The organism is [Bacteroides] pectinophilus, assembly GCA_025146925.1.
GTDB lineage: Bacteria > Bacillota > Clostridia > Lachnospirales > Lachnospiraceae > Bacteroides_F > Bacteroides_F pectinophilus.
The window spans coordinates 2,697,621-2,755,291 of the sequence record CP102260.1; the positions used below are offsets into that span (position 1 = coordinate 2,697,621).

Annotated in this window: 59 protein-coding genes and 1 riboswitch (2 of these 60 cut by a window edge); of the genes, 8 read left to right on the top strand and 51 right to left on the bottom strand. The window is 43.0% G+C overall.

What is annotated here, in order from left to right:
- The 7 genes from NQ488_12805 to metK form a co-directional block, all read right to left on the bottom strand.
- A protein-coding gene (locus NQ488_12805) for a ComF family protein (GenBank protein ID UWN95417.1) crosses the window boundary here: on the bottom strand, window positions 1-39 show its start. The gene continues 678 nt to the left of window position 1, outside the view; only the first 39 of its 717 coding nucleotides appear in the window; the start codon lies at window positions 37-39; its stop codon lies beyond the left edge, outside the window.
- On the bottom strand, window positions 40-2,313 hold the full coding sequence (locus NQ488_12810; GenBank protein ID UWN95418.1) for an ATP-dependent RecD-like DNA helicase: 2,274 nt from the start codon (window positions 2,311-2,313) through the stop codon (window positions 40-42).
- A 5-nt stretch (window positions 2,314-2,318) separates the two neighbouring features.
- Window positions 2,319-2,711, bottom strand: a complete 393-nt coding sequence (locus NQ488_12815) for a rod-binding protein (protein ID UWN95419.1) — start codon at window positions 2,709-2,711, stop codon at window positions 2,319-2,321.
- An 86-nt stretch (window positions 2,712-2,797) separates the two neighbouring features.
- Entirely contained in the window at window positions 2,798-3,616 is an 819-nt protein-coding gene (locus NQ488_12820; protein ID UWN95420.1) for a flagellar hook-basal body protein, read from the bottom strand.
- 103 nt (window positions 3,617-3,719) lie between these two features.
- Window positions 3,720-4,490, bottom strand: a complete 771-nt coding sequence (gene flgF, locus NQ488_12825; GenBank protein UWN95421.1) for a flagellar basal-body rod protein FlgF — start codon at window positions 4,488-4,490, stop codon at window positions 3,720-3,722.
- 42 nt (window positions 4,491-4,532) lie between these two features.
- The gene (locus NQ488_12830; GenBank protein ID UWN95422.1) at window positions 4,533-5,528 is read right to left on the bottom strand and encodes a rod shape-determining protein; all 996 of its coding nucleotides are present in this window, start codon (window positions 5,526-5,528) and stop codon (window positions 4,533-4,535) included.
- A gap of 237 nt (window positions 5,529-5,765) precedes the next feature.
- Window positions 5,766-6,953 carry a methionine adenosyltransferase gene (gene metK, locus NQ488_12835; protein ID UWN95423.1) on the bottom strand — a complete coding sequence of 396 codons (1,188 nt, stop codon included), beginning with the start codon at window positions 6,951-6,953 and terminating at the stop codon, window positions 5,766-5,768.
- Between the two features lie 247 nt (window positions 6,954-7,200).
- Window positions 7,201-7,331: riboswitch (SAM riboswitch) on the bottom strand.
- Window positions 7,332-7,525: 194 nt separating this feature from the next.
- Between metK and NQ488_12840 the strand changes: the two genes are divergently transcribed.
- Together NQ488_12840 and spoIIID are read left to right on the top strand one after the other, a co-directional pair.
- Complete coding sequence (locus NQ488_12840) at window positions 7,526-8,602, top strand: HD-GYP domain-containing protein (GenBank protein UWN95424.1); 1,077 nt, start codon at window positions 7,526-7,528, stop codon at window positions 8,600-8,602.
- A 57-nt stretch (window positions 8,603-8,659) separates the two neighbouring features.
- Complete coding sequence (spoIIID, locus tag NQ488_12845) at window positions 8,660-8,920, top strand: sporulation transcriptional regulator SpoIIID (protein UWN95425.1); 261 nt, start codon at window positions 8,660-8,662, stop codon at window positions 8,918-8,920.
- Between the two features lie 116 nt (window positions 8,921-9,036).
- Here spoIIID and NQ488_12850 read toward each other — a convergent pair whose 3' ends face one another.
- The 5 genes from NQ488_12850 to NQ488_12870 form a co-directional block, all read right to left on the bottom strand.
- Window positions 9,037-9,243 (bottom strand): DUF1858 domain-containing protein, encoded by a 207-nt coding sequence (locus NQ488_12850; GenBank protein UWN95426.1) that lies wholly within the window; start codon window positions 9,241-9,243, stop codon window positions 9,037-9,039.
- A 53-nt stretch (window positions 9,244-9,296) separates the two neighbouring features.
- Window positions 9,297-10,043, bottom strand: a complete 747-nt coding sequence (gene pflA / locus NQ488_12855; GenBank protein ID UWN95427.1) for a pyruvate formate-lyase-activating protein — start codon at window positions 10,041-10,043, stop codon at window positions 9,297-9,299.
- 107 nt (window positions 10,044-10,150) lie between these two features.
- Complete coding sequence (locus tag NQ488_12860; protein UWN95428.1) at window positions 10,151-11,902, bottom strand: dihydroxy-acid dehydratase; 1,752 nt, start codon at window positions 11,900-11,902, stop codon at window positions 10,151-10,153.
- A gap of 21 nt (window positions 11,903-11,923) precedes the next feature.
- Entirely contained in the window at window positions 11,924-12,157 is a 234-nt protein-coding gene (locus NQ488_12865; protein UWN95429.1) for an HPr family phosphocarrier protein, read from the bottom strand.
- A 59-nt stretch (window positions 12,158-12,216) separates the two neighbouring features.
- A complete protein-coding gene (locus NQ488_12870) occupies window positions 12,217-13,572 on the bottom strand; it encodes a GntP family permease (GenBank protein UWN95430.1) in 1,356 nt (451 codons plus the stop codon).
- A 299-nt stretch (window positions 13,573-13,871) separates the two neighbouring features.
- Here NQ488_12870 and NQ488_12875 point away from each other — a divergent pair, with 299 nt between their 5' ends.
- Window positions 13,872-14,561, top strand: a complete 690-nt coding sequence (locus NQ488_12875; protein UWN95431.1) for a FadR family transcriptional regulator — start codon at window positions 13,872-13,874, stop codon at window positions 14,559-14,561.
- Window positions 14,562-14,576: 15 nt separating this feature from the next.
- The gene (locus tag NQ488_12880; protein ID UWN95432.1) at window positions 14,577-15,443 is read left to right on the top strand and encodes an SDR family oxidoreductase; all 867 of its coding nucleotides are present in this window, start codon (window positions 14,577-14,579) and stop codon (window positions 15,441-15,443) included.
- A gap of 100 nt (window positions 15,444-15,543) precedes the next feature.
- Here NQ488_12880 and pflB read toward each other — a convergent pair whose 3' ends face one another.
- The 16 genes from pflB to NQ488_12960 all read right to left on the bottom strand — a co-directional run bounded on the left by pflB (window position 15,544) and on the right by NQ488_12960 (window position 32,933).
- The gene (pflB, locus tag NQ488_12885) at window positions 15,544-17,796 is read right to left on the bottom strand and encodes a formate C-acetyltransferase (GenBank protein ID UWN97164.1); all 2,253 of its coding nucleotides are present in this window, start codon (window positions 17,794-17,796) and stop codon (window positions 15,544-15,546) included.
- Window positions 17,797-18,150: 354 nt separating this feature from the next.
- Window positions 18,151-18,321 carry a 4Fe-4S binding protein gene (locus NQ488_12890; GenBank protein UWN95433.1) on the bottom strand — a complete coding sequence of 57 codons (171 nt, stop codon included), beginning with the start codon at window positions 18,319-18,321 and terminating at the stop codon, window positions 18,151-18,153.
- Between the two features lie 141 nt (window positions 18,322-18,462).
- Window positions 18,463-19,818, bottom strand: coding sequence for a replicative DNA helicase (gene dnaB / locus NQ488_12895; GenBank protein ID UWN95434.1), 1,356 nt, complete (start codon window positions 19,816-19,818; stop codon window positions 18,463-18,465).
- A gap of 14 nt (window positions 19,819-19,832) precedes the next feature.
- Window positions 19,833-20,279, bottom strand: a complete 447-nt coding sequence (rplI, locus tag NQ488_12900; GenBank protein ID UWN95435.1) for a 50S ribosomal protein L9 — start codon at window positions 20,277-20,279, stop codon at window positions 19,833-19,835.
- 51 nt (window positions 20,280-20,330) lie between these two features.
- A complete protein-coding gene (locus NQ488_12905; GenBank protein UWN95436.1) occupies window positions 20,331-22,385 on the bottom strand; it encodes a DHH family phosphoesterase in 2,055 nt (684 codons plus the stop codon).
- A 415-nt stretch (window positions 22,386-22,800) separates the two neighbouring features.
- Window positions 22,801-23,064: a 30S ribosomal protein S18 gene (gene rpsR / locus NQ488_12910; GenBank protein UWN97165.1), complete on the bottom strand. Its 264-nt coding sequence runs from the start codon at window positions 23,062-23,064 to the stop codon at window positions 22,801-22,803.
- Between the two features lie 27 nt (window positions 23,065-23,091).
- A complete protein-coding gene (locus NQ488_12915; protein UWN95437.1) occupies window positions 23,092-23,550 on the bottom strand; it encodes a single-stranded DNA-binding protein in 459 nt (152 codons plus the stop codon).
- Between the two features lie 77 nt (window positions 23,551-23,627).
- A complete protein-coding gene (rpsF, locus tag NQ488_12920; GenBank protein ID UWN95438.1) occupies window positions 23,628-23,915 on the bottom strand; it encodes a 30S ribosomal protein S6 in 288 nt (95 codons plus the stop codon).
- Between the two features lie 166 nt (window positions 23,916-24,081).
- A complete protein-coding gene (locus NQ488_12925) occupies window positions 24,082-24,270 on the bottom strand; it encodes a DUF951 domain-containing protein (protein UWN95439.1) in 189 nt (62 codons plus the stop codon).
- Between the two features lie 36 nt (window positions 24,271-24,306).
- Window positions 24,307-25,047 carry an NAD-dependent protein deacylase gene (locus NQ488_12930; GenBank protein ID UWN95440.1) on the bottom strand — a complete coding sequence of 247 codons (741 nt, stop codon included), beginning with the start codon at window positions 25,045-25,047 and terminating at the stop codon, window positions 24,307-24,309.
- Window positions 25,040-25,627, bottom strand: coding sequence for a hypothetical protein (locus NQ488_12935; protein UWN95441.1), 588 nt, complete (start codon window positions 25,625-25,627; stop codon window positions 25,040-25,042). The genes NQ488_12930 and NQ488_12935 overlap by 8 nt, the downstream gene beginning before the upstream one ends.
- Before the next feature lie 52 nt (window positions 25,628-25,679).
- Window positions 25,680-27,740 carry a hypothetical protein gene (locus NQ488_12940; GenBank protein ID UWN95442.1) on the bottom strand — a complete coding sequence of 687 codons (2,061 nt, stop codon included), beginning with the start codon at window positions 27,738-27,740 and terminating at the stop codon, window positions 25,680-25,682.
- 34 nt (window positions 27,741-27,774) lie between these two features.
- On the bottom strand, window positions 27,775-28,689 hold the full coding sequence (locus tag NQ488_12945) for a sugar phosphate nucleotidyltransferase (protein UWN95443.1): 915 nt from the start codon (window positions 28,687-28,689) through the stop codon (window positions 27,775-27,777).
- 134 nt (window positions 28,690-28,823) lie between these two features.
- Window positions 28,824-29,609 carry a hypothetical protein gene (locus NQ488_12950; protein ID UWN95444.1) on the bottom strand — a complete coding sequence of 262 codons (786 nt, stop codon included), beginning with the start codon at window positions 29,607-29,609 and terminating at the stop codon, window positions 28,824-28,826.
- Window positions 29,610-29,842: 233 nt separating this feature from the next.
- Window positions 29,843-31,636 carry a sensor domain-containing diguanylate cyclase gene (locus NQ488_12955; protein ID UWN95445.1) on the bottom strand — a complete coding sequence of 598 codons (1,794 nt, stop codon included), beginning with the start codon at window positions 31,634-31,636 and terminating at the stop codon, window positions 29,843-29,845.
- 121 nt (window positions 31,637-31,757) lie between these two features.
- Entirely contained in the window at window positions 31,758-32,933 is a 1,176-nt protein-coding gene (locus NQ488_12960) for an FKBP-type peptidyl-prolyl cis-trans isomerase (protein ID UWN95446.1), read from the bottom strand.
- 178 nt (window positions 32,934-33,111) lie between these two features.
- Here NQ488_12960 and NQ488_12965 point away from each other — a divergent pair, with 178 nt between their 5' ends.
- Window positions 33,112-34,164, top strand: coding sequence for an FAD:protein FMN transferase (locus NQ488_12965; GenBank protein UWN95447.1), 1,053 nt, complete (start codon window positions 33,112-33,114; stop codon window positions 34,162-34,164).
- A 5-nt stretch (window positions 34,165-34,169) separates the two neighbouring features.
- The gene (locus NQ488_12970; protein UWN95448.1) at window positions 34,170-35,015 is read left to right on the top strand and encodes a glycosyltransferase; all 846 of its coding nucleotides are present in this window, start codon (window positions 34,170-34,172) and stop codon (window positions 35,013-35,015) included.
- A 124-nt stretch (window positions 35,016-35,139) separates the two neighbouring features.
- On the opposite strand, the gene NQ488_12975 is transcribed toward NQ488_12970, so the two are convergent.
- A complete protein-coding gene (locus NQ488_12975; protein ID UWN95449.1) occupies window positions 35,140-35,742 on the bottom strand; it encodes a hypothetical protein in 603 nt (200 codons plus the stop codon).
- A gap of 219 nt (window positions 35,743-35,961) precedes the next feature.
- Between NQ488_12975 and NQ488_12980 the strand changes: the two genes are divergently transcribed.
- Window positions 35,962-36,687, top strand: a complete 726-nt coding sequence (locus NQ488_12980; protein UWN95450.1) for a hypothetical protein — start codon at window positions 35,962-35,964, stop codon at window positions 36,685-36,687.
- 138 nt (window positions 36,688-36,825) lie between these two features.
- Here NQ488_12980 and NQ488_12985 read toward each other — a convergent pair whose 3' ends face one another.
- The 18 genes from NQ488_12985 to NQ488_13070 all read right to left on the bottom strand — a co-directional run bounded on the left by NQ488_12985 (window position 36,826) and on the right by NQ488_13070 (window position 55,178).
- Window positions 36,826-38,397, bottom strand: a complete 1,572-nt coding sequence (locus NQ488_12985) for a DUF3794 domain-containing protein (GenBank protein ID UWN95451.1) — start codon at window positions 38,395-38,397, stop codon at window positions 36,826-36,828.
- Between the two features lie 26 nt (window positions 38,398-38,423).
- Window positions 38,424-38,858, bottom strand: a complete 435-nt coding sequence (locus tag NQ488_12990; protein ID UWN95452.1) for a protease complex subunit PrcB family protein — start codon at window positions 38,856-38,858, stop codon at window positions 38,424-38,426.
- 71 nt (window positions 38,859-38,929) lie between these two features.
- A complete protein-coding gene (gene galE, locus NQ488_12995; protein ID UWN95453.1) occupies window positions 38,930-39,949 on the bottom strand; it encodes a UDP-glucose 4-epimerase GalE in 1,020 nt (339 codons plus the stop codon).
- A gap of 23 nt (window positions 39,950-39,972) precedes the next feature.
- Entirely contained in the window at window positions 39,973-42,039 is a 2,067-nt protein-coding gene (locus NQ488_13000) for a hypothetical protein (GenBank protein UWN95454.1), read from the bottom strand.
- Window positions 42,040-42,058: 19 nt separating this feature from the next.
- A complete protein-coding gene (locus NQ488_13005) occupies window positions 42,059-44,284 on the bottom strand; it encodes a transglycosylase domain-containing protein (GenBank protein UWN95455.1) in 2,226 nt (741 codons plus the stop codon).
- Window positions 44,285-44,300: 16 nt separating this feature from the next.
- On the bottom strand, window positions 44,301-46,838 hold the full coding sequence (locus NQ488_13010) for a hypothetical protein (GenBank protein ID UWN95456.1): 2,538 nt from the start codon (window positions 46,836-46,838) through the stop codon (window positions 44,301-44,303).
- A gap of 109 nt (window positions 46,839-46,947) precedes the next feature.
- A complete protein-coding gene (locus tag NQ488_13015; protein ID UWN95457.1) occupies window positions 46,948-47,463 on the bottom strand; it encodes a hypothetical protein in 516 nt (171 codons plus the stop codon).
- A 76-nt stretch (window positions 47,464-47,539) separates the two neighbouring features.
- Window positions 47,540-47,944: an ATP synthase F1 subunit epsilon gene (gene atpC, locus NQ488_13020; protein UWN95458.1), complete on the bottom strand. Its 405-nt coding sequence runs from the start codon at window positions 47,942-47,944 to the stop codon at window positions 47,540-47,542.
- Window positions 47,945-47,948: 4 nt separating this feature from the next.
- Entirely contained in the window at window positions 47,949-49,343 is a 1,395-nt protein-coding gene (gene atpD / locus NQ488_13025) for a F0F1 ATP synthase subunit beta (GenBank protein ID UWN95459.1), read from the bottom strand.
- 28 nt (window positions 49,344-49,371) lie between these two features.
- Complete coding sequence (gene atpG / locus NQ488_13030) at window positions 49,372-50,238, bottom strand: ATP synthase F1 subunit gamma (GenBank protein ID UWN95460.1); 867 nt, start codon at window positions 50,236-50,238, stop codon at window positions 49,372-49,374.
- A gap of 6 nt (window positions 50,239-50,244) precedes the next feature.
- On the bottom strand, window positions 50,245-51,750 hold the full coding sequence (gene atpA / locus NQ488_13035) for a F0F1 ATP synthase subunit alpha (protein UWN95461.1): 1,506 nt from the start codon (window positions 51,748-51,750) through the stop codon (window positions 50,245-50,247).
- 36 nt (window positions 51,751-51,786) lie between these two features.
- The gene (atpH, locus tag NQ488_13040) at window positions 51,787-52,338 is read right to left on the bottom strand and encodes an ATP synthase F1 subunit delta (GenBank protein ID UWN95462.1); all 552 of its coding nucleotides are present in this window, start codon (window positions 52,336-52,338) and stop codon (window positions 51,787-51,789) included.
- Window positions 52,326-52,835: a F0F1 ATP synthase subunit B gene (gene atpF / locus NQ488_13045; GenBank protein UWN95463.1), complete on the bottom strand. Its 510-nt coding sequence runs from the start codon at window positions 52,833-52,835 to the stop codon at window positions 52,326-52,328. Before atpF ends, atpH begins: the two co-directional genes overlap by 13 nt.
- Window positions 52,832-53,404 carry an ATP synthase F0 subunit B gene (locus NQ488_13050; GenBank protein UWN97166.1) on the bottom strand — a complete coding sequence of 191 codons (573 nt, stop codon included), beginning with the start codon at window positions 53,402-53,404 and terminating at the stop codon, window positions 52,832-52,834. The genes atpF and NQ488_13050 overlap by 4 nt, the downstream gene beginning before the upstream one ends.
- 51 nt (window positions 53,405-53,455) lie before the next feature.
- Complete coding sequence (gene atpE / locus NQ488_13055; GenBank protein ID UWN95464.1) at window positions 53,456-53,713, bottom strand: ATP synthase F0 subunit C; 258 nt, start codon at window positions 53,711-53,713, stop codon at window positions 53,456-53,458.
- A 53-nt stretch (window positions 53,714-53,766) separates the two neighbouring features.
- Complete coding sequence (atpB, locus tag NQ488_13060; protein UWN97167.1) at window positions 53,767-54,480, bottom strand: F0F1 ATP synthase subunit A; 714 nt, start codon at window positions 54,478-54,480, stop codon at window positions 53,767-53,769.
- On the bottom strand, window positions 54,458-54,907 hold the full coding sequence (locus tag NQ488_13065) for a hypothetical protein (protein ID UWN95465.1): 450 nt from the start codon (window positions 54,905-54,907) through the stop codon (window positions 54,458-54,460). Before NQ488_13065 ends, atpB begins: the two co-directional genes overlap by 23 nt.
- A complete protein-coding gene (locus NQ488_13070; GenBank protein ID UWN95466.1) occupies window positions 54,891-55,178 on the bottom strand; it encodes an AtpZ/AtpI family protein in 288 nt (95 codons plus the stop codon). Before NQ488_13070 ends, NQ488_13065 begins: the two co-directional genes overlap by 17 nt.
- 234 nt (window positions 55,179-55,412) lie before the next feature.
- Here NQ488_13070 and NQ488_13075 point away from each other — a divergent pair, with 234 nt between their 5' ends.
- A complete protein-coding gene (locus tag NQ488_13075; GenBank protein ID UWN95467.1) occupies window positions 55,413-55,883 on the top strand; it encodes a DUF402 domain-containing protein in 471 nt (156 codons plus the stop codon).
- Window positions 55,884-55,914: 31 nt separating this feature from the next.
- Here NQ488_13075 and NQ488_13080 read toward each other — a convergent pair whose 3' ends face one another.
- The 4 genes from NQ488_13080 to NQ488_13095 all read right to left on the bottom strand — a co-directional run.
- On the bottom strand, window positions 55,915-56,400 hold the full coding sequence (locus NQ488_13080; GenBank protein ID UWN95468.1) for a dCMP deaminase family protein: 486 nt from the start codon (window positions 56,398-56,400) through the stop codon (window positions 55,915-55,917).
- Between the two features lie 42 nt (window positions 56,401-56,442).
- Window positions 56,443-56,871 carry a ribose 5-phosphate isomerase B gene (gene rpiB / locus NQ488_13085; protein UWN95469.1) on the bottom strand — a complete coding sequence of 143 codons (429 nt, stop codon included), beginning with the start codon at window positions 56,869-56,871 and terminating at the stop codon, window positions 56,443-56,445.
- A 24-nt stretch (window positions 56,872-56,895) separates the two neighbouring features.
- Entirely contained in the window at window positions 56,896-57,288 is a 393-nt protein-coding gene (locus NQ488_13090) for a protein tyrosine phosphatase (GenBank protein ID UWN95470.1), read from the bottom strand.
- A 79-nt stretch (window positions 57,289-57,367) separates the two neighbouring features.
- A protein-coding gene (locus tag NQ488_13095) for an L-threonylcarbamoyladenylate synthase (protein UWN95471.1) crosses the window boundary here: on the bottom strand, window positions 57,368-57,671 show its final stretch. The gene runs 758 nt beyond the window's last position; the window shows 304 of its 1,062 coding nt (coding positions 759-1,062); its start codon lies off the right edge, out of view; it ends in the stop codon at window positions 57,368-57,370.

Consider the following 57,671-nt stretch of genomic DNA (forward strand, 5'->3'; position numbering starts at 1 on the left):
CAGAAACTTTACAGCCCCCTTAAGTATTCCCCTATGCAATCAATCCCCCCTGACCTCTTTTATCCGCACATCAAGTGACGAATATCTCTTCTGCTCATTGCCATTGGCAATCATCTCCCTGAAACAGTCCTCACGTCCTATAAGGCAGACACATTTTCTCGCCCTCGTAACCGCTGTATACAAAAGATTACGTGTCATAAGCATTCTCGGTCCCGGAAACATCGGTATTATAACTGCCGGGTACTCGCTGCCCTGTGATTTGTGTACGGTTATCGCATACGCAAGCTCCAGTTCCTCAAGCTGCTTATAGCCGTATTTTACATACCTGTCATCATCAAATCTTACGACAACTTCCTCCGTATACGGTCTTATTTCTTCGATAATTCCGGTATCGCCATTGAATACTCCCATGCCGGTTTCATTTACAATGCCGTATCTGCTGCGTCTTTCCCACTCAATCTGGTAATTGTTGCGTATCTGCATTACCTTATCACCGACGCGGAACGTAACCTGTCCGAATTCCTTTTCGAGTTTGGAAGCTTCGGGAGGGTTAAGATATGTCTGAAGTGTCTGATTAAGCTTTTCAACTCCCACAACGCCCTTGCGCATAGGCGTCATAACCTGAATCTCTGACACATCAGCGTCAACATAACGCGGAAGCTTGTCACGCACAACCGTACAGAGTGCTGCTATTATTGCCTCCGGCGTATCTCTGTGTATAAAAAGAAAATCCCTGCTGTATTTGTTGAGCGCAACATCCTCACCGCGGTTAATGGCGTGCGCATTAGTTATAATCTCACTCTCATCAGACTGTCTGAAAATTCTTGTAAGCTTAACAACATTAAAGCATTCTGAATTAATCATATCCCTGAGTACATTGCCGGGACCGACAGACGGAAGCTGGTCAACATCACCGACAAGTATAAGTCTTGTGCCATCGACAACAGCCGCAAGGAGGGCATTAATGAGATTAATATCAACCATGGACATCTCATCCACAATTATAACGTCCGTCTCAAGCGGGTTCATCTCATTTCTCTCAAAATGCGAGCCCGCACCTGAATGCTCATCATCCATGCCGCCGTTAACTTCCAGAAGCCTGTGTACAGTCTGCGCTTCATACCCGGTTGTCTCAGACATTCTCTTAGCCGCTCTTCCCGTTGGTGCAGCAAGGCGTATATCCATGCCTTCCATCTCAAAATACCTTATAATGGTATTGATGATTGTAGTCTTGCCTGTACCGGGTCCGCCCGTTATAATCATCAGTCCGTTGCGTATCGCCCCTATAACAGCCTCTCTTTGCATATCGTCAAGAGTAATTCCTTCACTTTTTTCGATAGACTCAAGCGCCTGTTTTACGGCAGCATCATCAATTCCATATTCAATATCAAGCTGTACAAGCTTTGCTGCCGCTTTCAGCTCCATATAGTAATATGAAGACGCATATATATTATTATTTTTGATTACGACCTTCTTCTCAAGTGCGAGGTCAGTAACATAATGGGAAATATCATCGATATCAACAAGAAGAAGCGCCTTGGCTGCTTCCACAAGGTCTTCCATTGGTAGAAATGTATGCCCTGCCGCAGTTGCATTAAGAAGCACATAAAGTATTCCGCTTCTTATTCTGTAGTCCGAATCCGATCTGATTCCCACGCGCTGTGCAATATCGTCAGCCATCTTAAATCCTATTCCGCCGATATCATCTGCCAGTCTGTATGGGTTCTCCTGAATAATCGCATATATTCCTTCGCCATACTTTTCGTATATCTTAGAAGACATATTCATCGATATTCCGTACTTCTGCAGGAACATCATCGCATTCCGCATATCCTTGCGTCCTATAAGCTGGTCAGCTATATCCATAGCCTTTTTCATGCTTATTCCCTTAATCTCCGCAAGTCTCTCCGGTTCTTCCTCAATAATTCTGAATGTATCTGCGCCAAAATAATTAACGATATTCTGTGCCGTCTTCTCGCCTATTCCTCTGATTGCGCCAGAGCCAAGATACTTCAGGACCGCCTTTTCGTCTTCAGGGGTCTTGAGAGCATATGAAGTTATTTTGAATTGTTTCCAGTACACCGGGTGCTTGACATAACTCCCCTGTGCCACTATATATTCGCCTTCATTCAGATAACTGAAGGTGCCTATGCAGGTCACCTCCCGGTCCTTAAACATTGTGTTAAACACCGTATATCCGTTATCCTCATTGCGGTATATTATATGTTCCACAAATCCTTCTATCTCATGTACAGAATCCCCGAACACTTCAGAAGCCTGTGAATCATCAATTATATTGCCATATTCATCCATAAAAATTATATCTGCTCCGGAAGTTCTGACGAACCATATGTGCGCTTCATCTGCTCATAGAGCGTCTGTGCTATTCCAAGCCCTTTTCCGCCATCAGACTCCGAAGCATACTCTGCATATTTGCTCATCATCTCTTCCTTGTAATAATCTGTCATAGAACTCATAGATGAGCTTTCATCCTCATCTTCATCCTTCGGTATCATCTTCTCCATAGACTTGAACATCTGCTCGATGAAATAGCTTTCAAAGTCCTTACACACCTGCATGAGCTCGTCATCGGACGCATTAGACAAATCACCGCTGCCAAGTGTCTTCTCAAGTTCGGATGTTGAAGATGATGTGTCAGATACAGAATCCATATAATACGAACCGATTCCGCTAGTAATCAGATCACTCATTCCACTCTCCATTCCCGACGTTCTCCAGAACATCCCTCAGGACATTCCCGGCTGCCCGTCAATCCCCCGGATTACATCCGGCTTAATTATGATCTGTATAACTGGTTAGCCTGCTGAAGCATCTCATCCGAGGCATTAATAGCCTTGGAATTGAGCTCGTAAGCTCTCTGTGCAGTTATAAGATTAACCATCTCAGTTGCAACATTAACATTAGAGCCTTCCAGATATCCCTGCTTAAGCTGGCTCTTCTTTGTAACCTGGTCAACCGACTCGTTAAGTGCATCACCTGATGCATCAGTTGCTGCAAGAAGTCCTCCTGAGGTCTTATCAAGTCCTGACGGATTAGTGAACTGATAGAGGCCGAACTGTATTCCTATCGCTGCAGGATTGCCCGTATCGTCCGGATACATAAACTGTCCGTCAGCATCAACAGTAATCTTATTAGCTTCCATATTGTTAAATGTAATAGGTGCTCCTTCTGAATTCAGTACCGCATTGCCATCTGATGTACAAAGCATCATGCTTCCGTCCTGAAGCGGTGATATGAAGAAATTACCGTTACGTGTATAGTATGTATTACCGTCATCACCCATAACGCCGAAGAAACCATCACCATTAATTGCAAATGAAAATGTATTATCACTGTCAAGGAACTGTCCCTGAGTATAATGTGATGTTATAGAAGAGTTCCTCGTGCCAAGTCCCACCTGTGCATTAACCGGCTTATTCTCGCCGTTGGCAGTTGTTGTCTTAGTCTGAAGATTCTGATAAAGCAGAGTCTTGAACTCGGCTGATTCTGTCTTATATCCCGTTGTATTAACATTAGCAAGGTTATTCGCTATAGTATCTACATTAGTCTGCTGTGCTGTCATTCCTGAAGCAGCAGTCCATAATGAACGCATCATAATAAGCCTCATTTCTGCGCTGGTAATTATTATAGATTAACAGGAGTCTGTCAGCGCCCGCTCCCTTATACATTATCTTTATACATTATCACTTATCAGCTGATTAGAGCTGTCCTAACGTAACCGCCTTTTTAAGTGTATCGTCTGCCGCATTCATCGCCTTCTGGTTAGCTTCAAATGCTCTTGATATTGTAATCATCTCGACCATCTCTGATACGACATTGACATTAGACTGTTCAAGATATCCCTGATATACCTGTCCTGCTGCATCCTTCGTTGTTGCGGTATCAAGCGCTCTGTAGAGATTCTCGCCATACTGCTCGAGATAGTTATAATCCTCAAAATCAGTGATTGCGAGCTTGTCTATCTGCACACCGTCAGCAGTGATGGTACCGTCCCTGTCTATTGCAATCTTGGCAGCATCCGTAGGAAGCTGTATGGGACCACCCTCTCCAAGAACAAAATCACCATCCTTAGTAACAAGATATCCGTCCTTAGTCATTGAAAAGTTACCGTCACGCGTGTACATCGTTGATGTCTCGCCTGCTTTGTTCGTAAATGAGATTGAGAAAAAACCATCCCCTGAGAGTGCAAGGTCAAAATTCTCCCCTGTCTCGCGGAATGACCCCTGCGAATAATCACGGTATGACTCACCAATCTTAACCCCGAGATTAAGGTCACCGATATACTGATTCACAGTGCCTACGCTTGCATCCTTAACCTTATAAGCCATTACTTCATCAAACGACTGTGATGTAAGACCTTCCTTCTTATATGCAGTTGTTGCAGCATTGGCAAGGTTGTTAGATACAACATCAAGTCTGTTCTGCTGGTTTACCAGGCCCGTATAGGCTGTGTATAAACCTTTAACCATTAAAATACCTCCATCGGCCCAAAGCCGTATGCATCCATGCTGTTAATTCTCGTCCCTGTATCCGCTTAAGAATTCTATAAACTTACCTGTTCCGATTGCAACAGCTGTCATAGGATCCTCCGCTGTCATAGTATTAATACCTGTCTTAGCCTCGATAAGCTCTGCAAGTCCCTGGAGAAGACTTCCGCCTCCCGTAAGTACAATGCCTCTGTCAGCTATATCAGATGCAAGTTCAGGCGGTGTCTTCTCAAGTACACTGTGAACTGCTTCAACAATCTGTGAAGTAGCCTCTCTGAGTGCTTCCTCTGTCTCTTCTGATGTAACCTCTACAGTCTTAGGAAGACCTGTTACAAGATTACGTCCTCTTACGTTCATCTTGGCTACTTCCGCTCTCGGATAAGCCGAGCCGATCTTTATCTTAATATCCTCAGCTGTTCTCTCACCTATAAGGAGATTATGCTTCTTACGCATATAACGTACAAGTGCCTCATCAAAATCATCACCTGCAATCTTGATTGATGTACTTACTACTGTTCCTCCAAGTGATATGACAGCGATATCTGTTGTACCGCCGCCGATATCAACAATCATATTACCGCATGGTCTTGATATATCAATACCTGCACCGATTGCTGCTGCTATAGGTTCCTCAATAATAGCAACTTCTCTTGCTCCTGCCTGAAGTGTTGCATCCTCAACAGCCTTCTTCTCAACCTCTGTTACACCACTAGGCACACATACACTGATTCTAGGCTTCTTAAGCATCCTCTTGCCGATTGCCTTCTGAATGAAATACTTAAGCATCTTCTCTGTTACCGTATAATCAGAGATAACACCCTGACGGAGCGGTCTTACCGCAACAATATTGCCCGGTGTACGTCCAAGCATAAGTCTTGCCTCTTCACCGATTGCCTTTATCTTATTAGTATCCCTGTCAAATGCAACTACTGAAGGCTCCTTGAGCACAACGCCCTTACCTCTTATATAAACCAAAATACTCGCTGTTCCAAGGTCGATTCCGATATCTGTTGTTAACATTGAAAATTACCTTTTTAACCTTTCTTGAATAAGTCTGTTTGTGTCCATCTATGTTCGATGCGAATGCCATAATACACATACGCATACTATTTGACATTATTATCTTACATTATATACAAAATGCCGCGAATTTAAAAGGGGAAATTTAAAAAAGCTCAAAAAAATTTCAGGCTGCTGCATTCTCTCAATCTGAGTATGCAATAGCCTGAATCGTCAGTCATTATAAAGTTAAATCATTTACAGATACTTCTTAAGTGCATCAACCTTATCAAGTGCCTCCCAAGGAAGATTAAGGTCATTACGTCCGAAGTGTCCGTAAGCAGCTGTCTGCTTATAAATCGGTCTTCTTAAGTCAAGCATCTTAATGATTCCTGCAGGTCTTAAATCAAAGTTCTCACGGATAATCTCAACAATCTTATCCTCATGAAGCCTTCCTGTACCAAATGTATCAACCATGATTGATGTAGGATGGGCTACACCGATTGCATATGAAAGCTGGATCTCACACTTGTCAGCAATTCCTGCTGCAACAAGATTCTTTGCAACATAACGTGCTGCATAAGCTGCTGAACGGTCAACCTTTGTGCAGTCCTTACCTGAGAAAGCTCCGCCACCGTGACGTGCATATCCGCCGTAAGTATCTACGATAATCTTACGTCCCGTAAGACCTGAGTCACCCTGAGGACCGCCAATCACGAAACGTCCTGTAGGATTGATAAAAATCTTTGTATTATCATCTACCATTGCAGGATCAACGATTGCATCGATTACTTCTCTCCTGATATCCTCGTGGATCTGCTCCTGTGTTACTTCAGGTGCATGCTGTGATGATACTACAATTGCATCAAGGCGTACCGGCTTACCGTTCTCGTCATACTCCACTGTTACCTGTGTCTTACCATCCGGACGAAGGTATGGAAGTGTTCCGTTCTTACGCACGTCTGTAAGTCTCTTCGCAAGCTTCTGTGCAAGTGCGATAGGATATGGCATATACTCTTCTGTCTCATTAGTTGCATATCCGAACATCATACCCTGATCTCCGGCACCGATTGCATCTATCTGCTCATCAGTCTCTTCACCATTCTTTGCCTCAAGTGCCTTATCAACACCCATTGCGATATCAGGTGACTGCTTATCAAGCGCAACCATAACTGCACATGTATTGCCATCAAATCCCTTATCTGAGCTGTCGTATCCAATCTCAACCACTGTATCACGCACAATCTGGCTGATATCCACATTAGCCTTGGTTGTAATCTCACCCATAACTACTACAAATCCCGTGTTAGTGAGTGTCTCACATGCAACACGGCTGTATGGATCCTGTGCCATAAGTGCATCAAGAACTGCATCTGATATCTGGTCACAGATTTTATCAGGATGTCCTTCAGTAACTGACTCTGATGTAAATAATCTTCTTTCCATCTCATTCTCCTCTATATTGATGTGTAAATGTTTGTTGATTCACCCTTTCTGCAGATTGCGGTGTGCAGACACCAGCCCCGTATAAATACCGGTTCCGCTCATTGTCTGCAAAAATAAAAAGTCCTTATTACTAAGGACTTCTGCGCACATCGATTATTCAGAAATCCTCTTATTGTTCGTCTTCTCCGGCTGCAGTATCATAACTTCCTGCGCTGCCATACACAGCCAAACTCAGGTCATCACAAACCGCTCTTCCGAAAATCCGCTCAGGTTGGCACCTTCCTCTGCCTGTCCCATCACCGTAATTCACCGGTATTGGTCTGCAAGGGGTTGCCGGGCTTCATAGATCCTATGTATCTCCGCCACTCTTAATAAGGGATAAATCAAACTCTATTAAGTTTCGTGCTTATATTACATCATGGCTCCCTTTTCGTCAAGCATTTAACAGATGTTTATAAAAATTTTAAACATTATGGAAATATTTGACTTTGCCATGCTTATTAAATATAATTATAGATAATGGTTTCAGGTCTATTTTTTAATGGTTATTTAATATGGGAGGACAGATATCTATGCAGTCTGGAAAAGAAAAAACAGTTTTTATATTTGAAGCAGAAGAAGGCATGATCCTTGCCAGAGATGTATATTCACCGGGCGGACACATGATTGTTCCACAGGGGGTTGCACTCACGCATGATCTTATCAACACAATCGCTGACAATCACATTCTCGAGATACTTATATATGATGGAATTCAGGGAACAGATACAGAGCCTACTTACTTTGACAAGCTCCGTGCAACTCCTGAGTTTACCAAATTCACAGAAGAATATAACGGCACCGTTTCCACTGTAAAGAACAACCTTAATGATATTGTATTCCGTGACAAAGAGATTGACGTCAGCACCCTTATTGCAGATACAGACAGTATCCTGTCCGGCAGCCGTTCCAACCTCCAGGTATTCGATATGCTTCACAGCCTCCGTAAGAACGATGACCTCACATACGTACACTGTGTCAACGTATCACTTATTGCAACGATTATAGGCCGCTGGCTCAATATGTCAGAAGATGATCTTAATGTTCTCTCAACCGCAGCCCTTCTTCATGACATAGGTAAGCTTATGATACCCGAAGAGATTCTTCTCAAGCCGGGCAAGCTTACAGCTGCAGAATTTGATGTTATCAAGACCCATGTTAACTTAGGCTTTAATCTTCTTAAGGATAAGAATATTGATAACCGCATTAAGGAGGTATGTCTTTTTCACCATGAGAAGTGTGACGGCTCAGGATATCCTTTCGGTCTCAAGAGTGACAAGATACCTCTCATGGCCAAGATTGTTACAGTTGCAGATGTATATGATGCAATGACTGCCGCGCGTGTATACCGCGGTTCAATGTGTCCTTTCGATGTTATTAAGATTATGGAGGATGAATCATTCAGCAAGTATGACCCTAACGTACTGCTTCCGTTTATTAATCATGTTGTTTCATCTTACCTGCACACTAATGTCCGCCTGTCTGACGGACGGATCGGTGAGGTTGTGCTTATTAACAGCAACCGCCTGTCACGTCCATCAATAATGTGCGACGGTGAATTTATTGATTTATCCAAGCGTCCCGATTTGTCAATCAACGCAATTCTGTAGTTATTTTTTCTATGTTACTTTCATACATTGTACAAACCACTTTGATGGGGGAATCTATTGAAAGGATACATAGAAGAACGTGCCATTACAATTGCACAGTACATAATCGACAGCAAAGCTACAGTCCGTCAGGCTGCATCCCGTTTTGGCGTAAGCAAAAGCACGATACACAAAGACATGACTGAGCGGTTACCTGCGATAAACCACACACTCGCCGAAAATGTCCGCAAAGTACTCGACATCAACAAATCTGAACGCCACTTAAGAGGCGGAATGGCTACACGTGCCAAGTATAAGCACATCTCAGAAGAACAGTAGCTGATTAATCATGGCTTTTGTTCTCTGATGGCATAATAAAAAGCATTGGGACATATATTAACAGTTCCAATGCTTTTTATTATGACTATCCGACATGATGCCGAATCAATTCCGGATTAGTTTGTAGATGCAATATAATCTTCAATTGCTTCCATAAGCTGGTCAATGTCCATACCATGAACCATTGCTGCTTCCTCAAGTGTCTCTCCCTGTGATGCAGGGCATCCTACGCAATGCATTCCTGCACTCATAAGGATAGGAATAATTCCCTCATCAATTGTAATTGCCTCACCGATTGTTGTATCCTTGGTGATCTTCTTCATGTCTACCTCTTTCCTGCGTCATACGCATATAAAAATGTAAATATAAATGTAAGCTATCTCGTCATATAGCCTGTGTAATCAGCCGTATGGAGAAGCCTGTTGGCGTTATCAATCCTCTCCTTAGACGGTGGATTAACTCCCTTAAGCGGATAATCAATTCCAAGTTCCTCATACTTGAAGGTTCCAAGCGTGTGATACGGAAGCACTTCGACGCGGTCAACATTCTTAAGAGTCTTAATAAATGCATCAAGTCTCTTAAGGAGCTCATCATCATCGCTTCCTCCCGGAACAAGCACATGCCTTATCCACATCGGCTTGCCTGTCTCTGACAGATATTCTGCCATATCAAGTATATTAGCATTGCTCCAGCCTGTCAACGTCTTATGCTTCTCGTCATCAATCTGCTTGATATCAAGCATAACAAGGTCAGTTACTTCCATAAGCTCCTTGAACCTGCTAAAGAAAGGTTCCTTGCGTGTAAACGGATTACCTGAAGTGTCAAGTGTTGTATTGACACCCTTCGCCTTAGCCTTGGTAAACAGTTCAATAAGGAAATCCATCTGCAGAAGCGGCTCTCCGCCGCTCACTGTTATACCGCCCTTGTTCTTCCAGTATGATTTATATCTGAGAGCCTGCTTAAGAAGGTCATCAGCTGACATCTCTTCTCCGTCTTCCATATTCCATGTGTCCGGATTATGGCAGAACTGACATCTCATATGGCATCCCTGCGTAAAAATTACAAATCTTACTCCCGGGCCATCAACTGAACCAAAACTTTCTATAGAATGAATCTTACCCATACTGCCTCCAAAAATTATATTTACTGAAACTTCTGATTATTTTAATCTAATTTGACATGAATGTAAATAACAATTTTTTCAGCTATCCGGCATCGCCCGCTTATCAGTTACTTATCATATTCCAGATAAGCTCCCTTCATAGGGCTTGCTGCAAGTTCACTAAACAGTCTCAATACCCCTTTCTTATATTTGCGCTCTTTTGGTCTCCACTGTTTTCTTCTTTCCATAAGTACCTTATCAATTTCTTCCATAGGCATTCTTTTCCCTGCGATACCTACAATATTCAGCTTTCTTTCCTCAACATCAATCTCAATAAGATCTCCTTCTTCAACTAATGCTATAGGGCCGCCTTCCGCTGCCTCCGGACTGCAATGCCCGATTACAGGTCCTGTAGATGCACCTGAGAACCTGCCATCCGTAATAAGGGCTATGCTCTTTCCAAGCTCCTTATCACTGCTTATTGCCTCTGATGTATAGAACATTTCCGGCATTCCGCTTCCCTTAGGTCCTTCATATCTTATAAATACAGCATCGCCTTTCTGCACTTTGTGATGTATTACCGCATCCAGACATTCTTCCTCACTGTCAAACGGTCTTGCATTAAGTACAGCCTTAAACATCTCCTTAGGGCATGCGGTGTGCTTGATAACCGCTCCTTCCGGTGCAAGGTTGCCTTTTAATACCGCTATGCTTCCCTCCCTGCCAATCGGATTGTCATATGGTCTTATTATATCCTCTTTTGTGATTTTTATATTGTATCTGCTGTTAAAATCATCAAGCCACTTATTACATTTCTCGTAGAAACCATTAGCTTTAAGTTCTTCAAGGTTCTCACCAAGTGTCCTGCCTGTTACCGTCATAACATCCAGATGCAGATGATCCTTAATCTCCTCCATTATTGCCGGAACTCCTCCTGCATAATAGAATACCTCTGCCGGCCATCTTCCTGCAGGACGCACATCAAGCAGATAATGTGCTCCCCTGTGAAGCCTGTCAAATGTATCACCTGTAATCTCTATACCGAATTCGTGTGCAACCGCAGGTATATGGAGAAGGCAATTGGTGCTTCCTGATATTGCAGCATGTACAAGGATAGCATTTTCAAAACTTTCAAGTGTTACTATATCTGATGGTCTCATATTCTTCATCTTTGCAAGTCTTACCGACTGTCGTCCTGCCTCTCTTGCATAATCCAGCAGATCAGGGCTTGTTGCCGGCATAAGTGCGCTGCCCGGAAGTGCCAGACCAAGTGCTTCAGCCATAATCTGCAATGTTGAAGCAGTGCCTATGAAAGAGCATGCTCCGCAGCTTGGACATGCATTACATTTTGCCCAGTCAAGCTTTTCTTCAGTAATCTCGCCTCTCTCGTACTGGGCACTATACATGCCAAGCTGCTCTAATGTAAGCATGTCCGGGCCGGCATTCATGGTTCCTCCCGGGACAAATACAGATGGCATGTTAACTCTTGCAAGTCCCATAAGATTACCCGGTACGCCTTTATCGCAGCTTGAAAGATATACACCTGCATCAAACGGTGTCGCATTGGCATGTATTTCAATCATGTTTGCAATCATCTCTCTGCTGGCAAGGCTGTAATTAATTCCATCCGTTCCCTGGCTCTCACCGTCACATATATCCGTACAATAATACCTTGCTCCGAATCCGCCCTCTTCTGCTATGCCCTTGCGCACCTCTTCCACAAGAATGTTAAGATGTCCGCTTCCTGGATGACTGTCGCCATATGTACTCTCAATCATCACCTGTACCTTTCCGAGGTCTTCCTTCTTCCATCCTGTACCAATTCTCAGCGGATCCATTTCCGGAGCTGACTTTCTCATTTCCTGACTGATTAAACACATAATATTATCCTGCCTTTCTTTTTATTTTAATAACTTCATCTGCTCTAACTTCTTATATACTTCATCCTTATCCTTTTCATCCACACACATCTCTACGTTGTCAAACTGTGGAAGACTGAATACACCAAGCATTGACTTTGCGTCAACAACATATCTTCCGCACGCAAGATCAACACTGTCTGTACACTTTTCTGCTATCTGGACCAGATGCTTTGCATCTGTCATGCTGTTCAGATATACCGGTATACGTATCATTCTACAACCTCCTCCATTCTGTAACCTGGCGCTCATGTGCCGCCGTCAGATTAAAAGCATCAGGCAAATATCGAAATCACCAGACTAACTGCCAGTGACGTCACGCCTATAAGCGTCTCCATAACCGTCCATGATTTCAAAGTTGTTTTCTCATCTATCTCGAGGAATGTTCCAACAAGCCAGAATCCTGCATCATTGACATGACTTAAAGCTGTTGCGCCTCCGCATATTGCACAGCACATAGCCGCCCTGTACAACACACTTGTTGCCATAACCGCAGGCATTGTTGCCATTATTCCCGATGCCATCGTCATTGCTACCATGGAACTGCCAACCGATGCCCTTACCAGCAATGCTATAAAGAATGCTACAAGAATAAGCGGCATTCCGCTTTTTTCAAGCGCAGGGCCTATTATATAACCAAGTCCCGAATCCTGGAGCATCCATCTTATTACACCTCCGCTCGCTATTACGAGCAGTATCATCCCAACCGGCCTCAGCGAATGATCCAGTATCTTCTTAAGCTGGGCTCCGGTATATCCGCGCCTGATCCCCAGAAAATACATGGCAGCAAGTGTTGCCACCGTCAGTGCAAGAAACGGTTTTCCTATAAACGACAGTACATTCTGTACTCCCTCCGGTATCGGCATATATTTAGACACTGTGCTTATCAGTATCAATATAAGCGGGATAAGTATTACCCCAAGTACAAGTCCAAACGGAGGCAGCTCTCTTGAATCATCCTTTATCTCCTCTACATTAACAGGGAGTCCGGTAAATATCCTGTTTCCTATGAACCTTCCCCACACCACTCCGGCAACTATCATACATATTAACGCTGTCGGTATTCCGACCATAATCATTACTCCAAGGCTAACTCCAAGCGAGTCCGCAACAAGTACTGAACCTGCTGACGGCGGAACGAATGCATATCCGCTTGCAAGACCTGCAAGAAGCGGAATTGCATAATACAATGTTGACTTTTTAGTCTGCTTTGCGACACTGAATGCAAGCGGTATAAGTACCACAACGCCCGCTTCAAAAAAAACGGTAGTACCTATAACAAGTCCTGTAATTCCAAGCGCCACCCCTGCCTTTCTCTGTCCGAGTCTGTCTATAAGTGTCTTGGCTATTCTCTGAGCTCCTCCGCTGACTTCAAGTATTCCTCCGAACATTGAACCAAGTCCGACAAGCAGTGCTATTCCCTGAAGTGTTTTCCCAACGCCCTTCTCAACAGTTTCCGATATCATTGTAAGCGGCATCCCGGCGCCAACACCTATCACTATAGCTGCAATCATCATAGATATAACCGGATGAAGTTTAAATCTGATTATCAATACCAATAGCACAATAATTCCTACTGCTGCCGCTATCAACAACCTTGTTGGATCTGCAACAAACACCGTCTGCTCCATAGCGTATTCCCTCCTATACATGTGATGTATTTTAAAATATACATCATACCTATCTGCTGTTTTTCGTTACTTTTGTCAATTGACATCGTTTTTTACATCAAATTCATCTGATGTATTTATAATATAATCATTTATACAAAAAAGCAATATCGTAAAAATGCTTAATTATTTATGCGTTTTTTGTGCATTTTGTTCATTTTGAAATTCTCAAAAAAATATTATAATACTATACAATGCTTGTAATTGCGGCGCTTTACATATAGCATCCGCAATTCCGGGTTCAAGAAAGGAGAAGTCATATGATGAATTCAGAGTCTGATGACAGAAATCTTCCTCAGAAGATTTCCGAAGACATAATTTCTTTTATACTGGATAACCATCTCAAGCCGGGTGACAGACTTCCTAATGAAGCCATTCTCGCCGGACAGCTTGATATAGGGCGGAGTTCACTCCGCGAAGCCATGAAGCTGCTTGCCTCACGCAACATTGTAACCATCCGGCAGGGATCCGGAACATACGTTGCATCTTCCCCGGGATTAATTGATGATCCCTTTGGTTTCACATTCATATCAGACAAAAAAAAGCTTGTGCAGGATCTGCTCGAGATAAGATTTCTGCTGGAGCCTGCCATAGCTGCCATGTCAGCTACCTATTCAGACAGTGGGGATATTAACAGAATCTGTTCATTATGTGATGAGGTTGAAGAACTTCTCAAAACCAAGAAAGACCACACACAGAAAGATATAGAATTTCATACCGCTATTGCCATGGGAAGTAAGAATCTGGTTATTCCAAGACTTATTCCGATAATCAACAGTTCAATTCCTCTTTTTGTCAAAACAACCGGAAACGTGCTTAAGACAGAAACCATTGAAACCCATCGTGAGATAGCCTGTGCAATTGCAGAACATAACGCTGTCAAAGCTCAGGATGCCATGTATACACATCTTATGTATAACCGGAGATGCATTAACAAAACATATGAATAGATGGAGGTAATTTATATGAAGATACCATTTGATGTCAATCTGTCAGGCAAAACCGCCATAGTAACCGGAGGAAGCGGCACACTATGCTCTGCCATGGCATACGGACTCGCTGTAAGCGGTGCTTCAGTCGCACTTATCGGGCGTAATCGTGACAAAATGTCACAGGTTATCAGCAGCTTAACACAGCAGGCAGCGGATGAACAGAACAAATCTACAGTAATCAGAGGCTACACCTGCAACGTCACAGACAAATCCAGCCTTATCAGTACATATGAGACCATCAGGGCTGAACTTGGAAGCTGCGATATACTCATTAACGGTGCCGGCGGCAACCAGCCGGGCGCCATAACAGCAGCGGAGATGCTTGCAAAAGAACCGGGCACGGATGACTATTCATTCTGGGATCTTGACGAAGACAAAATCCGTGAAGTCATGGATCTCAATTTCATGGGAACACTCCTGCCGATACAGGTATTCACACGCGATATGGTTGCAAAGCGCAGCGGCAGCATAATAAATATTGCCTCTGTCTCATCAATTCTTCCGCTGACCAAAGTTGTCACATACAGCAATGCCAAGTGTGCAATACTTAACCTGACACAGTGGCTTGCAACACATTTCGGACAGAGCGGAATCCGCTGCAATGCAATTGCTCCCGGTTTCTACGCCGCCGAACAGAATCACGATCTTTTATTCAACAGTGACGGTACACCCACACCAAGAGCCAGAAAGATTATTGCAGGCACGCCAATGGGCAGATTCGGCAATCCGGAAGAACTTATCGGTGCCGCGCTGTTTCTTGCAAGTGATGATGCCTCGGGCTTTGTAAACGGAATCGTGCTTCCCGTAGACGGAGGCTACTGCGCATACAGCGGCGTATAAAAAAGGATTCTTAACCTGATTCAGCATAAAGCAAAAAATGCAGTACAACCAACCGGGTTGTACTGCATTTTTATTTCAAGCAATTATACTATTCGTATGATTACATTCTGTCGTGGAATGTTCTGCTGATAACATCCATCTGCTGCTCCTTAGTAAGGTCGATGAACTTAACAGCGTAACCTGATACACGGATTGTAAAGTTAGCGTACTCAGGCTTTTCCGGATGCTCCATAGCATCAATAAGCTTGTCTCTGCCGAATACATTTACATTAAGGTGATGAGCACCCTGATCAAAGTATCCATCCATTACGTTAACAAGGTTAGCAACTCTCTCATCCTCGTTGTGTCCAAGAGCGTCAGGGTTCATTGTCTGAGTATTTGAAATACCATCAAGTGCCCACTCGTATGGAAGCTTTGTAAGAGAGTTAAGTGATGCAAGAAGTCCGTTCTGCTCTGCACCGTAGCTTGGGTTAGCTCCAGGTGAAAGTGGAGTGCCGGCCTTACGTCCATCAGGCATTGTACCTGTGTACTTTCCGTAAACTACATTAGATGTAATTGTAAGGATAGATGTTGTAGGCTCTGAATCTCTGTAAGTATGTCTCTTCTTAATCTTCTCAAGGAATGTCTTAAGAAGCCATACAGCAATGTTATCAGCTCTGTCATCATCATTACCGTACTTAGGGAAGTCACCATCAATCTGGTAATCTACTACAAGACCTGACTCATCACGAACTGTCTTAACCTTAGCATACTTAATAGCTGAAAGTGAGTCAACAACGTGTGAGAATCCGGCAATACCTGTAGCGAATGTTCTCTTAACATCTGTATCGATAAGAGCCATCTCTGCAGCTTCATAGTAATACTTATCATGCATATACTGGATAAGGTTCAGTGTATTAACATAAAGGTCTGCTAACCAATCCATCATTGTATCGAACTTAGCAATAACCTCATCATAATCAAGGTACTCTGCTGTAATAGGCTTGTAAGCCGGTCCAACCTGCTCTTTGTTCTTCTCATCAACACCACCATTGATAGCGTAAAGAAGACACTTAGCAAGGTTAGCTCTTGCGCCGAAGAACTGCATCTCCTTACCTGTCTGAGTAGCTGATACACAGCAGCAGATTGAGTAATCATCGCCCCATGAAACCTTCATAACGTCATCATTCTCGTACTGGATTGATGATGTATCAACAGAAATCTTAGCAGCATACTTCTTGAATGTCTCTGGGAGACGTGATGAGTAAAGTACTGTAAGGTTAGGCTCCGGTGAAGGTCCCATGTTCTCAAGTGTATGAAGGAATCTGAAGTCGTTCTTTGTAACCATTGAACGTCCGTCGATACCTGTACCACCAACCTCAAGAGTAGCCCATGTAGGGTCACCTGAGAATAACTCGTTGTATGATGTGATTCTTGCGAACTTAACCATTCTGAACTTCATTACCATATGGTCGATGAGTTCCTGAGCTTCCTTCTCTGTGATAACACCGTTATCCAGGTCTCTCTGAATGTAGATATCAAGGAATGTAGATACACGGCCTACTGACATAGCTGCACCATTCTGAGTCTTGATAGCTGCAAGGTAACCAAAGTATAACCACTGGCAAGCTTCCTTAGCATTCTTAGCCGGCTGTGAAATATCATATCCGTAGCTCTCAGCCATCTTCTTCATGCCTGCAAGTGCCTTGTACTGATCTGAGATCTCTTCTCTGAGACGGATAACATCATCTGTCATTGTTCCGCATCCGCAGTTAGCGTGATCTCTCTTCTTCTCTTCCATAAGGTAGTCAATACCGTAAAGAGCAACCCTTCTGTAATCGCCTACGATACGTCCACGGCCATATGTGTCAGGAAGACCTGTGATGATGTGGCTGTGACGAGCCTTTCTCATCTCTGGTGTGTAAGCATCGAATACACCCTGATTATGTGTCTTGTGGTACTCTGTGAAGATCTTGTGTAATTCAGGATTTGGCTCATAACCATAATTCTTGCAAGACTCCTCAGCCATCTTGATACCGCCATATGGCATAAATGCTCTCTTAAGAGGCTTGTCTGTCTGAAGACCTACAACCTGCTCAAGATCTTTCATAGACTCATCTATATATCCAGGGCCGTAAGCTGTAAGACCTGCAACAACCTCTGTCTCCATATCAAGAACGCCGCCCTTGGCTCTTTCTTCCTTCTGTAACTCCTGAAGTCTTCCCCAGAGCTTGTTAGTAGCTTCTGTTGGTCCCTCAAGGAAACTCTCATCTCCATCATAAGGCTTGTAGTTATTCTGGATGAAATCTCTTACGTTGATTTCCTCTTTCCAGAGTCTGCCTTCAAAACCATTCCACTGTTCTTTTTCCAGCATCTTGTTCATTCCTCCTGTATATTGTATACAATGTTGATTATAAAGATAAAACGAAAATACACATTTGTATTAAAAAATGTATTATCGTTTTCTTGCTACGCTTATAATATATGACATGATTGTTAAAAAATCAACAACAATTTTTGCCTTTTTTGCTTTGTATTTGATTATGTACAATTTCACAACTGTTAATGAATATTTTGTATCAGTTTAGGTACATTTATACAAATATAACGAGCATTTGTCCGTGTGGGACGTACACGGCAAAAAAGCAGCCGGAATTAATCCGGCTGCTTCTTATTATCTTGAATAATCTGATATATAGATATCTATGTAAATAACTAATCCTACGGATTATTCAGCCTGTGGAGCTCCTACAGGACATACGCCCTCACATGCGCCACAATCGATGCATGTATCTGCATCAATAACCATCTTGCCATCGCCTTCGCTGATTGCGTTAACAGGACATTCTGCAACACAAGCACCACAGCTTACGCAGTCATCAGAAATAATATGTGCCATGATAATACCTCCTTAAGAAATTGAATAATTGTTTATTCATTATACGATACTTTTTCGCATTAATCAACACAATCATAAAATTTTTATCATTTTCAACATGTTATAACATATTGATTCTCATTATCTATAAATCAGCCAAATCTAGCCAAAATTACGTCCGTCCTGCGGTCTTGCCATATCTGCAAACTTAGTCTGCTCTGCAATCCATGCCATCTGTACAGTTCCTATAGGGCCGTTACGCTGCTTGGCTATGATTACTTCAGCAACGCCCGGAATATCTGTATCCTTATTGTAATAATCATCCCTGTAGAGGAACATTACAACGTCAGCATCCTGCTCAATCGCTCCCGATTCACGAAGATCGGAAAGCATAGGCCTGTGGTCATCTCTCTTCTCAACGGCACGGCTGAGCTGTGACAGTGCAACAACAGGAACCTCAAGCTCTCTTGCAAGCTGCTTCAGCGCTCTCGATATATCCGATATCTCCTGCTGTCTTGAATCCGAAGAACGCCCGCTTCCGCTCATGAGCTGAAGGTAATCGATAATAATAAGTCCAAGATTACTCTCAAGCTTCATCTTACGGCACTTAGAGCGCATCTCACCTATTGATATACCCGGCGTATCTTCTATTATAAGGTGTGACTTGGCTATATTATCAGCACCCTCAAGAAGCTTCGCCCAATCAGAGCCGTCAAGACGGCCCTTTCTTAACTTGTCTGCATCAACCCCCGATTCAAGCGAAAGCATACGGTTAACAAGCTGTACATTGGACATCTCAAGCGAGAATACAGCAGTTGTTATACCTTCCTTGAGTGCTACATGGTCTGCCACATTAAGCACAAACGCTGTCTTACCCATAGACGGACGCGCCGCTATAAGTATAAAATCAGACGGCTGAAGTCCTGAGAGCTTATAGTCGAGATCCTTGAACCCTGTCGGAATTCCCGTAACGGCACCTCTGTTACGTGCTGCCGCCGATATCCTGTCTATTGCTTCAACAACAACATCCCCGATAGGCATGGAATCCTTGCTTGCCTTTGACTTAACCAGCTCAAATACCTTTTTCTCCGTATCGGCAAGAATATCTTCAGTCTCCCCGGTTCCTGCGTAACACTGATTGGCAATCTCTTCTGTTGTTCTTATTATATTGCGGAGCATTGCCTTATCTTTGACAATCTCAGCATACTGTCTTATATTGGCAGAAGTAGGTACAGCTTCAAGCAGTTCCCTTATAAAATCAATTCCATATACTTCTGCAGGAACATTGCGCGCCCTTAATTCCTCCTGAAAGGTTACAAGATCTACCGCCCTTCCCGCATTATTCATATCAACCATAGTCTGGAACATCGTTCCGTACTGGTTATGATAAAAATCGTCCTTATTAAGAATCTCAGCAGCGGCAATAATAGCATCCTTATCCATAAGCATTGAACCGACTACCGACTGCTCTGCTTCGATACTGTTAGGCATGACTCTTCTGATAACAGCTTCTTCCATTCTGTCCTCCTGCTTTACTTCTGTTCAACCTCAACAGTCAGTTCAGCAACAACCTCCTTATGAAGCTTAACAGGAAGATGGAATGTTCCTGCCATTCTTATAGGTTCATCTATCTTAATCTTTTTCTTATCAAGCTCAAGCCCTGCCTGCTCCTTCGCAGCTTCGGCAATCTCCTTGCCTGACACGCTTCCGAATGTTCTTCCGTCCTTACCACCCTTTATAGAAAGAACTATCTTCTTAGATTCGATAACTTCCTTAAGAGCTATCGCCGCATCAAGCTCCTCCTTGGCAAGCTTGGCCTCATGTGCCTTAGTCAGCTTAAGATCGTTAAGATTCTTGGCGTTAGCTTCAACTCCAAGCTTCTTAGGAAGCAGGAAATTCCTTGCATATCCTTCACTGACCTTTACCTTATCACCCTTCTTACCAAGTGCCTTAACATCCTGCATAAGTATAACTTCCATTGCAATATCCTCCATTCCTGCGTCTGATTACGCATTCAGTCTGTAAATATTCTATAATTCATCATTTACAATCATCTCATCAATAGTTTCCTTGAGTTCCAGGATTACATTATTGATTGTCTTATCCTTAAACTGTGCTCCGGCAACTGTCATATGACCGCCTCCGCCCAGTTTCTCCATTATAAGCTGTACATTCACTTCATCTATAGAACGCGCACTTATATATATCTTATCCTCGTACTTGGTTATGACAAATGATGCCTTAATGCCTCTGATATCGAGAAGCTCATTAGCTGCCTGTGCTCCTCCGATTGTAGGGCTCTTAAGCCCGTCTCCTTCAAATACCGAGATTGCATAACTGTCACGATATACCTCAGCCCTGCTCACCGCAGCCGCCACTGCTTTGTACTCATTCATATCATTACGCAGAAGCTTCCTTACCCTGCTGACATCCGCACCGTTGCGGCGCAGATAAGCTGCAACTTCAAATGTTCTCGGACCTGATTTTGAATTAAATCCGTCCGTATCAATTACGATTCCTGCATAGAGTGCATCAGCTTCAATGCCTCTTAGCTTCGTACCCTCATTAACATATGTAAGCATCTCAGCCACCATCTCACTTGCTGATGATGCAGATGAGTCAACATATGACATAAATGTATCTGCAATCGGGTCACTCGTCTGTCTGTGATGGTCGAACACAATCTTAGTCCGGCATATATTAAGCAACTCCGGGCAATCAGTAATCTGAGGTCTGTTAACATCAACAACAATAAGCACCGTAGAAGGACTTACCCTCTCAAGCGCATCCTGACCTGTATAGAACATGTCCTCAGGATAATCGTCATTAGACGTAAACCTTGTCATAAACGGCTCTACTGTTGCAGTAACCTCACTTATAACTATATGCGCATTCTTCTTCATCTTACGCGCCATGAGATATATACCTATGGCAGAACCAAATGAGTCAATATCCGGCAGCTTATGTCCCATTATAAAGAACTCATCATTGTTCTCCATAACGCGCATAAGCGCCTGAGCCTTAACACGGATCTTAACACGATCATTCTTCTCCGCGAGCTGGCTCTTACCTCCAAAGTATGTTACCTTATCACCTTCCTTAAGTACTGTCTGGTCTCCGCCTCTTCCGAGTGCCAGATCCATCGCAGCCCTGGCTATCTCAAAATTCTTTGAGTAATCAGCTGCGCCCGTACCTATGCCGATGCTTAAAGTTATTGTTTTTTCATTGCCTATATTAATACTCTTGATATCATTAAGGATACTGAACTTATCGGCTATAAGCTTCTCAAGATAGCTGTAAGTAAATACAGCCAGATACTTGTCCTTCTCAAGCTTTCTGACTATCGCCGCACCCGGAGAGAAATACTTATTAACTCTCTTATCTATAAGTCCAAGGAAAAGTGAACATCTTGCATCCTCAATACCTTCAAACGCTTCATCATAATTATCAATATAGATAAGTCCGGCTACAAATCCTTCATCGTGTATCTGCTTTCTGTAACGGTTAATCTGTGTCTCATCAAACATATACATAGACAATAATGCGGCATCTTCGCCATCAAGTATCTCCGACTTATCTATTGAAAAATCTATCGATACCTTATTAATCTCTATCTGGTAATCATGTTCATTATACGTTATGTGTCTTACACATGTCTGTTCCGACTTAGGGAACATCTCACGGCTTATGTCCTTAAATACAGTTGTTATGCTCTTATGGAAATCCTTCTCCCTGCCTGTCACCTGGCGCATAGCCTTATTCATCCACATTATGCGCCCGGAATCATCAAGAAGTGCATAAGGTGTTGCAAGTTCTTCCATAAGCCTGTGCTGGACCTGTGCATAATCTTCAGCAAAATTAACCATCTGCCTTACTATTGACGGTTTGTAATAAAACCACATAAGAGCGAGGATTATCGCATACACCGCAACAAATGCGGACATTACCGTACCCGCCGGCACACTTATAAAATATATTGTAACATTAAGCACTACCATCATAAGCCCGGCAAGAAGAGGCCATATAAAAAAAGACTGCAGTGCACCTGTTGTTCTTATTCCTGCTCCATTTTTCTTCTTAAACATTGCATTACTCCATATTCATACAATAGCCACATACTGTGAATTATACCACATACCGGGTTGCATATCAACGCAAAAAGAAACAGCCTTTGTCACTCACACGTCACAAAAGCTGCTTCTTTCTATAAAAAACACTCGCCTCACCTTTTGCTTATATAAACAGTCTCCCCAGACCGCCATAAGCGTTTAGTTGTTTAGTAAATAAACAATTTCTTCACGAGTGTTATATTACCACTTTTATTTTTATTATTCTCCCCCCTTTTGTGGGGGAATTTGCAAAAAATCAGTTGAAATAACTTATTTAAGTATTTTTTCCATGGTTTTTCATTTATATCCAATTCAATCCAGCATAATTATGCATACATAAAAATCCCGCCACGAGTTAATACTCGTAACGGGATTCTGTAATCATATGCAATTAGTCAACTGAATATGGCATAAGTGCAATGTGACGAGCTCTCTTAACAGCTACTGTAAGTGCTCTCTGATGCTTTGCACAGTTACCTGTGATTCTTCTAGGAAGAATCTTACCACGCTCAGATACATATCTCTTAAGCAGGTTTACATCCTTATAATCAATTGCCTTACTCTGATCTGCACAGAAAATGCAGACTTTCTTTCTTCTGCGCATAGGTCTTCTTCTCATCTGAGTCTCAGCCTTATCGCCAGTCTTCTTATCCATGTTTGGCATAATTAGTTACCTCCTGTCCTAGTTAAAAGGCAAACCTTCGTCCTCCACTCCGTCAGGAATATTCATAAATCCATCGCCTGCTGCCGCACTTGGCTCAGGTCTTGAGTGGCCGGCATAAGATGCCTCTCCACTGGCAGCTGCAGCCTTGCTCTCTGCAAATTCAAGGTCATCTGCAATAACCTCAGTAGTATATACCCTCTGACCATCCTTGTTGGTATAGCTTCCTGTACGGATGCTTCCCTGAAGAACAATCTTGGTACCCTGATGAAGATACTTCTCAGCAAATTCAGCCTGTCTCCTGAAAGCCACACAGCTTATGAAGTCTGCTGACTGCTGGTCACCATTCTGATTATTACGTGAACCACGTCTGTCTACCGCCAATGTAAATCTTGCGATTGCCATTGAATCCTCTGCGCTCTGTGAATAGCGGATATCAGGATCCCTTGTCAATCTTCCCATCAAAATTACTCTATTCATACTTACTCCTTTTCCGGATGAACATTCATCCTGCCTGTTGTTTTAAAAAGAGCTGTATGTCAGTATACTCATCAAGCTTAAGCTTCTTCCTTAACGATGAGGAAACGAATAACATTGTCCATGATGCGGATTCTGCTTTCGATTTCTGCAGGCGCTGCTGCATCTGCATCAAACTTGATGAAGTAATAAAAACCGTCTTTCATGTGCTGAATCTCGTATGCAAGTCTCTTCTTGCCACAATCCTCAACATTAGAAATCACACCGCCAAAACGAGCAACTAATTCCTTAACCTGCTCAACAGTATTGACTCTGACTTCATCTTCAACGTTCGCACTAACAACAACTGTTAATTCATACTTGTTCATGTACGTTGCACCTCCTTCTGGTCTCTGGCCCCTTAATCACAGTAAGGAGCAAGGATTTGAAATATATTATGAGACATAATACATCACAATGAGATATGATACTACACATCAACACAAAATGCAAGCAAAAGTTTAATCCGTCTCAAAAAAAATAAGCAGGTTCAAATTAATGATCCTGCTTTTTAATCAGCTTCTTTGTATTCTTCTCAACCATTCTGCGTGGAACCATTATCATATGGGAGCATCCACAGCATCTCAGCCTGAAATCAGCACCGACTCTAAGAATCTCCCATTCATTACTTCCGCATGGATGACCTTTTTTTAACTGCACGATATCGCCCACATCATAAACCATATACGTTCTCCATTCATCACATGTTTGTATATCTGTCTAAAGGACTCCGAACACCTTTCCGAGCGAATCATGTATAAGCAGATCAGCTTTGCCGTCAAACGGTGTCGGTGTCTTATTTATCAGAACCAGCTTATGCCCGCGGTAATATCTTATGAGGCCTGCCGCAGGATATACGCCGAGAGAAGTCCCTCCGACGATAAGCACATCCGCCTCTTCTATAAGCCTGACAGCCTCACTTATATCCGCTTCGTTAAGTCCTTCTTCGTATAAGACAACATCAGGCTTTATGCGACCTCCACACTCACAGACAGGAACACCGTCCGCATTAAGTATTGCATCGATACCATAGAATCTGCCGCACTTTTCACAGTAATTCCGTAATACAGATCCATGCAGTTCCACCACATGTCTGCTTCCCGCTTTTTGATGAAGCCCGTCAATATTCTGTGTTATAACGCCTTTCAGTATTCCTTTTTGTTCAAGTTCTGCCAGCTTTATGTGCGTTGTTGAAGGTTCTGCTTCCGGATAAAGCATTCTGTCTTTGTAGAATCTGAAGAATTCTTCCGGATTTCTCATATAAAACGAATGACTTATTATCTCTTCCGGAGGATACTTGTACTTCTGATTGTAAAGGCCGTCAACTCCTCTGAAATCCGGTATTCCGCTCTCCGTCGACACACCCGCACCGCCAAAGAATACTACATTATCACTATCGCAGACCATCTGCCTGAACTTTTGAATCTTATTGTCATTTTCCGTATTATCTGTATTATGCATTCGTTATAACCACACCAAGCACAAGGCATCCCTCGTTGTCATAGAATTCTATCTTCTCTCTGGCATCCCTTGGACTATACTCAGAATCATCTATAAGAACCAATGACGCTCTGCAGTTTCTTGCTACTTCTGCACTCTTTCCGGCCTCAAGGATAATATAATCATAATCATCCATATTGTCATCAAGGAATTTCCTTAATCTGTCCTCGTCATTCTGTGAAAGAGTCTGTCTGCTGCTCTCGCCCGAGAATATTATATTAAGGTCACTTCTGTTAGTAAGACATCTTATCTTATCATCGTCCTGTGTTCCGTCGAGATACTCACACAGCCCTTCCAGATTCTTACCAAGTCTGTATTTGCCCATAAATACCGGTGTTGTAACATCAGCATCAACAAAAAGTACTTTATTACCGGCATCGACAATCGCCGCTGCAAGGCGGAGCGCATATCCGCTCTCACCTATAACAGCAAGTGTCTTATACTTTCTTCCCTTAGCCAGAACTCTGTTGCACAGCTCCTTGTATGCCTTTTCCTGGGCAGGAGTTGTTGCAACCAATTTGTCAATATTTACACTGAACATTATTTATCTCCATTCCTGCGCCAATGCGCACTGCAAATTTGGAATCTGCCGCTTACTTAGGTATTCTTCCGAGCACTTCTGTACTCGAATTCTCTCCAAGGATATTAGCTCTTGGAGCTGCAGCTGCCGCCTGAGTCTCTCCTGAAACATTCTTCTCTTCCTCAAGCTTAGCTTCTTCTGCCTTCTTAAGCTCCTCAGCACGCTTTGCTTCCTCGGCTCTCCTGGCAAGTATTCTGGCTACAGCTTCTTCTTCAGCTTTTGCAGCTGCTGCCTCTTCCTCTGCCCTGCGTCTTGCTTCTTCCTCTGCCTTGATTCTGGCTTCCTCTTCTGCTTTCTCTATCGCAAGTCTCTGGGCTGCTGCCTTAGCTGCTGCTATGCGCTCCTCTTCGGCTCTGGCTGCCGCAAGACGTTCCTCTTCAGCCTTTCTTTCTGCCTCTTCTCTTGCAAGTCTTTCCTGAGTCTCACGAAGTGCTTTTTCAGCTGCTTCCTGAATTGCTCTCTCTTCTGCTTCCTTAGCAAGTCTCTCTGCCTCAGCTGCCTTTCTTACTTCTTCCGCTGCAAGCTGTGCCGCTAATCTGTCAGCTTCTTCCTTAGCCTTACGCTTAGCTTCCTCTTCTGCCGCTCTCTGTGCAGCAAGTATTCTTGCTTCCTCCTCAGCCTTGCGCTTAGCTTCTTCCTCTGCTGCTTTCTGTGCAGCTATAAGAGCCTCTTTCTCTTCTATTGCTTTTCTGCGCGCTTCCTCTGCAGCAAGACGTTCTGCCTCTTTTGCTGCTTCCTCAGCTGCTTCTCTCTCTTCTTTCTCACGTGCTTCCTTAAGAGCTTCCTCTACAGCTGCCTTCTGTGCAAGGTCTTCGGTTGCCTGTGCCTCAGCTTCCTGCTGTCTCAAGGCTTCCTGTGCTGCCTTAAGTGCTGCTGCTGCGGCGGCTCTTGAAGCAAGGTCATCTGCGCCACGTACAATATTTTCTTCTGCAGGCTTGCCGGCAGTATTATCAGATTCTTCCGCCGGCACTGCTGCATCCTGAGCCTGCTGTTCCTCTGTGTTACTGCTCTCTTCAGGCAGAACTTCATCAACTACAGCTTCGACAAGCTGCTCTTTTTCTTCCTCTTCAAGAGCATCTTCCATTTCAAGCTCAAGGCTATCATCCTCCGGTTCTTCTTTCTGCTGTGGCTCCTGCTCCGGCTGATTCTCTGCCTGTGGCTCCTGTGTATGTTCAGCTTCAGCTGCTGTATCATCATGCTCTACAAGTTCAATATCATCAGTCTCTTCAAGGCGCTTAGCCTCCTGAATCCTGTTATATGCCTCTTCAAGTGCTGCCTGTGCTTCCTTGGCAGCCTTCGCAGCTTCTTCTGCCTTGGCTGCCTGTGTAGCCGCATGCTGTGCTGCCTTCTCTGCCCCATCCTTAGCTTCCGCCGCCTTATTGCCTGCGTCTGCATCATCACCCCAGATAAGGATATCTTCATCTTCTGATGGCTTAGGTGCTCTCTCCTGCTTCTGTGCAAGTCTCAAAGGTTCCTGACGGTAATAGCGCTCATACTCATCTTCGTCATCGTCCTTCTTCTTGCCAAATGCCGTCATAATAAGAGCTATTATAAACTCAATTACAAATATGACTGCTGCTGCGGCAGCTGTAATATATGCTGTGTATTTAATAAGATCAGGCTTTATTGCCACACCTGTGGATGTTCCTTCCTGAAGGACTGATATCTCTTCAACAGGAATAACCTTCTTGGCATTACTGCATGCGCTCCTGGCAATCGCATCAACATACTGCTTTGCAGTATTCTGGTCAGGATTACGCACAGTAAGCTCAATTACATTACTGTCTGCCGGTGAACTTACAGTAAGATATGAAGCAAGATCTTCGGAATTACCTGCAATACTCTTTGCCTCAGATATAACTATCTCACTCTTAAATATGATAGAAAAGTCTTCCTTAAGTCCGCCGCTTCCTGCACGAAGAGCCTGTTCACTATCCTTGCCCGGTATTACATAAAGCTTGGATGTAGACTCATAAACAGGTGCAATCTTATTATACAATACCCCATATGAAACGCCTCCGGCAATCATAACTGCCAGAATCCATATTAATGCAAATCTTGCAAATTTTCTCATACCCGTCTCCCTTTCTTATATGTATCCTTCCTGCTTAGTAAAGGCTCTCCGGATACTTGCCTTCGTCAATAAGCTTTCTTATGGAAGCTACAACCGTCGGCTTATCTTCCTTGTATGTAACACCAAACCACTTATCGTTAGACTCAAGAACCGTAACGGCAGCTCTTCCATCCTTAATCATTGAATCAACAATTGACGGAAGAAGATACTCACTCTTAATGTCGCCTTCCTTAAGTCCGCCAAGGAACTCTCTGAATCCCGCGTCAAGCACATCAAGAAACTCAGGTGTGAATCCCCACATATTCATTGACACATGGCTCTTAGGATCGATAGGAACAAGCTTACCATCCTTCTCATAAGCCGCACCGTCGGCAGTCTTTACAATTCCTGAAGTCTCATTAACACCGATAAGATGTTCATTATCATCAACAACACATACGCCTCTTGTTACTGCACCATTATCGCTTAATGTATTGCCAAGGATAAATCCTGCCATACACATATCATACTCAACATCTGTCTTATGTCCGTCAGTAAGATATTCATGAATCTTCACAAAGCCTTCCTTGCCATAATAGTCATCTGCATTGATTACCATAAAAGGCTCATTAACCACACCCTTGCATGCAAGAATTGCCTGACCTGTTCCCCAAGGCTTCTTTCTGCCTTCAGGTACACCAAAGCCTTCAGGAAGATTGTCTATCTCCTGAAATACATATTCTACATTAACCTTTGTTGCGATTCTGTTGCCTATTACTTCCTTGAATGTCTCCTCAAGATCCTTACGTATTACAAATACAACCTTATTAAATCCTGCCTCAACCGCATCATGGATTGAATAATCCATAATAATCTCACCATTAGGTCCCATTGGCTCAAGCTGCTTAATTCCGCCGCCAAATCTGCTGCCGATTCCCGCAGCCATAATTACAAGTGTAGTGTCTTTCATCTTTTCATACCGCACCAGCAGCCCCTGCTGCCAGATGCTTCTCCCTTCTGGATTAAAGTATATTATTTTTTATTGTAACACATATAATAAGAAATATCATTAATGTTTTAAAAAATATGCATACATCATATATATTACTGTACCTCAGGATAGTAGTACCAGCATATTCTTGTCACATTGCCTGCCGCATTGGTATAGTACATAAGCTGTGAGTAATCATCACTGTAGCTTGCGAACTCTCCCTTATACGGAGGCTGGAAGCTCAGATATTCAAGTATACTGCCACCACTCTCCATATCACCATTGCCATTATAATTAATCATTCCATATTCTATTGGGTCCTTAACCTTCTGTTCCTCAAGCCTGTCAAGTGTTCTGCTGCCATATAGGAACTTGCCTAGTATAGTTGCATTGTCATCGCTCATCACATTGGCATTAAGGCAGTTGGCATCCCTGTAGAACTTATCTCTTACGTCCTGTGCACTCATCCCCGCATGTGTTCCTCTTGTAAATGTCTTCGCCGGGTCAGTGCTTTCAACTCCGCACAGCTTCATAGAGCCATTCACACTCCAGAATATCAATGTACTCTTCGTACCGTCAGCGCCATTATATGTGAATACTCTCTCAGGTGTCGATTCCGCAGCCGGTGTCTTATCATCGTCAGGAGCCCCAACTGCTGCCATGACTTCTTCCGGCGTCATTCCCATTACAGCCTTGCCAAATACCATATCCTCCGTAGAGAATCTGCTCTGGCTGCTCTCCGGCAGCTGCGCATATGTTGAAGACTCTTCTTCAATATATCCGTCTGTGTCAGCAGCATCCGTGCTGTCTCCCGCTCCGGATGAACATGCTGCAAACGAAACCGCTGCTATGCATATGGCTGTTGCCGCCATATATTTTCTTAATGTCTTAAAATGCATGAATCCCATTTCCTTTCTGTTAGAATGCCACAAGTAAGCTGCCAGTGGTCTTCCATCGTTCTCCGCCTATTATACATCATCCGGCGGATAACGCCAATATATCAAAATGCTCATTCACATTATATTCACAAATAAAAAAGCTGCCGGTTCTGTACTGCACAACATTGTCATCATGCAGCACAGGACACCGGCAGTCCTTTAATTCCAGTTAAAATATAAACCAGCAGTAATTATCATAACTTATCACTGTTCATTACCAGTTCACATATAAGCCTTCCTGCTATTGTCATGTAATTGCGGTCTGATTCAGAACGCTTACTGCTTCTATTGAAGACATCAAACGATATCATGACTCCGCCGTAATTCCCATCATCCAGCCACACCTGAACAAATGCTGTTGTCTCCTGCTTTTCAAGTGCAGAATATACCATCGGATAATGTGTATTAAGATGTCTCGTATTATTCTCCGAATAGACACCGCTCTCGTCAAAGTTAGACTTATAATCTCCATCATACATCGGGAAATTATCTATTGCTCCGATATACTTACCGACCGAATATACACGTTTCCAACCGTTTCCCTTGTATATGGCAATTCCGTCAACATCAAAATACTCCTGTAGCTTGGCAAGTGCCTCGTCAAGAACAGCAAGTCCGTCCGAATGAAGCTTAAGTACAAGTTCTGAAATCATTGAAATCTTCTTCTCGTTGCTCAGCACCGCACTTATGCCAAGCGGTCTGTCACTCTCCTCAGACGCATCAAGCTTGCCGTGCTTACTCTCATCATATATGATATATCTGTTCTTGCCTTTTGCCTTGGCAATGTAGAGCGACTTATCAGCTTTCTTAAAAAGCTCATCATAAGCTGTTCCGTCATCCGGATACTTTGAAATTCCTATCGATGTCGTTACTGCAAAATCCTTAATAACACCGCTGTAAGCCCAGAGAATATGCTTTGTTATAACCTTCAGGATTCTTCTCAACTCTGCCTCATCAAGTATATTCTCAAACAATACAAAGAATTCATCCCCGCCGAATCTTCCGACCTTGCCGCGCTGTCCGACAACACTTCTTATAATCTCTGACACCTTGGACAGTACCTGGTCTCCGAACATATGTCCGTATGTGTCATTGATTCTCTTAAAGTCGTCAACATCCATGATTGCAAGATACATTGCCTTATCACCGCCGGCATTAATTCGTTCTATTGTATATTCACTTATGGCACGCTTATTGAGTAACCCTGTTCCCGAATCTCTTGCTGCTTCAGTAAGATAATACGCTTTATCATCATGTGAACGGCTTGTTGACTTCATCACACCTACAGAAAGGCTCTTCCCATCATCACTGTATATGGTCCCGCCATTAACTTCAAAACCCGACTCAAGCTCAGGAACTCCGAATATACTTCCGTTAAGCTTAAGATTAAATCCATCGACACCATTGCGGATGCACTCTGCAAATGTTTCAAATGCTGCTTTATCCGAATGCTCCGTATCGCCTGACTCTACCCTGCGTTCAACATCTGCAAACTTTTCTCTGAAAAGCATTACATTCTTGGCATTATTATATCTGTATACCATAAGTTCATCATTTTTGTAATCATACTCATAGAATACCTGGTTAGACAATCCTAAGAATCTTCGGTACTTATTCATGTTCTGCATATAATGCCTGAACTTGCCCTGAATAGTCATAATATCATAAAAGCTGATTTCAACCGACTCAGTACCATCAATAATCCTTTTGCCAATCTTCATCGTAATATACAGCCATACATACTTATCATTAGCATTGCGGAATCTTACTATAAGATCCTGTTCCCCCTCGTTAAGCTTCTCATAAGCCGAGAAAAACGAAGGCTGGTCTTCCGGATGTATCAGTTCCGGAAATGCATACCCCGAATTAGCGCCTAGCAGATAATATGCATTCTCATCTCCGTTAGCGACTATATATCCTTTTTTAAGTGAAAGTTCCCCAAAATGTGACTTTCCATCCGAATTATTCCTGTAACCGGTAATGTCCATGTTGTTCACCCCCATAAGTGCAACTTACGTACAACTATCCTTTGCAAATTATTATAGTCCTATAGTACTATATTTGCAAGTACTATCATATTCTATTTTATATTCTATTTTATTCTCTATTTTATTTTTCTACCGCGTTATTAAGCAGAATGTCCGAAACCTTATCTGCCAGCACTGCATATCCTACTTCAAGCTTGACATCATCACTCTTCTGCCCCAGCGAATCAAGCATGCTCTGATATGAATCATAATTATTCTGTGATGCTATAAGCTCTCCATATTCATTAATCTCATCATCTGATACGGTAACACTTTCCTTCTCGCCTATAAGTGTAAGTATCATCTTCTCCTTAAGATAATTGCGTGCGTACTGGTCAGCATATTCATTGAATGCAGCCTCATCCGCGAAGCCGTATACATTCTTAAGATATGACTCAAATGAATCTATCCCGCTGTAATAAGTACCATAATATGAATATTCTGACTTAACATTATCATTGATAGTCTGCTTAAGATCCGCAATCTCATCCTCAGGATATCCGCTCACAGTTGTTGTCTCGTTAATCTTATCCCAGACTGCACTGTACTTATTACTGTCAAAGCTCTGCTGTGCGCTGTCCTTAAGTGTCTGCTCAACATACTTCGTGAATTCATCCGTTGTCTGTGCCTGAGTGTCATATGAACCTGTTGCTACTATCGTCTTAACAAAATCATCATTATACTCAGGGAGAGTTGTTGTCACTATTGCATTGACCTTAACATTGAAATTAACATCCTTGCCTGCAAGGTCTGAATTGCTGTATGAATCATCAAAGTGACAAGGTATGTCATATTCCCTGCCAACCTCAAGTCCTGCAAGTCCCTTATCAAGATCCTCGATAAATCTTCCTGAACCGATTGTATATTCTACATCAGTAGCTGTTCCTCCGGAGAATGCCACTCCATTGAGCGTTCCACTGTAATCAAGCTTAATCTTGTCTCCGAGCTTCGTTGTTCCTGTTGTAACCTCGGTATTCTCACCCTTACTGCTTCTTATATTGTCAATATAAGCCGTAACCTGATCCTGTGTAACATCCAGGGCTGACCTGTCTACCTCTACCTCAACTCCCTTATACTCTCCGAGATTAACATACTGCTTATATGTCTCAAAATCCTTCTGAAGCTGTTCTGAATAATTCACACCGGATGTGTTTCCCTTAGTGCCTGCCTCACCTCCGTTATCTCCCGGCTTGCCACACGCAGTAAATGTCAGCGCCATGGTAAGCATAAGTGCTGCTGCCAAATAACTTTTCCTCATTACAAAATCCTCCTAAAATACAATACCGCATAACTGCCGTATCTTATTATTTATACCATGTTTTCATATAAATTAAAAGTAATTTAAGCAAATTCACATTCATTTCACATTGTACTCATAACCTTAACATGCTAAAATCATTTATTATTGAAAATATGTATCGAAAGGCTTGCCTCACATGAAAAAGATATTATACAGGTTATACAGAATAATATGCCTATGCATGCTTGCATCAGTACTAACAGCTGCACTATCAGCTGCGGCCGGATGCTCCTCTCCGGCAGGACATTCCTTTGCACTCCCGGAGCCTTTAAGCGTGTCCGGTTTCAAGCTGAATACCTATGTTGAAATCAAAGGCTACGATACCACATCCAACAGGAAGCTTCTCACTGAAGCACTTAATCTGTGCGACAGATACGAGATGATATTTTCGCGCACTCTTACCGACAGTGAACTGTCAAGGCTTAACCGTCACGAGATTACGACTGTAAGTGCACCATTGGGGGAACTCATATCTTACGGCATAGAATACGGTCAATTATCCGGCGGCAGTTTTGATATCAGCATCGGTTCCGTGTCATCGCTCTGGGATTTCACTTCCGGCAATCCTTCTGTCCCTGACACCTCTGACATTGCCGGTGCCCTTGAATATGTAGGATATGACCGGATAACACTTGCAAAAAATGAAGATGGGACTTATAATGTATCAATTCCCGACAAAATGATGCTGGACCTTGGTGCAATCGCCAAAGGCTATATTGCCGACCGCATTAAAGATTATCTCACGGATAACGGCGTCAAAAGCGCACTTATTAATCTTGGCGGTAATGTCTTATGCATCGGTAACCGGCCTGACAACAGTGCGTTCAATGTCAGAGTCCGCAGGCCTTTTGCAGAATCTTCCGCATATATCTGTTCAGTAAATGCTTCAGATATGTCAGTGGTATCATCAGGTACATATGAAAGATGCTTTACATATGGCGGGAATTTTTACCATCATATACTTAACCCTGCTGACGGATATCCGTACAACAACGGCCTTACACAGGTAACAATATTTTCAAAGACTTCTGTTACAGGTGACTGCATGAGCACGGCCTGTTTTACCCTCGGTCTTGATAAGGGGCTTAGTCTTGTTGAGAATACAGACGGGGTTGAGGCCGTCTTCGTCACGGAGGACGGTTCACTGCATTATAGCAGTGGAGCGAAGCAATATTTACAGGAGTATTAACAGTAATGGAACCATTAGTAAGCATAATAATTCCGGTATACAATGCACAGAAGACTATTGAGCGTTGTCTGTGCAGCATACGGAATCAGACTTTTGACAACTTTGAAGTTCTTATGGTCAATGACGGAAGTCATGACCACTCCATGCGCATTCTTGAAAAATTTGCCAGCCTGGATCCGCGTTTTATTATAATTGACAAGAGTAACAGCGGCGTTTCTGACAGCCGCAACATTGCCATGGACTGCGCATGCGGAAAGTATTTTCAATTTGTTGATGCTGATGACTGGATTCCGTCTGATGCTGTTGAATCCCTGGTCAACGCTGCCGAAAAAAACAACTCAGACATGGTAATATGTGATTACCGCCGCGTAATAGGCCACATGTTCACGACAAAGGGACACATTGATGTATCAGGCACGATAAGCAAACGTACCTATGCCGAGTACATGATGAAAGCCCCGGCTAATTACTACTATGGCGTTATGTGGAATAAGTTCTACCGTGCTGATCTTATACGTGCACACCGCATAAAGTGCCCGCTTGAGCTTCAGTGGTGCGAAGACTTCCAGTTTAATCTTGAATTTCTTCAATACGCGGATTCCATATATGTGCTTACAAAGCCGCTTTATTATTATGTCAAGACCAAAGGCAGCCTTGTTGACAGCAATATTGACTTGCGCAAGACCGTCCGCACCAAGCGCCTTCTGTTTGACTACTACAGGGGATTATATGAATCACTTGATATGTACGAGCAGAACCGTCTCAGACTACAGACATTTTTTATAGATTTTGCAAGGGACCGTGTAAAATCCGACAAATATGATGAATATACGGAATCAGAACAATTATAGGCGGCATGGGATTATCCCGGTGCCGCACAAAAAAGAGACTGCCGTACCGGAATTAAAAGTTAATTCACGGTACGGCAGTCTCTTTTCTATAATCAATACACAATCTTTAGCCGGAGTATACTAATTACTCAGCGTCTGAGTCTGATGCCGTCGTATTCTTGTTGAAGAAATCATCAAACTTCTTCATTACCGCATCATATGTCCTGGATGAAATATCAGGAAGATCTTTGCCCCAGCTCTTAGTAGCTTCCTTGAAGCCCTTCTCAACTGCCTCTTTCATCTTCTGCATCTTCTCTTCATCGCCGCCTGACAGTGCCATTGCAAAGTCATATATTCTGTCTGATGTCTGGCTTACACCCCAGTATCCGTTATCTGAAATGTCTTCTTTTGCCTGTGCTATTGTATCAGCATCTGCCGTGAACTCGCCGTTAGCAAGCTTCTTCCACATATCATCAACAGAATTAATCTTCAGTCCCTGATCCTTGAATATCTTCTCAACAAGTGACTGCATCTGGCTGATTCTGCTGTTGGTATCTGCCTTCATCTTTGCAATAAGTGCTGAATTGGCTGTCTTTGATGTTGTCTTATCAGTCTTGGATGCCTCATATACTGCTGATGCTTCCGCCTGCCTGCTTGCAGATACATCCGAACTCTTGCCTGATGTTCTTGTAACACCGCTCTCATATGATGAATATGACGATCCTGACTGAACTGCTCCTATACTCATATAATTCCTCCATTCCGCCGCATCCTGCAGCAACATACTTACTTAAGGAAGTGTAACTGCCACCCTCCGTGGTAACACAAATAAAAGCATTATTCTGCTTTATTGTTATTATCGGCACACATTCCCCAAAACTTAATACCCGGCACTTTTTTCTTGTAAATATTTCATCATGCTGTTAAAATAGTTCTATAAATAATTTATTGAAAGGGGAACTACATTTTGACAGACAATAATGTTAATAATGAACCTGATTTGAAGGATGACAGCCTTGATGTTATCGAACCGCTCGAGATAGAAGAGACTGCAGATGAAGAGATTGAAATCGTTGATGTAGGCGACGTACCTCCTAAGGAGGTAGACCTCAATCTTGGAGATGAACCTTTTGAGATTGGCATGGATACCGTTGAGAAGATGGATGCCACATCCCAGCCGGCACCTGAAGAGATTGAAGACGCCGGTACTGATGCTCCTAAGAAGGATGTAATGCTTAAGGATTTCGATTCTATTTACGAATCATTCATGGGAGATGCCAACAAGAAGCTTATACTTATAGCTGCACTTGTTGCGATAATCGGAAGCTTCTTCGTGTTCTGCAAGATCAGCGTCAGCAATGATATGCCTGCGCAGGCAATCGCCGTATTCTTCAACGGACTGAGCGAGAGCTTAATCAGCAGAATCTTAAGCAAGATCTGCATTCTTGCAATCATTGCAGTTGTAGTGCTCGTCATGATCGATCTTAAGACTATTGCATCTAAGGTCATGCTTGCATCACTTCTTCTGTATGTAATACAGTGTACACTCTTTATCTTCCTTAGTGCCGCATCATACGCAATACCGGTGACATCATTAAGGCCCGGTCTCGGATTCATAATAACAACACTCGGCATTCTTGTAATGGCTTTCGGTGTACATAAGAACAAGGTAACCGTACGCCTCTATAAGTAATCAGCCTGTATAGAATTACATTACACAGCCGGAGGGATGACATATTGCAGGCAGCGCAGACGCGCCGCACATCAATATGTCATCCCTCCGGCATCATTATCTTATTATCTGATTATAATTGATCATTTTATCTGAATTTCAGTTCTGCAGGATTCCTTTCTTCATCAGTATGAGCCTGTCACCTGCATTTACCTCTTCCCCTTTTAACGTATTACATGTCTTTATATCATCAGCTGTCGTGTGATGCGATTTTGCGATTGACCAGAGTGTATCCCCCGGTTTTACGATATATCCGGTAATAAGCGGCAGTGACATATATTCAGCCTTGTCAGCCTCCTGTATTCTTATGTCATCTATAATATCACGCTTTGTACTTCCGAATACAATTACGTCAAGAGCTGCTGATGCCTTCACTTCAATTCCGTCCGAAGCTTTCACTGCATTTATCTTTTCAAGGTCAGCATTCATCATAAGCGATATAACCTCTTCCGCCTTCTTACCTCCCATTTTGCAAAAATCTTCCATTCCCCGTACCTCTATCTTCTGACCGAACGGAATCTCGCCTTTTACACAATAGAGCATTCCGCTCTTATCAGTACAGAGTGCATTTACATCAACTGTTCCATTGACCTCTACATTACTCTTCTCATAGGATATATCCTGCACCTTCACCTGCCCGCGGCAGCTGCATATATCTCCTATTGCTCCTGTATCTGTCTTAAGCATTCCTGCGGCACGGCATCTTGTATTATTATGTGTCATAAGCTTAAGAAGCTTTGCCTGCGACGTTACGGCTATTGCCTCACCTGCCGGAATATAGCAGTCCGTGACAATTTCATGATTTTTTTCCTCATATGCATGTATTCCAAGCTCACATACAGCTTCAGCTTCAAGCACTCTGTCCTCACCGTCAGCATCAGGTCTTATCTGGACATTTCCGCTCTGCTGTCTGCATGATACAAAGCATACCGCATCTGCAGATGCTCCGCTGACATCAACCGCCTGTGTGACATTTTCCTGAGATTCATGCCACATCATAATTCCATCATTACTCCTATATATGGCAAATATATTTACCAGAACTTCCGCATTAATTCCGGAATCCGTCATATGAAATGCAACAGGGCACACATCAACCTCATCCCATACAATCTCTGCTATATCAGGACTTGCTTTCGGTATATCAATATTGCATCTTATTCTGAGACTGTCTGTTGAATTGACCGTAAGCTGCGCATATCCTATGTTCTCTTTCTTTACCTGCAGACCGGAATCCTCAGCTGCACACTCATACGGAAGTTCAACATCCTCATATTTTTCACTGTAGAGCTTAACTGTTATTACCGCCCTCACATTAATCTTTCTTGAATTAACCACACGCACTATCAGGTCTTCAAGCCTTGTATCACACTGCACTTTTTCATCTGCTGATTCAACCTCGGCATTAATGCTCTCCATAAATTCCATGCTGCCTGTCATACATGCTGCTTCGTCACCGAGATACAGCACTGCTGCCGTAAGCACTCCGGACACCTGCGCTTTGCCGTCATTTATCCGTACACTGTCAACCTGCACTGTTCCTCTTTTATTAATGATTCGCTCTATATCCGGTTTTGAATCAGGCACATTAAAATCCTGATCAAAGCTTATCTGTGTCTCTACGATATTTTTTACAACGCTGTTATGTACGATATATTTTTCAAGTTCCATTGTCCCTCCCTACTGCTGACGTGCAGCTATTCAAATATTACCGGCTCACTCCGGTTCTCGATCTTAACCACAATGTACGGATATGTCTTTGCTTTGCTTATGTTCTCCTTTTTCTGCGGTCCTATAAGACTCGTCTTGATATATATTGCATTCTCACCAAGATAAATGCTGTCGAGCCTTATACTGTAACCTCCTGTCTGCTGTTCACCATATCCTGCAACTATGTACATATACTCATTGGTTGCATATGTAAGATGCATCTGTTCATTCTTTCTGGCGTCTATCATCTCAGCGAGCTCCTTTGGAACATCCTCATCCTCCACGACAGTATAGTCAAGATCCTGCACCTTATCGGGTGATGACCTGATAATCCCACAGCCGGCCTGCATCATAAGCGCTGCGGCTGTCAGCATGAAACACAGTCTCTTAAAAAATTTGAATCTGCCCTCTGTTCTACACAAAAAAATCACCTGCAAAAGACATTCTTAAAACATCTTATTACAGGTGATATGTATTTAGTACATATTTGTGGTTATTTTTCGGAATAGCCGTTAGGATTATTCTTCTGCCATCTCCATGAATCCTCACACATCCTGCGAAGATCGCGCTCTGCCTTCCATCCGAGTTCTCTTTCGGCCTTAGAAGGGTCTGAGTAACACATCGGAACATCTCCTGCACGTCTTGGCTTAAAGTCAAACGGAATCTCAATTCCCGAAGCTTCCTCAAAATTATGGATAACATCAAGAACACTGTATCCGATTCCTGTACCAAGGTTATATATTGCAAGCCCCGGCTTCCCGTTAAGCTTTTCAACAGCCTTGATATGTCCGAGTGCAAGGTCAACTACATGTATGTAATCCCTTATACATGTTCCGTCAGGAGTATCGTAGTCATTGCCGAATACACCGAGTCTTGCAAGCTTGCCAACTGCAACCTGTGTAATATAAGGCATAAGATTGTTAGGAATACCATTAGGATTCTCTCCGATTGTTCCGCTCTCATGCGCACCGATTGGGTTAAAATAGCGGAGAAGAATCACATTCCACTCAGGGTCAGCGAACTGTATGTCCGTAAGAATCTGCTCAAGCATTCCCTTAGTACGTCCGTAAGGATTAGTAATCTCACCCTTAGGACACTCCTCCGTAATAGGAACGAATTCGGGATTGCCATACACCGTTGCCGATGATGAAAATACAATATTCTTACAGCCATGCTTTCTCATCACATCAAAGAGCACCAGTGAGCCCGATATATTATTGGCATAATATTCAAGCGGCTTCCGAACAGATTCACCTACTGCCTTAAGTCCTGCAAAATGTATGCATGAGTCGATATTCTCATTATCAAACACTCTGTTAAGGGCCTCACGGTCATTGATATCACACTCATAAAAAGGAACTTTCTTTCCTGTTATCTTCTCAACCCTGCTTAATGCCTCACGGCTTGAATTACAAAGGTTATCAACAACAACCACATCATAGCCGGCATTCTGAAGCTCTACTACCGTATGACTTCCGATATAGCCTGCTCCTCCAGTTACTAAAATCGCCATAATTCCTCCATTCCATATACGTCCTACATCCAGAACGCAACAATATGCATTACCCTGTAATACAGCTCAGGATTGCTCTCAACAATACTCTCCGTATCGCTCATGAAAATACGCATAAAATTATAAAACATACCTTCGGCAAATGCAACCATCATAAAACATTTGTACAGCTTTAATGACAGTTCACTTCCATTCTCACTGATGTATTCATACAATGCAAATATGCCTATCGAAGCAGCTACAAAGAATATCCAGCAGAAATCCATCACATATCTTGCAAGCACACCTGCCATCTGTGTATCGGCAACCATAATAACAAGACCCGCAATCATCATTGCACGCATCATTGCCAGTGCCTTCTTATTCTTCCATATGCCGGCCTTTCCAAGAAATGCTGCCGCTACCGGCCACAGCCACATATTGCATGCAAGAATTCCTCCATACATTGTCTCGGATATTGTTGTACCCATATAGGTTGTGTTCACTCCAATGCTCTGAATGAACGGAAATACCGCCATCGTCTGCGGCGTCTCAAACAGAAATGAGAATATTCCAAGGAAAGTTCTTCCGGCAACAAAGCCTCTCTGTGTCATATCATTAGTTGTGAGGTTATAATTGGCACCGTAATCTATCGGCGAACCAAATCTTATATAATTGTAATACATTACCAGTATTGCTATAACAACATACGGGATTACAAATGCGGCAGTGTTGCCGTATTTCTTGCCGAGAAGCAGTATCTTCTTCTTAAATACCGGATCAAAGAACAGTGCAATTGCCGTAAATGATACGACAAGCTGCTGCGGTCTGCTTGCCGACACAAGTGCCATACACAGTGAACCTGCTGCAAGCAGCGGCCTTGACAATGTTCCATCCTCTTTAATACTCCGTATCCAGAAGCCAAGTCCCCACAATGACAGCACAACCGCCGTTATGATTGGAAGTGAATAGAAGTCAGGACGCATCATAATTGCAAGTGCCCCACAGCCCGTACACATCATAACACACGCAAGCATGTATATAATAAACGGTGTTTTCTTAAACCATCGTTCCACTACGCTTCCAAGCAGATAAAATGTTCCCGCAATAAGCAGCACTCCCATTATATATATTCCTATATATGTCTGGAAATCCTCTCCTGTTGCCAGATAATACGGCAGATAGAATATAAGCTCCGGCAGTACTCCGAAATACACATAATATCTGCCGTTATAATAAGATCTGTCCCATCTGTAATCCACATTAAGTCTGGTTCTAAGATCCGTATCATACGGATTATCCATCGCCTTAAGCTTGGCAGACGGCTCATCTTCGAGGCTTACGCTTCCATGTGCAAATGCTCTTGCAAGATCCTGGTACTGATAGTGCTGATCCCATCTCGGAACAACAAAATACGGATTGGAATTAACCACCTTGAAGAATATCAGGACAAGTCCTATTCCAACAATAAACTTAACGGCTTTTTGTTTTACATTTTTCCTGTCATAGATAAATGCATATGCACCGGAATGCGGTCTCAAAAGATACAGGACTGATAAAACCAGCCACACAACCGCAATCCTTCCAAATGAAATAAAGAACGGAACATGTGCATTATATGCAATGTCATATATGTGCATGACAGTTCCTATCTGCTCATCAAACTGAATCTTTATGTTATTGGTGTTACCGCTGAGATGCAGTGTTATATACTGGCTCTGCTTAACCTTATGGACAACGTCCCTGCTGCCAAGCTTCTGATACTGTGCATTAGCCGCATCATCGGCATACACTGATATCTGCGTTGTGTCGAACTTACCATTATAGATACTTGTCGAATCATAACCGGAAGCATTAAAAATCTGTACATCAATATACAGATTCTTAACATTGGTGTTAATATCTTTTATCTCTATATATCCGCCGGTACGGACCATCTTCAGGTTACCGTCATTCTGTTTGTTAAGCCCACCGCCGACAGTATAACTGCCAACCTGCGTCTGGTTATACCCCAGCGAAAATATTGCTTTATAATTGAACAGCAATAGCTCTGCTGCAAGTGCAATCAGAAGAATTACTATAAATGGCCTTGCTTTTTTAAATCTGAACATTAGTATATGACTCCTTACTTTACTGCGTATTTGGTCTTGAAGAATCTCCTGAAGCATCCCTGTCTCCAAGTCCCGATATATCTGCATCATTATCGCCCATCGGCAATGTGGCTGCATTATGTTCGAGCCCTGATACCGATCCCTGTACCGGCACGGCCGGTCCTGTCACTGCTATGTCAGCCGGTGCCGTATATGAAGGCAGTGACGGAATCCGGACATTAGTTATGGTCTCCGGTTCACTATGTATGGTCGCCGCCTTTGAAGACGCCTGCTGCGTTGCAGATTCCGCCTGCTTCACCGTATACTGTGCAAACGGAAGCTGAGGCAGCCCGGCATGTATTTTCTCCATGTAATCATGCCATATCGTCTTGTTGTCATTTATACTCCTGGTTATCGTCTTAGGCATATCGTAACCGACCCACACACTTGTCGTATAATATCTGCTATATCCGACAAACCACGAATCTTTATTATCGTTGGTAGTTCCTGTCTTACCTGCAACAATTGCATTATCAATTGCCGCTGCCGCACCTGTACCTTCTGATACAACAGTCTGAAGCATATCAGTCATCATACGGCATGCATCCTTCTCATATACTTTTGTGCCACGATCAGACGTATTTACAATCTCCCTGCCATCTATCGTTGTAATCTGTGTTATGCATGTAGGTGTCCTGTATATTCCGTCATTTTCGATAGCCGCATATCCGCCTGCCATCTCTTCTGTTGTAACACCATATGTAAATCCGCCAAGTGCACCGGCTACTCTGTCTTTATCAACAAACACCTTCCTGAAACCTGATTTTATAAGAAATGCTGTTCCCGCCTTAGGCGTTATCTTCTCATATATGCTCCACGCCACCGTATTCTTCGACACTCTCACAGCCTCACGAAGCGTCATATCACCGGAATAATTACGGTCTGCGTTAGCCGGGCCTCCTTCTATCGCCTCATCCGTGACAATTGAATCAGGCGTTGCCCCAAGCTGCAGGTATGGTGTGTATACATTAAGCGGCTTTATTGTTGAACCGGGCTGTCTGTAACTTTGATATGCCCTGTTAAGTGTGTATCCGTCATAGTCCTGCGTACGCCCGCCGACGATTGCTACGACATTGCCTGTCGAATTATCGATGCATGTGGCAGCCCCCTGAAGTGCATACACACCTTCGTCATTTACCTCTGTCTCATCTGCAAGCGCATTATCAACAGCTTCCTGAAGTGCTTTCTGCTTGTCAGTATCTATAGACGTATATATTGTATACCCACCGCCGAACAGCTTCTGCTGGCATGTACTGTAGAACTGGTCATATTTGTCACAGTATGCGTTATAGGCGCTCTCATTCTCAAAATTATTCTGAAAGCTGAAACCATACGCTTTCATCAGACTTTCTGTAGCACACCTTTTGACATAAGTATCAACATAGTTGTTATGATGGTTCTGCTGCTCATTGAGAACTATCTCCTCACCAAGTGCCGTGTGATAACTGACAGTATTCAGCTTTCCGTCCTCATACATCTGCAGCAGCACAAGATTTCTACGCTCAAGCGTACTGTTAATGTTCTTAACCGGATCATATCTGCCCGGACTGTTAGGTATTGCTGCCAGGAATACCATCTCCGACGTTGTAAGTTCTGATACGCCCTTACTGAAATAACCTCTCGCCGCTGCCTCTATTCCATAGTATCCATTGGCAAAATATATATTATTTATATAGAATTCAAGGATCTGCTGCTTGGAATACTTCTTCTCAAGCTCCCTTGCAAGAAACATCTCCGTAATCTTACGGTCCCATGTTACTTCCTGTTTAAGATATACATTACGCGCAAGCTGCTGCGTTATCGTACTTGCTCCCTGCTCTATCTCGTCACTCTTCTGGTTGGCTATTATTGCACGCAATATACTGAAGTAATCTATTCCCTTATGGGAGTAGAACTTCTTATCCTCCGTAACGACAAATGCATCCTTAATAACCTGCGGTATCTCCGAATATGTAACATAATACATATCCTTCGACGCGCGCATTGTAAGAAGCACGCTGCCCTTAGAATCGTAGGCGACCGTAGTCTGCGTCGACTTGAAGTCATCGGCCTTGCTCTTTGCCGCTATAGCCACCGCTTCATTGCGAAGTTTCAATACTTTCATGACTGTCGGCAGTGATATCACCGCTGCAATACATATAATTATTCCTAATACTGCAAGAATAATCCTGCGTATCCTTCTTTTCTTTCTTCTTGTTAACGCCATATAAAACCTCATACTGCTATCTGATGTAGCTTACAAATATATTGCCCCACTGTTCAAATAACTTTGAAGCTTCTCCTATAGTCTGTGTAACTTCCTGTCCTGAAGCGACATCATAGAATGTCACATTCTTTGAATCATATGCCTTTATCACAACATATGAATCTGCGCCATATCTGCCGACAACAGACCGTGATGTCCCGACTATCGAAAGGACGTTGTCAAGGCTTGCGCCCTGCAGGTTAAGTGCAGTAACTCCTGTGGCATTAATTATCTCAAGTGCATTTTTGCCACTGTCAAAGCCCGCCTGTGCATCAGACGACAGACCTGCCATAGACAGCATTATATCAATTCCCCCGGCAAATGTCTGTGAACTTTGTTTGTAGAAAGCATTTATTCCTCCGAGGCTCATGCCCGACGGCTTATATCTTCTCCATACTTCACGCCCCTGTATATCAAGAACATTGCCATACGTTGAGTCTGCTGCTGCAATTGCCTTTTCAAGGGTTACAAAGCTTCCCTGGAACCTTCCGTACCCATACACATAATATCTGCTGTCATTGGCCAACTTCGTGTCAACTCTTATAATCTCTCCCGATGAAAACTGCACCGAAGAAGAAGTCTTCATTGATGCCATGGCCGCAGATTTTACTTTATTGACAAGGTCAATGTAAAGCTCTTTCTTTCTGCTCTGTGTTGCTACGACCTCAACGTACGCTCCTGCATCCTGGACATTCTCCTCGCGGTTGAGAAGCTGGTCGACACTCGTTGTCTCGTAGTCACCGTCTCCGTTCTTAACCACACGTGTAAGGTTAAGCCTCATTCCCTGAACAGTCGCAGTGCTCACATATATACCGTCATTCTGATATTCCTTAATCAGATTGTTGCCGCTGTCCATAATTGCAATCCTGTACATTGGGAACATAACGCCACCGTTAGAATACCTGACAATGTCATCCGCATGTGCTTCACCATATACAAAATCATTCCTGATATATCCGATTACCCTTAGCCTGTCGCCCTGCCGGGCTTTTATCTGGTAATCAGTGCCTGATGCCATGTCGAATATCCTTATCGTATCTGTATTGTAAATCTGTCCGTTAAGGCTGTAGGCAATTGCGGTACCATTCTCCGAGACTGCATATGTCTCATCGGTAAGCCCGCTTATCTCCGTCATCTTCTCCTTGCTGGTAAGGTCTATTGAATAAAGTGAATCATCCAGCAATATATAGAATGCCCCATTAGCACCTATGTATGCAACTTCACCCACATTCTCCGACAATACATCATAAGGCACGTCAACCGGTATATATATAAGCTCGCTGACATCATTTTTCTTAGCGTCGTAGCGGCACAGTGACACCCCTACTTCACCTTCGTGCTCACCTCTGTTCATATATCCGTATACGATGAAATGTATATTACCATCATCATCTGCTTCCATTACCTTGATATTATGGTCAGGATACCTCTCTCTTACGCCATCCGATGACTCATCATCAAACGAGAATATCCTTGTAAATGTACTGCTACCATTGTCAAAGCTCCACAGATCCGACTGCCTTACAAAGCATGTAAATCTGGAGTTTGAAGAATTGACAACTCTCTCCGACTGAGTACTTGATATACCGAGGTTGATTCTTGAACTGCCCATCAGGTCATTCCTGCTGTCGAATATCTGATTAGCCTCCCTCTCATAATTGAGAAGATACATCTTATCGCCGGACTGGCGGATTCTGTAATACTCATCTACATTATAGCTGTCATAATTTCCCTGCTCCGACTGTGCTGCCATAGTATAGCGGAGACTTACAGACGCAAGCTCTGCGGTCATGCTTTTTATCGAAGGAATTATATTCCCCTCAACAACAGGATTGAGATCTCCCCATCCAATCTGCGCTTTGCTTGAATTGATATTGACCTTTCCGTAATTGGTATTGTCTCCCGTTGACTTTGTCTCTATATACTGGCTTATCTTATCGAGCTCATTCTGATTAAATGTCCATGAATTAAAATTAAGTATAAAATCAAGTTTTTCCTGCATCTTAATATCCTGGCTGCAGAATATCTTCGTGTAGTAGCTTATCTCATTATGCTTATCCGTCTTAATTATCACCTGCATGAGGTATTCGGTATCATTATCAATAAGATTCTTTACTTTGAACACAGCATCAAGATAATCTCCGTCGCTTGTATAATCAGTAACCCGGGTATCTTCTATAAGTGACATATCGCCAAGTTTTCTTATCTTATATGACAGACTCTCAATGTTCTCACCATAAGTATTAACTATCACATTAAGGTGCCTGTTATCCTGCAAGGGTGTTATTGTATCATTCATGAGATGTATGTCAACATCTGATGTATATCCATGAAGTTCATTATATAATGTCCCTGACGATGTCTTCATCATTATAACCGGCAGCGTTGCCGACTTCATCGTAGTCGTTACAGGCGATGCCGCCTCACTGTCCAGCATCACAAAACTTATTATCATTACTGCCACAAAAAGAATGGCTAGTGCCTTATATTTTAAATCGGTAAATATGCGTTCCATTTATCCAAATCTCCATCACTGCGTTGTTTTGCTTACGCACGGATCTGTTTATCAATTACAGACCTGATATCACTATTCTATTGTAATATCATCGGATAAAAACTACAACCTATTTTTCATTCTTACGTCCATAGTAACTGAGTGACATCTCCGGCTCTATTCCGTATTTTGCAAATATATCATCCACAATATCTGCATATCCGGGTGCTGCCTGTGCACAATCATACAAATCCACTATCACTGTAAAATACTGTTCTGCCTTTATCGACTGATCAGCCGCCTTACTCTCTATCGTCTGTATGATGCATTCCACACTGCCGTTAGTTCCCTCCTGATAAAGAGTTGTAGTCTGTTCATCCTGTCCTCTTTTTGTCTCTATTGTGTATCTGACCGCTCCGATTTTATCTGCCATATCCTCAAGTATAATTGCTTTGGCATTATCATTAAGATATACCGTACCATATTTTCCCTGCGCTATAATTCTTGCATTACCATACTGCTCTGCATTGGATGTAAATGCCTCAACAACATTATCACTTCCCGTATACCACATTAACGCATTGATTATCCATAAAAGTACCGCAGCTGCAATAGCTGCTCTGCCGAATATATATCTTCCTTTCATAAAAAAACTCCTTTTGATTGGTTTTTATGATTATAACCAATCAAAAGGAGTTTATTCACTATCAGTCAGCTGTTTATCAGTCGACTGCTCCAAGCCTTGCAAGTGAACGCTTCAGTGCAAGCTCAGCTCTCATAACATTAATGTTATCATCATGGCTTGCAAGCCGTCTCTCGGCACGGATACGCGCTTCGTTAGCACGATTAACATCTATCTCTTCCGGCCATTCGACCACTTCTGCCAGCACTGTAACTCTGTCACCAAGTATCTCTACAAAGCCTGAGTGAAGTGCTGCCTTCTTTATCTCACCATTGACATGTATCTTTATCGTATCAGGCATGAGAACTGCCGTAAGCGGCATATGCTCCGCATATATACCCATCTCTCCCTCGCTTGTTGCAAGTTCAAGCATGGTAATGTCGCCCTCATAGAACACTCTGTCCGGTGAGATTATCTTCAATCTGAATGTCTTCTCATCTGCCATAGGACTAACCTCTATAACTAGCTGCTACATCGTCAATTGTGCCCTTGTTAAGGAAATAACTCTCAGGTATGTCATCATACTTACCTTCGATAATCTCCTTAAATCCACGGATTGTCTCGCTGATAGGTACATACTTGCCTTCAAGTCCCGTGAACTGTCCTGCTACGAAGAATGGCTGTGAAAGGAATCTCTGAATCTTTCTTGCTCTTGCTACAGTAAGCTTATCATCTTCTGAAAGCTCATCCATACCAAGGATTGCAATGATATCCTGAAGCTCCTTGTACTTCTGGAGAATCTCCTGTACCTGACGTGCAACCTTGTAATGCTCCTCACCCACTACCTTAGGATCAAGCATTCTTGATGTAGACTCAAGTGGGTCTACTGCCGGATATATACCAAGCTCAACAATTGAACGTGAAAGAACAGTTGTTGCATCAAGATGTGCGAATGTTGTTGCAGGTGCCGGGTCAGTAAGGTCATCAGCAGGCACATATACTGCCTGGACAGAAGTTATTGAACCATTCTTTGTAGATGTGATTCGCTCCTGAAGTGCACCCATCTCTGTCTGAAGTGTAGGCTGGTAACCAACGGCTGAAGGCATACGTCCGAGAAGCGCTGAAACCTCTGAACCGGCCTGAGTAAATCTGAAGATATTATCGATGAAAAGAAGCACATCCTTTCCACCCTGATCTCTGAAATACTCTGCCATTGTAAGTCCTGTAAGGCCTACTCTCATTCTTGCTCCAGGTGGTTCGTTCATCTGACCGAACACCATGGTAGTCTTGCTGAGAACTCCTGATTCCTTCATCTCACCGTAGAGATCGTTACCCTCTCTTGTTCTCTCACCAACACCTGTGAATACTGAGTATCCGCCGTGCTCTGTTGCTATATTTCTGATAAGCTCCTGTATAAGTACCGTCTTACCAACTCCGGCACCTCCGAACAGACCAATCTTACCACCCTTCTGGTAAGGGCAGAGAAGATCGATTACCTTAATACCTGTCTCAAGAACCTCAGCCTGTGTTGACTGTTCTTCAAAAGAAGGTGCCTGTCTGTGAATAGGCAGGTAAGTATCTGTCTGTGGTTCCGGCTTATTATCAATAGGCTCACCCAGAACGTTGAACATTCTTCCAAGGGTATTCTCGCCTACAGGAACAGTTATTGGTCTGCCTGTTGATTCTGCTTCCATACCTCTGACAAGTCCGTCAGTAGGTCCCATGGCAATACATCTTACAGTGTCGTCTCCAAGCTGCTGTGATACTTCGACAACAAGCTTTTCGCCGTTCTTTCTTGTGATGTTTATGGCTGAGTTAATAGGAGGCAGATTACCATCAGTAAATCTGATGTCGATAACCGCACCAATGATCTGAGTAATCTTACCCATACTGTTTGCTGCCATTTTCCCACTCCTTTATTATAATTATTGTTTAAGAAATTGCATTTGCTCCCGCAATAATCTCCGTAAGCTCCTGCGTAATAGCTGCCTGACGTGCTCTGTTGAACTTAAGCTCAAGATCTGATATCATCTCCTCAGCGTTACTCGTTGCACTGTCCATCGCCTGCATTCTTGCACCGTTCTCACTTGCGACAGCTTCCTTAATTGCTCCGTATATAAGACTTGTAACGTACTTAGGAATTATGAGATCAAGGGCTCTGTCCTCTTCAATCTCATAATTCATAGGAATAACATTGCCAGCCTTATCGCCATCCTGCTGCATCATGTCTGCCGACACAGGAAGGAGCTTAAGAAGCTTAGGCTCGTGAACGACCGTATTCTTGAATCCGGTATATGCTATATATATCTCGCCGATATTTCCCGCTTCAAAATCCTGAAGCATTCTCTTGCAGATATTCATTGCATCATTATAAAGCGGTGCATTGATAACATCCGAATAATCCTCGTCTGCCATCGCATATCCCTTGCGCTCAAGTATTTCTCTAGCCTTGCGTCCCATGCTGTATATAAGGACATCATCCTTGTCAAATCCGCCTTCAGTAACAAGCTTTGCCACGTTGGCATTATAACCTCCGGCAAGTCCTCTGTTAGAGGATATTACAAGGATTCCCTTCTTTGCAGACGGTGACGGCTGAAGATATCTGTGAATGATGTTAGTTGAACGTGCAAGCATTCCGCATACAGTCTCATACATCATGTCACTGAAAGGTCTTGAGTTTTCTGCTGAAGTCTTCGCTTTTTGAAGCTTAACAGTAGAAACAAGTTTCATAGCCTTTGTTATCTGGCTTGTGCTCTGAATACTCTCTCTACGCCTCTTTATATCTCTCATGGAAGCCATAGCTTATCACCTCCATGCTTTCTTGAACTCTTCGATTGCCTTAACCAGAACTTCCTCTGTACTGTCAGAGATTACCTTTTCCTTCCTGATATTCTCAGGAATCTCAGGATACTTTGTATTAATGAATTCAAACAGGCCATCCTGGAACTCACCTATTCTGTCAACATCTACATCAAGAACATACTTCTTTGTAACTGCGTAGATGATAATTACCTGATATTCAACAGGCATTGGGCTGTACTGAGGCTGCTTTAACATCTCCTTGATTCTCGCACCCTGTGCAAGCTTCTCAGAAGTATCCGCATCAAGCTCTGAACCAAACTGTGCAAATGAAGCAAGCTCTCTGTACTGTGCAAGGTCAACTCGGATTGGCGCTGCAATCTTCTTCATGGCCTTAATCTGTGCTGAACCACCAACTCGTGATACAGAAAGACCTGCATTAACAGCCGGTCTGAAACCTGCGTTGAACATCTCTGTCTCAAGGTAAATCTGTCCGTCAGTGATTGAAATAACATTAGTAGGAATGTATGCCGATACATCACCTGCCTGAGTCTCAATAATCGGAAGTGCTGTAAGTGAGCCTCCGCCGTACTCATCCGACATTCTTGCTGCTCTCTCAAGAAGTCTTGAATGCAGATAGAATACATCACCCGGATAAGCCTCACGTCCTGGTGGTCTCTTAAGGAGCAATGAAAGTGTACGATATGCCGTAGCATGCTTGCTTAAGTCATCATACACAACAAGTACATCCTTGCCCTGTTCCATCCATTCCTCACCAATTGCACATCCTGCATATGGTGCAATATACTGAAGCGGTGCCATCTCACTTGCTGTAGATGCTACAACTGTTGTATAAGCCATAGCGCCATAATCCTCAAGTGTCTTAACAATGTTGGCAACAGTTGATGCTTTCTGTCCTATGGCAACATAGATACAAAGAACGTCCTGTCCCTTCTGATTGATAATTGTATCAATGGCAATAGCTGTCTTACCGGTCTGTCTGTCACCGATAATAAGCTCTCTTTGTCCTCTTCCGATTGGTACCATCGCATCGATAGCCTTGATACCTGTCTGAAGCGGAGTATCTACTGATTTTCTTGTAATAACACCAGATGCAACTCTTTCTATCTGGCGGTATTTGTCTGTCTCGATAGGTCCCTTACCGTCTATAGGCTGTCCAAGGGCATTGACAACTCGTCCGATCATTGCGTCACCTACAGGCACCTCAACTACTCGTCCCGTTGTCTTAACCGTATCACCTTCGTTAATGCTGTCAGCACCGCCAAGCAGTACCGCACCTACATTATCCTCCTCAAGGTTCATGACCATGCCATAAACTTCACCAGGGAATTCAAGAAGCTCGCCCTGCATTGCATTATCCAGTCCATGGATACGTGCAATACCGTCAGCAACCTGAATAACCGTACCTACGTCAGACACTTCAAGCTCTGTGGAATATCTTTTAATCTGCTCTTTTATAACAGAGCTGATTTCTTCCGGTCTCAATTTCATGAAGTCCGTGCACCTTCTTTCTGATAAAGTACAATCCTAATCTCCAAGCTGAATCTTCTTAAGCTGCTTTGTAAGATTGTCTAACTGGCTCTTTATACTGCTGTCAAATACGCGGTCGCCAATTCTTATTATTATCCCGCCTATTATTGACTTGTCAACGTTGTAATTCATCTCGAATTCAACATATTTTGTTGTGGCAAGGAGCTTATCCGTAACAGCTTTCTTCTGCTCTTCCGATAACGGCTGTGCAGTTGTTACATACGCCCTGCCTATATTCTTGTACTCCCTGACTCTGTCAGTAAAGTACTCAAGTGCTCCGGTTATGTCATTATGTCTCTGCTTTACTACCATGAGCTGCAAAAGCCCCTGCATATCATCAGACACATTATCTTTGAATATTCCGGATACGACCTTTGCCTTCTCTTCTCTGGCTATCTTCGGATTGTTGAGCAGTTTTCCAAGGTCTTCATTGTCCCTGAAAGCTTCCCTGACAAATACTGCATCTTCAAGAAGTTTATCTACACAACCATCTTCGACAGCCGCATCAAATAATGCTTCGCCATAAGTCTTAGATACTAGTTTTGCCATACACCCTCACCTATTCCATCCAAAGATTCTCTGATTACCTCATCACTGTACTGTGCATCAATGTTGTCAGCAATAAGCTTTCTGGCTGCAACTGAAGCATAGTCAATAATCTCCTGTTTGATCTCATCATTAACGCGCTTCTTCTCGAGTTCAGCTTCAACCTTTGCACGTTCAAGGATTCTGTCTGCCTCAGCCTTCGCTGATGCATCTTTAAGTTCCTCTCTGTGTCTTGCCGTTGCTTTTGCCTCATCAATTATGCGCTTTGTCTCAGAATCTGCTGATGCAAGCTTTGCCTCATATTCAGCCTTAAGCTTCTGCGCTGATTCTACAGAATCCGCAGCTGCCTGTCTTGCATCCGTAACGGCCTGACGTCTCTTTTCAAGAAAGCCCTTAGCCATTCCGCTTCCAAAATATCCTGCGACAAAAAAGAGAATAAATACATTGATGGCAGTGATTAAGGCATTAACATTAAATACTGCTGATATAGCTTCTATCATACTCTGCCTCCTGCCTCCTTCAATGCTTCATTAAGAAGTGCATCATCCACAGGCCTGTCAACTTTCTGATTGGTTACTCTTGCTGCCATTGCCGAAGCAATGTCCTTAACCTCATCACGAACTGATGACTGTGCTGCTTCAAAGTCTTTAGAAGCCTCGCTTCTTGCAGCAGACATAATATCCGCTGCCCTTGTCTTGGCATCATCAAGTACTTCCTGCTCTTTCTTAATCATCTCACGGCGTGATTCCCCGAGAATATTATCTGCTTCCCTGCCGGCTTCAAGGATTCTCTGCTCATATTCAGCCTTAAGCTTCTGCGCTTCAGCCGTATCGGCAGCCGCCCTGGCATTCTGGTCATCCAGTCTCTTCTTACGCTCTTCGAGCAGTTTTCTTACCGGAATGAAAAGAACATACTTCAGGAAAACATACAGTATTAATACATTCACCATAGTGAATGCAGTATCAAACAGTGTCTGATAATCAAGGCCGAATAATCTTTCTGTCTCTTCAGCTGTCTGTGCAGCAGCCACAACCGCGGTCTGCATGTACATACCGACAGCACTACTCATGATTCCCAATATTCTGCCTCCTTTAATTAACGCTGTATCGTCTTATGCATCTTACTTAAAAGGCTTAACGAACATAAGAATAATAGCTACCGCAAATCCGTAAAGACCTGTTGTCTCGGCAACGGCCTGTCCAAGAAGCATAGTTGAAGTGATATCTGACTTAGCACCGGGATTGTGACCTACTGCAGAAGCTGCATAACCGGCTGCGATACCCTGTCCAATACCAGGTCCGATACCTGCGATCATTGCAATGCCTGCGCCAACTGCTGACATACCGTAAATAAACTCCTGTCCTGTAACCTGATTCATATAAAAATCCTCCGTTTAATAAAAATATTGTTGTTAACCTGTAAATGTGTTAACTAATCAGCAATCTTATCATTGACATATACCATTGTAAGCATGCTGAATACATACGCCTGAATGCATCCTGAGAACGCATCGAAGTAGACGTGCAATGCCGCCGGAATACCAATCTTTACAAAGACCGGCAACAAACCATATATCAATCCCATAAGCACGGTACCGGACATAATGTTACCGAAAAGACGAAGCGATAACGACAATGGTACGGCAAATTCGCCTATAAGGTTAATCGGGAACAGCAGTGCAAATGGCTCGAACAGCGCTGTAAAATGCTTGACTTTGTTCTTCTTGATACCGCAGTAATGTATCATTCCAAACGTGATAAGACCAAGCGGCAGCGTAACACCATAATCTGCTGTTGGCGGGCGCAGTCCTAACAGACCGCTGACATTGCTTATAATGATGAAAATGAATATGGCTGTTATATAGTTGACGAATCTCTTTGCCTGAGGTCCCATGCTTGCATTAACCATGTTACCAAGCATATCAATTGCCATCTCAACTACATTCTGATAAGCTCCCGGAGTATCCGATGCATCTGCCTTGTTAATTATGACTCTTGCAACTACTGCAAGCACCATAATAAAAATCATCACAATCCACATTGCAACATGTGTTGTTGTCATATGAACCTTAATCTTGTCAGTAATCGGAACTTCACACAGATACTTAATCATGAAATCAGCATCAAGTGCCACTGCATTCATCATTGGATTGATCACCCTGTTTCCCTCCTTTTCTCTTTATTTTGTGTAAAAATTTATTAGTAACGGGCTGTATATACGCCGATACTTTCGTTGTAAACATAGCTGCTATAGATGCAAACATTGCCATAACACCGCCTGCATAATACAGCACAATCTCCATAATAAAGAGAACCAGCACTCTTATGAAGAAACCTCCAAGCGTTCTCGCTACGGCTCCCTTATGTTCATAATACACCGCTTTGTCAATAACAGAAGCCATGTGATACATTGAAATCATTGAGTAAATGATTCCTCCTGCATATCCGGCAGCTATTGACGTTACATTAATACCGATAACAAATATGAGTATCTCTCCCACTGCCAGAAACAGTGTCTGTAATAGAAGCATATCCGGAAGCACCGGATTCAGCGATCTAAGCCTCTCCATCATGTCTCTTTACCTTGCTTTCAATCTCTTCCTGCTGTCTCTTCTTCCGGCGGGCATCTTCAGCATCGATTATTCTCTTTGCTTCAACATACCCGGTTCTTGCACCGGCAACAATTCCGACTATAAGAAGCGGCAGTGTTGTCGACCATCCAAATCTGGCATCAAGCCATATTCCCAGTCCCAGACACAGGAAAACAGGAACCATGACATACAGGCTAAGCTGCGTTATTAATACGATATTGCGATATCCTGACATATCATTGTGTGCTCCCATCGTGTATATCCTCCTGCTTAACGCACCTATAATTTTACCATTATAGTCTTAATTTGTCCAATGAATATAATGTAAACTTTTTATCTTAAATATGGTAATATAGCACATTTTGAAGATTGAATTATTAAAAAAATATTGCTATAATATTTTAAAATATACACATTAAAAACTGTGCTTGAATTTACAAAAATGACATCTGTAATGTGCAGCATATATGCAGGAACGGAGAATAATATGGCAGCATTATTTCGTAAGAGACTTATTCCCGACGAATGTATAAGGCTTGATAATGACACCATACTTTACCGCAGTGATAACATTATCGTAACACGCTGGAATACATTTCGTCCCAAATCCGCTTTTTCATGGGGGATTTCATGTTATGTCATCGACAAAGGCTATAAAGTAAGCCGCTTTTTCAAAGAAGATAATTCACTCGCTTATATATATTGTGACATAATCGATACCATACACAGCACCGGTGACGATTCATATATATTCACCGATCTTCTGGCGGACGTAATAATTGAGAATAACGGAATGGTTCGTGTCGTCGATATTGATGAGCTTGCTGATGCATATGACAGCTCAATCATATCACATGAGCTTCTTTCCCTAGCCCTCCGCCGGCTTGATGCATTACTCAAGATAGTCTATGACGGCTCAATCAGCATCTATACAGATATAATAGACCGCTACATATAATGTTATGCAGCGGTCTTTGTCTTTTTATTATTCATAGAGTAATCTCTATCTTTCTTCCCGTCCTCTGATACCTGTAGTAGCGCACTCCTGCAGCATCAAACATTCTCTTTGATGCAATAACCGATGCTGATGTGGCATACTTGTCATCGTCATATACTACTGTGGTAATTCCGGCCTGAATAATAGCTTTGGCACACTCATTGCATGGAAACAGTGTTACATAAATCTTAGCATTCTCAAGGCTTCCACCTCTGTAATTAAGTATTGCATTAAGTTCACTGTGTGCTGTATATATATACTTATTATCCAGAGGGTCACCTTCACGGCACCACGGGAATTCATCATCGGAGCATCCTCTCGGCAGTCCGTTATATCCCATCGAAAGAATCTTGTTATCCTTGCTGACTATACATGCGCCGACCTGTGTATTGGGATCCTTGGAGCGCATGCCTGAAAGCATTGCCACTCCCATAAAATACTCATCCCATGATATATAATCTTTTCTCTTATCACTCATCGACTAATCCTCACTTCTGTGTAAAAGTCTTTGATTTTGAATCTAGTCCTCGATCTTGGATATTCTTCTCACGTGCCTCTCATCATTGGAAAATGGAGTATCAAGGAAAGTATCTACAATCTTAAGGGCAAGTCCCGGGCCTGTAACTCTTGCTCCGAGGCAGAGTACATTGGCATTGTTATGTTCCTTTGTTGCCTGTGCGCTGAAGCAGTCACCGCAGAGTGCTGCCCTTATACCCCTGACTTTGTTGGCTGCAATTGACATTCCTATGCCTGTTCCGCATATGAGAATTCCAAGCTGGCATTGGCCGTCTGTTATCTGCGCACATACTGCTTTTGCAAATTCAGGATAATCACATGATTCCCTGCTGTGGCATCCAACATCCACGCACTCAATTCCTCTGCTCTTAAGGTGCTCAATCACCTCATTCTTCAATTCAAATCCACCGTGATCACATCCTATTGCTATCATCTTTTATCTTCCTCCAGTCTTAGTCTAGTTCATCTTCGCTGCTGCCCCGGTAACGAGTTCGTACAGCCCGTCAAAACATTTTTTGTATTCATCTATGCCTTTGCCGCATGGGTCCATTACCTCATAATCCTCAGGTCTGCCCGCGTACTCGGCAAGAGTATATACATTTATTGCATTGTCAAATTCTGCATATATCTTGTTCTTCTGCGCATCAGACATAGTAAGAACAAGCGTATCGTTGCCAAAATCATCCGCTGATATCTGTGTAGCCGGATTATTAGGCATAATCATATCATGTGCGGCGCATACCGCAACTGCCTTGGGATTGTACGGTTCATCAAACAGAACGACCATCCCCCTTGATGCCACAAGCAGTTTGTCATCATTCTTAACACTTGAAAATATAGTCGCTGCCATAGGACTTCTGCAGGTATTACCATTACATACAAAAATAACTTTATTGTATTTTTTCACTGTATTGCCTCTTATCCGTCCCTTATACTTCTATTATACTATGCCCGGCTGCTTTAATAAGTCTGTTCATGACTGCCTGTCCGACATTGGAGTTGGCAAATGCCTCCGAATAGATATATTCGGCTCCTATATCGTCAAACTCCCTGAGAACAGCAAACAGGTTCTTTGCTACAGTTGCCTCATCAGCCCTGAGACCCAGACTTCTTACTTCCCCTTTTGTGTATCTGTAAATATTCTCGTCTGTAGTCATTATACCCACTTTTGCGCCATCTTCAAGTCTTTTTGACACAAGTTCATTAATTTTTTGTGCCACAGAGTCTTCATTG

Coding starts and splice junctions, on each gene's coding strand:
- NQ488_13015 (UWN95457.1), bottom strand. CDS start 47,463: ATGAAAGGAAGATATATATTCGGCAGAGCAGCTATTGCAGCTGCGGTA.
- atpB (UWN97167.1), bottom strand. CDS start 54,480: ATGATGAATGCAGTGGCACTTGATGCTGATTTCATGATTAAGTATCTG.
- flgF (UWN95421.1), bottom strand. CDS start 4,490: ATGGTTAAAGGTTTATACACAGCCTATACGGGCCTGGTAAACCAGCAG.
- NQ488_12940 (UWN95442.1), bottom strand. CDS start 27,740: ATGAGAAAATTTGCAAGATTTGCATTAATATGGATTCTGGCAGTTATG.
- NQ488_12875 (UWN95431.1), top strand. CDS start 13,872: ATGATGAATTCAGAGTCTGATGACAGAAATCTTCCTCAGAAGATTTCC.
- NQ488_12890 (UWN95433.1), bottom strand. CDS start 18,321: ATGGCACATATTATTTCTGATGACTGCGTAAGCTGTGGTGCTTGTGTT.
- NQ488_12965 (UWN95447.1), top strand. CDS start 33,112: ATGAAAAAGATATTATACAGGTTATACAGAATAATATGCCTATGCATG.
- atpA (UWN95461.1), bottom strand. CDS start 51,750: ATGAAATTGAGACCGGAAGAAATCAGCTCTGTTATAAAAGAGCAGATT.
- NQ488_12830 (UWN95422.1), bottom strand. CDS start 5,528: ATGTTAACAACAGATATCGGAATCGACCTTGGAACAGCGAGTATTTTG.
- NQ488_12950 (UWN95444.1), bottom strand. CDS start 29,609: ATGCATTTTAAGACATTAAGAAAATATATGGCGGCAACAGCCATATGC.
- NQ488_12935 (UWN95441.1), bottom strand. CDS start 25,627: ATGTTCAGTGTAAATATTGACAAATTGGTTGCAACAACTCCTGCCCAG.
- pflB (UWN97164.1), bottom strand. CDS start 17,796: ATGCTGGAAAAAGAACAGTGGAATGGTTTTGAAGGCAGACTCTGGAAA.
- atpC (UWN95458.1), bottom strand. CDS start 47,944: ATGGCAGATGAGAAGACATTCAGATTGAAGATAATCTCACCGGACAGA.
- NQ488_12970 (UWN95448.1), top strand. CDS start 34,170: ATGGAACCATTAGTAAGCATAATAATTCCGGTATACAATGCACAGAAG.
- NQ488_12810 (UWN95418.1), bottom strand. CDS start 2,313: ATGGATGAATATGGCAATATAATTGATGATTCACAGGCTTCTGAAGTG.
- galE (UWN95453.1), bottom strand. CDS start 39,949: ATGGCGATTTTAGTAACTGGAGGAGCAGGCTATATCGGAAGTCATACG.
- NQ488_13090 (UWN95470.1), bottom strand. CDS start 57,288: ATGGCAGCGACTATATTTTCAAGTGTTAAGAATGATGACAAACTGCTT.
- atpD (UWN95459.1), bottom strand. CDS start 49,343: ATGGCAGCAAACAGTATGGGTAAGATTACTCAGATCATTGGTGCGGTT.
- NQ488_13050 (UWN97166.1), bottom strand. CDS start 53,404: ATGAGTAGTGCTGTCGGTATGTACATGCAGACCGCGGTTGTGGCTGCT.
- rpsF (UWN95438.1), bottom strand. CDS start 23,915: ATGAACAAGTATGAATTAACAGTTGTTGTTAGTGCGAACGTTGAAGAT.
- NQ488_12815 (UWN95419.1), bottom strand. CDS start 2,711: ATGAGTGATCTGATTACTAGCGGAATCGGTTCGTATTATATGGATTCT.
- NQ488_12880 (UWN95432.1), top strand. CDS start 14,577: ATGAAGATACCATTTGATGTCAATCTGTCAGGCAAAACCGCCATAGTA.
- metK (UWN95423.1), bottom strand. CDS start 6,953: ATGGAAAGAAGATTATTTACATCAGAGTCAGTTACTGAAGGACATCCT.
- NQ488_13080 (UWN95468.1), bottom strand. CDS start 56,400: ATGAGTGATAAGAGAAAAGATTATATATCATGGGATGAGTATTTTATG.
- rplI (UWN95435.1), bottom strand. CDS start 20,279: ATGGAAGTTATACTTATGCAGGATGTTAAGGCACTTGGTAAGAAGGGT.
- NQ488_12850 (UWN95426.1), bottom strand. CDS start 9,243: ATGAAGAAGATCACCAAGGATACAACAATCGGTGAGGCAATTACAATT.
- atpE (UWN95464.1), bottom strand. CDS start 53,713: ATGAATCAGGTTACAGGACAGGAGTTTATTTACGGTATGTCAGCAGTT.
- rpsR (UWN97165.1), bottom strand. CDS start 23,064: ATGGATAAGAAGACTGGCGATAAGGCTGAGACTCAGATGAGAAGAAGA.
- NQ488_12975 (UWN95449.1), bottom strand. CDS start 35,742: ATGAGTATAGGAGCAGTTCAGTCAGGATCGTCATATTCATCATATGAG.
- pflA (UWN95427.1), bottom strand. CDS start 10,043: ATGGGTAAGATTCATTCTATAGAAAGTTTTGGTTCAGTTGATGGCCCG.
- atpG (UWN95460.1), bottom strand. CDS start 50,238: ATGGCTTCCATGAGAGATATAAAGAGGCGTAGAGAGAGTATTCAGAGC.
- NQ488_12865 (UWN95429.1), bottom strand. CDS start 12,157: ATGATACGTATACCGGTATATCTGAACAGCATGACAGATGCAAAGCAT.
- NQ488_12955 (UWN95445.1), bottom strand. CDS start 31,636: ATGGACATTACCGGTTACAGGAATAATTCGGATGGAAAGTCACATTTT.
- NQ488_13065 (UWN95465.1), bottom strand. CDS start 54,907: ATGATGGAGAGGCTTAGATCGCTGAATCCGGTGCTTCCGGATATGCTT.
- NQ488_13070 (UWN95466.1), bottom strand. CDS start 55,178: ATGGGAGCACACAATGATATGTCAGGATATCGCAATATCGTATTAATA.
- rpiB (UWN95469.1), bottom strand. CDS start 56,871: ATGATAGCAATAGGATGTGATCACGGTGGATTTGAATTGAAGAATGAG.
- NQ488_12925 (UWN95439.1), bottom strand. CDS start 24,270: ATGGTTTATGATGTGGGCGATATCGTGCAGTTAAAAAAAGGTCATCCA.
- NQ488_12860 (UWN95428.1), bottom strand. CDS start 11,902: ATGTGTTTAATCAGTCAGGAAATGAGAAAGTCAGCTCCGGAAATGGAT.
- NQ488_12915 (UWN95437.1), bottom strand. CDS start 23,550: ATGAATAGAGTAATTTTGATGGGAAGATTGACAAGGGATCCTGATATC.
- atpF (UWN95463.1), bottom strand. CDS start 52,835: ATGATAGAAGCTATATCAGCAGTATTTAATGTTAATGCCTTAATCACT.
- NQ488_12905 (UWN95436.1), bottom strand. CDS start 22,385: ATGTTTAAGAAGAAAAATGGAGCAGGAATAAGAACAACAGGTGCACTG.
- NQ488_13000 (UWN95454.1), bottom strand. CDS start 42,039: ATGTTCAGATTTAAAAAAGCAAGGCCATTTATAGTAATTCTTCTGATT.
- NQ488_12820 (UWN95420.1), bottom strand. CDS start 3,616: ATGATGCGTTCATTATGGACTGCTGCTTCAGGAATGACAGCACAGCAG.
- NQ488_12930 (UWN95440.1), bottom strand. CDS start 25,047: ATGCATAATACAGATAATACGGAAAATGACAATAAGATTCAAAAGTTC.
- NQ488_12870 (UWN95430.1), bottom strand. CDS start 13,572: ATGGAGCAGACGGTGTTTGTTGCAGATCCAACAAGGTTGTTGATAGCG.
- dnaB (UWN95434.1), bottom strand. CDS start 19,818: ATGGAAGAAGCTGTTATCAGAAGAGTCATGCCTAACAGTATCGAAGCA.
- NQ488_13010 (UWN95456.1), bottom strand. CDS start 46,838: ATGGAACGCATATTTACCGATTTAAAATATAAGGCACTAGCCATTCTT.
- NQ488_13005 (UWN95455.1), bottom strand. CDS start 44,284: ATGGCGTTAACAAGAAGAAAGAAAAGAAGGATACGCAGGATTATTCTT.
- NQ488_12960 (UWN95446.1), bottom strand. CDS start 32,933: ATGAGGAAAAGTTATTTGGCAGCAGCACTTATGCTTACCATGGCGCTG.
- atpH (UWN95462.1), bottom strand. CDS start 52,338: ATGGCAAAACTAGTATCTAAGACTTATGGCGAAGCATTATTTGATGCG.
- NQ488_12840 (UWN95424.1), top strand. CDS start 7,526: ATGCAGTCTGGAAAAGAAAAAACAGTTTTTATATTTGAAGCAGAAGAA.
- NQ488_12945 (UWN95443.1), bottom strand. CDS start 28,689: ATGAAAGACACTACACTTGTAATTATGGCTGCGGGAATCGGCAGCAGA.
- NQ488_13075 (UWN95467.1), top strand. CDS start 55,413: ATGGCAGCATTATTTCGTAAGAGACTTATTCCCGACGAATGTATAAGG.
- NQ488_12985 (UWN95451.1), bottom strand. CDS start 38,397: ATGGAACTTGAAAAATATATCGTACATAACAGCGTTGTAAAAAATATC.